General features: G+C 63.9%; 52 protein-coding genes (1 of these 52 only partly in view). 19 read left to right on the top strand and 33 right to left on the bottom strand.

What is annotated here, in order from left to right; translation table 11 throughout:
- Window positions 1–257: 257 nt before the first annotated feature.
- Both NKJ64_RS11925 and NKJ64_RS11930 read left to right on the top strand, forming a co-directional pair.
- Window positions 258–1394 carry a vWA domain-containing protein gene (locus NKJ64_RS11925; protein ID WP_352462615.1) on the top strand — a complete coding sequence of 379 codons (1137 nt, stop codon included), beginning with the start codon at window positions 258–260 and terminating at the stop codon, window positions 1392–1394.
- Window positions 1394–2281 carry an amidohydrolase family protein gene (locus tag NKJ64_RS11930; RefSeq protein ID WP_352462727.1) on the top strand — a complete coding sequence of 296 codons (888 nt, stop codon included), beginning with the start codon at window positions 1394–1396 and terminating at the stop codon, window positions 2279–2281. Before NKJ64_RS11925 ends, NKJ64_RS11930 begins: the two co-directional genes overlap by 1 nt.
- Before the next feature lie 45 nt (window positions 2282–2326).
- On the opposite strand, the gene NKJ64_RS11935 is transcribed toward NKJ64_RS11930, so the two are convergent.
- From NKJ64_RS11935 to NKJ64_RS11965, 7 genes are all read right to left on the bottom strand, one after another.
- Entirely contained in the window at window positions 2327–2734 is a 408-nt protein-coding gene (locus NKJ64_RS11935) for a carboxymuconolactone decarboxylase family protein (RefSeq protein WP_023725431.1), read from the bottom strand.
- A 248-nt stretch (window positions 2735–2982) separates the two neighbouring features.
- Window positions 2983–4479 (bottom strand): sugar ABC transporter ATP-binding protein, encoded by a 1497-nt coding sequence (locus tag NKJ64_RS11940; RefSeq protein ID WP_023714820.1) that lies wholly within the window; start codon window positions 4477–4479, stop codon window positions 2983–2985.
- A complete protein-coding gene (locus tag NKJ64_RS11945) occupies window positions 4479–5528 on the bottom strand; it encodes an SMP-30/gluconolactonase/LRE family protein (protein WP_023729421.1) in 1050 nt (349 codons plus the stop codon). The genes NKJ64_RS11940 and NKJ64_RS11945 overlap by 1 nt, the downstream gene beginning before the upstream one ends.
- Window positions 5525–7648, bottom strand: a complete 2124-nt coding sequence (locus NKJ64_RS11950; RefSeq protein ID WP_023690776.1) for an ABC transporter permease — start codon at window positions 7646–7648, stop codon at window positions 5525–5527. The genes NKJ64_RS11945 and NKJ64_RS11950 overlap by 4 nt, the downstream gene beginning before the upstream one ends.
- A 78-nt stretch (window positions 7649–7726) precedes the next feature.
- Window positions 7727–8752 (bottom strand): sugar ABC transporter substrate-binding protein, encoded by a 1026-nt coding sequence (locus tag NKJ64_RS11955; RefSeq protein ID WP_023668177.1) that lies wholly within the window; start codon window positions 8750–8752, stop codon window positions 7727–7729.
- A 59-nt stretch (window positions 8753–8811) separates the two neighbouring features.
- Window positions 8812–9798, bottom strand: coding sequence for an ABC transporter permease (locus NKJ64_RS11960; RefSeq protein WP_023668176.1), 987 nt, complete (start codon window positions 9796–9798; stop codon window positions 8812–8814).
- Window positions 9799–10070: 272 nt separating this feature from the next.
- Complete coding sequence (locus NKJ64_RS11965) at window positions 10071–11504, bottom strand: DHA2 family efflux MFS transporter permease subunit (RefSeq protein WP_023696221.1); 1434 nt, start codon at window positions 11502–11504, stop codon at window positions 10071–10073.
- A 109-nt stretch (window positions 11505–11613) separates the two neighbouring features.
- On the opposite strand from NKJ64_RS11965, the gene NKJ64_RS11970 reads away from it, so the two are divergent.
- Entirely contained in the window at window positions 11614–12615 is a 1002-nt protein-coding gene (locus tag NKJ64_RS11970) for an ornithine cyclodeaminase family protein (RefSeq protein WP_023829197.1), read from the top strand.
- Window positions 12612–14120, top strand: a complete 1509-nt coding sequence (locus NKJ64_RS11975; protein WP_352462617.1) for an HAL/PAL/TAL family ammonia-lyase — start codon at window positions 12612–12614, stop codon at window positions 14118–14120. Before NKJ64_RS11970 ends, NKJ64_RS11975 begins: the two co-directional genes overlap by 4 nt.
- Here NKJ64_RS11975 and NKJ64_RS11980 read toward each other — a convergent pair whose 3' ends face one another.
- From NKJ64_RS11980 to NKJ64_RS12035, 12 genes are all read right to left on the bottom strand, one after another.
- Entirely contained in the window at window positions 14121–14924 is an 804-nt protein-coding gene (locus NKJ64_RS11980; RefSeq protein ID WP_023682254.1) for a 3-methyl-2-oxobutanoate hydroxymethyltransferase, read from the bottom strand. It abuts the gene before it with no gap.
- A gap of 85 nt (window positions 14925–15009) precedes the next feature.
- On the bottom strand, window positions 15010–16104 hold the full coding sequence (locus tag NKJ64_RS11985; RefSeq protein ID WP_023736018.1) for a fatty acid desaturase family protein: 1095 nt from the start codon (window positions 16102–16104) through the stop codon (window positions 15010–15012).
- Between the two features lie 16 nt (window positions 16105–16120).
- Window positions 16121–17035: a sugar phosphate isomerase/epimerase family protein gene (locus NKJ64_RS11990; RefSeq protein WP_023705643.1), complete on the bottom strand. Its 915-nt coding sequence runs from the start codon at window positions 17033–17035 to the stop codon at window positions 16121–16123.
- A 54-nt stretch (window positions 17036–17089) separates the two neighbouring features.
- Window positions 17090–18178: a Gfo/Idh/MocA family protein gene (locus NKJ64_RS11995; RefSeq protein WP_352462619.1), complete on the bottom strand. Its 1089-nt coding sequence runs from the start codon at window positions 18176–18178 to the stop codon at window positions 17090–17092.
- Window positions 18179–18281: 103 nt separating this feature from the next.
- A complete protein-coding gene (locus tag NKJ64_RS12000; RefSeq protein ID WP_352462620.1) occupies window positions 18282–19346 on the bottom strand; it encodes an ABC transporter ATP-binding protein in 1065 nt (354 codons plus the stop codon).
- Window positions 19346–20134 (bottom strand): ABC transporter permease, encoded by a 789-nt coding sequence (locus NKJ64_RS12005; protein ID WP_352462621.1) that lies wholly within the window; start codon window positions 20132–20134, stop codon window positions 19346–19348. Before NKJ64_RS12005 ends, NKJ64_RS12000 begins: the two co-directional genes overlap by 1 nt.
- Window positions 20134–21003, bottom strand: a complete 870-nt coding sequence (locus NKJ64_RS12010) for an ABC transporter permease (RefSeq protein WP_023690767.1) — start codon at window positions 21001–21003, stop codon at window positions 20134–20136. Before NKJ64_RS12010 ends, NKJ64_RS12005 begins: the two co-directional genes overlap by 1 nt.
- A gap of 66 nt (window positions 21004–21069) precedes the next feature.
- Window positions 21070–22131, bottom strand: coding sequence for an ABC transporter substrate-binding protein (locus tag NKJ64_RS12015; RefSeq protein ID WP_023733149.1), 1062 nt, complete (start codon window positions 22129–22131; stop codon window positions 21070–21072).
- Window positions 22132–22164: 33 nt separating this feature from the next.
- Complete coding sequence (locus NKJ64_RS12020; RefSeq protein WP_352462622.1) at window positions 22165–23139, bottom strand: PfkB family carbohydrate kinase; 975 nt, start codon at window positions 23137–23139, stop codon at window positions 22165–22167.
- Window positions 23136–24170, bottom strand: a complete 1035-nt coding sequence (locus NKJ64_RS12025) for an ADP-ribosylglycohydrolase family protein (RefSeq protein ID WP_352462623.1) — start codon at window positions 24168–24170, stop codon at window positions 23136–23138. Before NKJ64_RS12025 ends, NKJ64_RS12020 begins: the two co-directional genes overlap by 4 nt.
- A 3-nt stretch (window positions 24171–24173) precedes the next feature.
- The gene (locus tag NKJ64_RS12030; protein WP_352462624.1) at window positions 24174–24899 is read right to left on the bottom strand and encodes a GntR family transcriptional regulator; all 726 of its coding nucleotides are present in this window, start codon (window positions 24897–24899) and stop codon (window positions 24174–24176) included.
- A gap of 206 nt (window positions 24900–25105) precedes the next feature.
- On the bottom strand, window positions 25106–25876 hold the full coding sequence (locus tag NKJ64_RS12035; RefSeq protein WP_023714833.1) for an IclR family transcriptional regulator domain-containing protein: 771 nt from the start codon (window positions 25874–25876) through the stop codon (window positions 25106–25108).
- Window positions 25877–25992: 116 nt separating this feature from the next.
- On the opposite strand from NKJ64_RS12035, the gene NKJ64_RS12040 reads away from it, so the two are divergent.
- Genes NKJ64_RS12040 through pcaF form a run of 3 tightly spaced genes read left to right on the top strand, consistent with a single transcriptional unit; the run spans window position 25993 to window position 28842 of the window.
- Window positions 25993–26850 (top strand): CoA transferase subunit A, encoded by an 858-nt coding sequence (locus NKJ64_RS12040; protein WP_023685266.1) that lies wholly within the window; start codon window positions 25993–25995, stop codon window positions 26848–26850.
- The gene (locus NKJ64_RS12045) at window positions 26847–27635 is read left to right on the top strand and encodes a CoA-transferase subunit beta (RefSeq protein ID WP_023685267.1); all 789 of its coding nucleotides are present in this window, start codon (window positions 26847–26849) and stop codon (window positions 27633–27635) included. The genes NKJ64_RS12040 and NKJ64_RS12045 overlap by 4 nt, the downstream gene beginning before the upstream one ends.
- A 1-nt stretch (window position 27636) precedes the next feature.
- Window positions 27637–28842, top strand: coding sequence for a 3-oxoadipyl-CoA thiolase (gene pcaF / locus NKJ64_RS12050; protein ID WP_352462626.1), 1206 nt, complete (start codon window positions 27637–27639; stop codon window positions 28840–28842).
- 13 nt (window positions 28843–28855) lie between these two features.
- On the opposite strand, the gene pobA is transcribed toward pcaF, so the two are convergent.
- Genes pobA through pcaD form a run of 6 tightly spaced genes read right to left on the bottom strand, consistent with a single transcriptional unit; the run spans window position 28856 to window position 33667 of the window.
- Window positions 28856–30028, bottom strand: a complete 1173-nt coding sequence (pobA, locus tag NKJ64_RS12055) for a 4-hydroxybenzoate 3-monooxygenase (RefSeq protein WP_352462627.1) — start codon at window positions 30026–30028, stop codon at window positions 28856–28858.
- Window positions 30028–31080 carry a 3-carboxy-cis,cis-muconate cycloisomerase gene (locus NKJ64_RS12060; RefSeq protein WP_352462628.1) on the bottom strand — a complete coding sequence of 351 codons (1053 nt, stop codon included), beginning with the start codon at window positions 31078–31080 and terminating at the stop codon, window positions 30028–30030. Before NKJ64_RS12060 ends, pobA begins: the two co-directional genes overlap by 1 nt.
- Window positions 31081–31092: 12 nt before the next feature.
- On the bottom strand, window positions 31093–31707 hold the full coding sequence (gene pcaG, locus NKJ64_RS12065) for a protocatechuate 3,4-dioxygenase subunit alpha (protein WP_352462630.1): 615 nt from the start codon (window positions 31705–31707) through the stop codon (window positions 31093–31095).
- Window positions 31707–32462 (bottom strand): protocatechuate 3,4-dioxygenase subunit beta, encoded by a 756-nt coding sequence (gene pcaH / locus NKJ64_RS12070; RefSeq protein WP_352462631.1) that lies wholly within the window; start codon window positions 32460–32462, stop codon window positions 31707–31709. The genes pcaG and pcaH overlap by 1 nt, the downstream gene beginning before the upstream one ends.
- Complete coding sequence (pcaC, locus tag NKJ64_RS12075; protein ID WP_023668153.1) at window positions 32452–32865, bottom strand: 4-carboxymuconolactone decarboxylase; 414 nt, start codon at window positions 32863–32865, stop codon at window positions 32452–32454. The genes pcaH and pcaC overlap by 11 nt, the downstream gene beginning before the upstream one ends.
- Complete coding sequence (gene pcaD / locus NKJ64_RS12080; RefSeq protein ID WP_352462633.1) at window positions 32858–33667, bottom strand: 3-oxoadipate enol-lactonase; 810 nt, start codon at window positions 33665–33667, stop codon at window positions 32858–32860. The genes pcaC and pcaD overlap by 8 nt, the downstream gene beginning before the upstream one ends.
- Window positions 33668–33759: 92 nt before the next feature.
- On the opposite strand from pcaD, the gene pcaQ reads away from it, so the two are divergent.
- The 9 genes from pcaQ (at window position 33760) to NKJ64_RS12125 (ending at window position 43309) form a co-directional block, all read left to right on the top strand.
- Window positions 33760–34677, top strand: coding sequence for a pca operon transcription factor PcaQ (gene pcaQ / locus NKJ64_RS12085; protein WP_352462634.1), 918 nt, complete (start codon window positions 33760–33762; stop codon window positions 34675–34677).
- Window positions 34678–34953: 276 nt separating this feature from the next.
- Entirely contained in the window at window positions 34954–36252 is a 1299-nt protein-coding gene (locus NKJ64_RS12090) for an ABC transporter substrate-binding protein (protein WP_352462635.1), read from the top strand.
- Between the two features lie 89 nt (window positions 36253–36341).
- A complete protein-coding gene (locus NKJ64_RS12095; RefSeq protein WP_352444670.1) occupies window positions 36342–37016 on the top strand; it encodes an ABC transporter ATP-binding protein in 675 nt (224 codons plus the stop codon).
- A complete protein-coding gene (locus NKJ64_RS12100; RefSeq protein WP_023736026.1) occupies window positions 37013–37741 on the top strand; it encodes an ABC transporter ATP-binding protein in 729 nt (242 codons plus the stop codon). Before NKJ64_RS12095 ends, NKJ64_RS12100 begins: the two co-directional genes overlap by 4 nt.
- Window positions 37738–38634 (top strand): branched-chain amino acid ABC transporter permease, encoded by an 897-nt coding sequence (locus NKJ64_RS12105; protein ID WP_023685279.1) that lies wholly within the window; start codon window positions 37738–37740, stop codon window positions 38632–38634. Before NKJ64_RS12100 ends, NKJ64_RS12105 begins: the two co-directional genes overlap by 4 nt.
- On the top strand, window positions 38631–39695 hold the full coding sequence (locus NKJ64_RS12110; protein ID WP_352462636.1) for a branched-chain amino acid ABC transporter permease: 1065 nt from the start codon (window positions 38631–38633) through the stop codon (window positions 39693–39695). The genes NKJ64_RS12105 and NKJ64_RS12110 overlap by 4 nt, the downstream gene beginning before the upstream one ends.
- Window positions 39696–39697: 2 nt before the next feature.
- Complete coding sequence (locus tag NKJ64_RS12115; protein WP_031201463.1) at window positions 39698–40483, top strand: coniferyl-alcohol dehydrogenase; 786 nt, start codon at window positions 39698–39700, stop codon at window positions 40481–40483.
- A gap of 95 nt (window positions 40484–40578) precedes the next feature.
- Window positions 40579–42024, top strand: coding sequence for an aldehyde dehydrogenase (locus NKJ64_RS12120; RefSeq protein WP_352462638.1), 1446 nt, complete (start codon window positions 40579–40581; stop codon window positions 42022–42024).
- 253 nt (window positions 42025–42277) lie between these two features.
- Window positions 42278–43309, top strand: a complete 1032-nt coding sequence (locus NKJ64_RS12125) for a hydroxyacid dehydrogenase (protein WP_352462639.1) — start codon at window positions 42278–42280, stop codon at window positions 43307–43309.
- Window positions 43310–43469: 160 nt separating this feature from the next.
- Here NKJ64_RS12125 and msuE read toward each other — a convergent pair whose 3' ends face one another.
- Together msuE and NKJ64_RS12135 are read right to left on the bottom strand one after the other, a co-directional pair.
- Complete coding sequence (msuE, locus tag NKJ64_RS12130) at window positions 43470–44030, bottom strand: FMN reductase (protein ID WP_352444550.1); 561 nt, start codon at window positions 44028–44030, stop codon at window positions 43470–43472.
- 125 nt (window positions 44031–44155) lie between these two features.
- Complete coding sequence (locus NKJ64_RS12135) at window positions 44156–44860, bottom strand: glutathione S-transferase family protein (RefSeq protein ID WP_352444552.1); 705 nt, start codon at window positions 44858–44860, stop codon at window positions 44156–44158.
- 99 nt (window positions 44861–44959) lie between these two features.
- On the opposite strand from NKJ64_RS12135, the gene NKJ64_RS12140 reads away from it, so the two are divergent.
- Both NKJ64_RS12140 and NKJ64_RS12145 read left to right on the top strand, forming a co-directional pair.
- Window positions 44960–45847, top strand: a complete 888-nt coding sequence (locus NKJ64_RS12140; RefSeq protein WP_352462729.1) for an AraC family transcriptional regulator — start codon at window positions 44960–44962, stop codon at window positions 45845–45847.
- Window positions 45848–45954: 107 nt separating this feature from the next.
- Complete coding sequence (locus NKJ64_RS12145; protein WP_023824827.1) at window positions 45955–47601, top strand: acetolactate synthase large subunit; 1647 nt, start codon at window positions 45955–45957, stop codon at window positions 47599–47601.
- A gap of 29 nt (window positions 47602–47630) precedes the next feature.
- On the opposite strand, the gene NKJ64_RS12150 is transcribed toward NKJ64_RS12145, so the two are convergent.
- From NKJ64_RS12150 to NKJ64_RS12175, 6 genes are all read right to left on the bottom strand, one after another.
- Window positions 47631–49001, bottom strand: coding sequence for an alpha-glucosidase/alpha-galactosidase (locus NKJ64_RS12150; protein WP_031204338.1), 1371 nt, complete (start codon window positions 48999–49001; stop codon window positions 47631–47633).
- A gap of 21 nt (window positions 49002–49022) precedes the next feature.
- Window positions 49023–50690 carry an ABC transporter ATP-binding protein gene (locus NKJ64_RS12155; protein WP_352462640.1) on the bottom strand — a complete coding sequence of 556 codons (1668 nt, stop codon included), beginning with the start codon at window positions 50688–50690 and terminating at the stop codon, window positions 49023–49025.
- Window positions 50691–50700: 10 nt separating this feature from the next.
- The gene (locus tag NKJ64_RS12160) at window positions 50701–51837 is read right to left on the bottom strand and encodes an ABC transporter permease (RefSeq protein WP_023687914.1); all 1137 of its coding nucleotides are present in this window, start codon (window positions 51835–51837) and stop codon (window positions 50701–50703) included.
- Window positions 51838–52845 carry an ABC transporter permease gene (locus tag NKJ64_RS12165; protein ID WP_023668135.1) on the bottom strand — a complete coding sequence of 336 codons (1008 nt, stop codon included), beginning with the start codon at window positions 52843–52845 and terminating at the stop codon, window positions 51838–51840.
- 99 nt (window positions 52846–52944) lie between these two features.
- Window positions 52945–55056, bottom strand: a complete 2112-nt coding sequence (locus NKJ64_RS12170) for an ABC transporter substrate-binding protein (protein ID WP_023725460.1) — start codon at window positions 55054–55056, stop codon at window positions 52945–52947.
- Window positions 55057–55154: 98 nt separating this feature from the next.
- The gene (locus tag NKJ64_RS12175; RefSeq protein WP_023687911.1) at window positions 55155–56621 is read right to left on the bottom strand and encodes an alpha-glucosidase/alpha-galactosidase; all 1467 of its coding nucleotides are present in this window, start codon (window positions 56619–56621) and stop codon (window positions 55155–55157) included.
- 246 nt (window positions 56622–56867) lie between these two features.
- Here NKJ64_RS12175 and NKJ64_RS12180 point away from each other — a divergent pair, with 246 nt between their 5' ends.
- Window positions 56868–57216, top strand: the 5' portion of a protein-coding gene (locus NKJ64_RS12180; protein ID WP_081725414.1) for an AraC family ligand binding domain-containing protein. 494 nt of this gene lie beyond the right edge of the window; 349 of the gene's 843 nt are visible here — the first part of the coding sequence; its start codon is at window positions 56868–56870; the stop codon falls past the right edge of the window.

Here is a 57216-nt window from a genome sequence, read left to right on the forward strand (position 1 = left end):
TGTCGAGGAGGCGCTGGGGTGACGTGTGAGGTCAACAGCTCGTTCATAGCGAGGTGGCCTCACCTGGGCACTCTGCAACGCTGGCGGGACAGCGCCCCCCTCTGTCCTGCCGGACATCTCCCCCACAAGGGGGGAGATCAGCCGTCATCCTGGCTTTCGCCAATCTCCAGCGGCGCAGAAAGAACCGAAGCGCCAAAGCTGCTGATCTCCCCCCTTGTGGGGGAGATGTCCGGCAGGACAGAGGGGGGCGCGAAGGAATGATGCGTCAGGGAACCCTTCCTCTCGCCTCCGCGCCCTTCCTCGACTTCGCCCGGCTGCTGCGCCGCCACGCCTTTGCCGTCGCCGCCGAGCAGGTCTCCAGCTTCATGCAGGCCATAACCCTGCTCGGCCCGCGCTCCATGGCCGACATCCGCGAGGCGGCGCTCGCAACGCTTGCCCCCCCGCCCGATCGCCGCGGCGAATTCGAGGCGCATTTTCGCAATCACTTCCATGGCGATGGCCAACCCTCGATCGAAGGCGAGGAAGACGAGGAAACCCGCATCAAGGACGATCACGGCACGCGCCAGGAGGAGAAACAGACGACGCGCCAGGAGAAAGGCGGCGAGCTGTCGTCGGGCCTGGAGCAACTGAGCACGCGCGATTTTCAGCGCGACGATGACAGGCTGACCGCCTTTCGCCGCAAGCTGTCGGCTGCCCTCCCCGCGCGCCGCTCATTCCGCACCGTGCGCACCCATTCGCGCGGCAAGCTCGACCTGCGCCGCTCGCTCAGGGAAATCGTCAGCGCCGATGGCGATATCCCCTCGCCGCAGCTCCGCCGCCGCCAGACGGTGCCGCGCAAGCTGCTGATCCTCATCGACGTCTCCGGCTCGATGAAGCTGCACACATCGGATTATCTCAAATTGGCGCACGCCGCCGTACAAGGCGCTGACCGTGCCGAAATCTTCACCTTCGGCACTCGGCTCACCCGCATCACATCCGCACTGCGTATCCGCGATCGCGACCAGGCTCTCGCCCGAGCGGCGGCACTCGTCGACGACTGGGACGGCGGCACGCGCATGGGACCGACCCTGCTCGCCTTCCTCTCGGTGCCGCGGTTATCGGCCTTCGCGCGCGGTGCCGCTGTGATCATCCTGTCGGACGCGCTGGAGCGCGGCGACCATGCCGATCTAGAGACCGCGATACGCCGCCTGAGCGCCCGCGCCTTTCGCCTGTCGCTGGCCACACCTTTGGCCGGCGATCCGCGCTTCCAGCCGGCAACGGCGGCTTTGCGCGCCATCTTGCCCGATCTCGACGATCTCATCGACGGCTCTTCGCTCGGGAGTCTCACCGATTTCATCCTGTCGCTCGCCCGCCCTGCCCCGGCGGCGTCGGCAATCTGGAAAAGGGTATCGTGATGCAGAAAGCCATCGACGCGCATTTCCACATCTGGCGCCAGCAGGACCAGCCCTGGCTGTTCGGCCCGATGGTGCCGCGCATTTTTGGCCCCTACGAGCCGATTCGCCGCGACTATCCGATCGAGGAATTTCTCGCCGATCAGCAAGGCGCAGGTGTCGAGAAGGCCGTCTATGTCCAGACCAACTGGGCCAAGGAGGATTTCGAAAAAGAAGTCGCCTTCCTGCAGAAGACTGCCGACGAGACCGGCTGGCCGCACGCTATCGTCGGCTATACCGATATGACTGTCGACGATGTCCGGCCCCAGATCGATCGATTGAAAAAGTACCCGCTGCTGCGCGGCGTGCGCATGCAGTTACACTGGCACGAGACGCCGGCCTTCCGCTTCGCTGCCTCGGCCGATCAGGTCATCGACCCCAAGGTGCGGGCCAATGTCGCGCGGCTTAAAGACTATGGCCTGTCCTTCGACCTGCAGCTTTTCCCTGCCCAGATGAAGGACGGGCTGACGCTGGTCGGCGAGAACCCGCAGATCAACTTCATCCTCACCCATGCCGGCATGCTGACCGGCATGGAGCCGGAAACCACCGAGGCCTGGAAAGCCGGCCTGAGTACGCTATCAACAGCGCCGAACTTCTACGCCAAGCTGTCGGGCCTCGGCACCTTCGCCCACCGCAACGATCCGGCGTTGATTGCCTACATCGTCGACAATGCGATCGACATTCTGGGCGCTGACCACCTGATGTTCGGCTCCAACTTCCCGATAGAGAAGCTCTGGACCAGCCACGCCGAACTGATCAAGGCGCATCGTGCAGCCGTGGCGAAGCACGGTCCGGTGGCGGAAGCGGATATCTTTTGGAATACAGCAGAGAAGGTTTACAGACCGGCATAGCGCACGCTTTCCATTCTCCCACAGGGGAGAAGCGAAAGCCGCCCCTCACTTCACTTCAAACTCAGGATCGACCGGAATCTGCATCGCAGTCACCAGATGGTTGGTCTGCCCGGCCAGCCCGATGATCGACACCATCTCGCCATGCTGCGCATCGGTCATGCCTTTGGCGCGGGCAGCTGCCGTATGCGAGTGGACGCAGTAGGAGCAGCCATTGGCGGTCGACACCGCGATATAGATCATTTCCTTGGTCAGCGGGTCGATGGCGCTCTCCGTGGCCATCACCACCTTCACCTGGTCCCATGTCCGTTTCAGCAAGGCCGGATCGTTGGCGAGCCCACGCCAGAAATTGTTGACGAAATCCGATTTGCGCGTCGCGCGGATGTCATCGAACACAGCCTTCGCAACCGGGATTTTTTCGACCTCAGCATCGCTGAGGAGTTTTGTGGCGGCCATGGCGTTTCCTTTCGTTGAATCGGTGGATCAGGTGGTTGAATCAGGTCTCGAGCAAGGGCGGCTAACCGGCTATTCCGATTCAGTTTTTGATGCTGACAGAACCATGGCGATTGGCCGAAGCATCTCAGCTTCGTCATTCACGGGCGAAGCAGGCGCGAAGCGCCGTCGCGGAGACCCGAGGATGACGAAGGCGCTGAGGCCTTCGCCAATTGGCGACCTATGCGCACCCTCAAACACCGACCAGAAACCTAATGAACCGCCGCATACATGATCTTCTCCTCCGTCGCCTCGGCGGGCGAAAACTCCTCGACCATACGGCCCTGCCGGCACACCAGAATCCGGTCCGACAGGTTCATGATTTCCGGCAGGTAGGACGAGATAACGACGACGGCCAATCCCTCGTCGGCCAGCCGGTTGATGATCTGGTGGATCTCGGCGATGGCGCCAACATCGACGCCGCGCGTCGGCTCGTCGAAGATCACGATACGCGGCTGCTGCACCAGCCCCTTGCCGATCACCACCTTTTGCTGGTTGCCGCCGGAAAGCTCGACCACGCGGGCATTGTCGTTGATCGCCTTGATGTTCAGCGTCTTCGTCCATTCAGCGGAAAGCGTGCGCATCTCCTGCTGGTTGATCACCCAGGCCTTTTCGCGGCCCGCCGCCAGCAGCCCGCCGAACAGGTTCTCGGCGATGCCCATCGTCTCGAAAATGCCCTCGCTCTTGCGGTCCTCGGTAACATAGACGATGCCGTCGGCGACCGCCTCACTGGGCACGAGATAGCGCACCGGCCTGTCGTCGAGTTCAATCGCGCCACCGCGCAAAAAATCGCGCTTGTAGATGCCGGAGACGATCTTGAAGGTCTCGGTGCGGCCGGAGCCGATCAGCCCGAACACGCCGGTGATCTGTCCCTCGAAGATCGAGAAGGAGGTGTTGCGCACGACATTGCTCATCGAAATGTCCTGCACCGACAGCACCTTCTTGCCGGCCTTGCGCAGCCTGGCCTCGTCGCGCTGGCGATAGATCTGTCCCGACAGTGTACGCCCGACCATGGCGGCGACGATCTTGTCGCGATCGAAGGCCGATGTGTCGTCGGTTATGACCAGCTCGCCATCGCGCAGGATTGTGATGCGGTCGGCGATCATCAGCGCCTCTTCCAATGCATGGCTGATGAAGACGATCGAGACGCCGTTCGCCTTCAGCCGCCGGATCAGCGCGAAGAAGTGCCGCTTCTCCTCCGGCGTCAGCGTCGCCGTCGGCTCGTCGAAGATGATGATCTCGGCATTGTGGTGAACGGCGCGCGCGATCTCGACCATCTGACGCTTGGCCGCGCCCAGCGTCGCCACCATGGCGTTGGGGTCGACCGGAAAGTTCAGCGACTGCAAAAACTGCTGCGCCGAAATGTAGGTGCCGCGCAGCCGGTTGAGGAATTTTTCGGTGCCGAGATAGAGGTTTTGCGCCACCGTCATCGACGGCACCAGGCTGGTCTCCTGGAACACCATGGCGATGCCGGCCTCGAGCGCCGCATGCGGCGACGCATAAGCGATCTCGCGGCCTTTGTGGAACATCTTGCCTGAGGTGGCGTCGACGACGCCGGCGATGATCTTGGTCAGCGTGGATTTGCCGGCGCCGTTCTCGCCGAGCAGCGCGTGGATTTCGCCCTTGCGCAGTTCGAAGCTGACTTGTCTGACCGCGGGCACGCCGCGATAGTTCTTGGTGACATTTTCCAGGCGCACGATCGGTTCCATCAGAGACCTCCTGCGTCGATGGCCAGCACGCAATCGCCGCCCCTGGAGGCGATGAACAGGCGGCCGTCCGTTTCCGCCACGCTGCAGATGCCATGGCGCGTGCCGTCGGCGCGGCTGTGCAGGCTGAATTGCGGCTGCATGTTCTGATCGAGCCTGACCACCAGCCCATAGGAGCGGCTCGGCGACCAGGGCTTGTGGATGCCCATGGTGCGGATGCCGCCGCATTGCAGCGGTTCGAGGAAGCTGCGATTGGAGGCCAAAGCCGGCGCGATCCAGTAGGCCGGCGCCACCTGGTCTAGCATGTCGCGCCGATAGTGGGTTTCCTGGAGAACGAATTCGATCAGCCGGTTGCGTGGCGCGAACAGAGCCAGCCACGCGCCGCCATCGCCGGCCGGCGCGAGGCGCGCGGGATAGCCGGGCAGATGCGTCAGCACGGTCGAGCGGCTACCGGTCGCACCATCGAAGCGAACGAGCTGATGGCGCCAGCTTTCGCTGACCAGCACATCCCGCCCAATGGGATGCAGCCCGTAGGGAAAGGCGATATCGCCGGCCACTTTGCGGAACTCGGCGGCGGCCGCGTCCCGCCTCCAAAGCGAACCGGACGCGCCCTTCTTCATCAGGTCGGCGGCCCATTGCGACGGCGTGTGCTCAGCCGAGCCATTGGCCAGCCACAACGTGCCGTCGTCTGCATAGGCAAGCGCGGTGATGCAGCTGACGCCGGCCGGCAGCGAAACCTCCTTGCCGGCAACCAGCAGCTTGCCGCTTTCCAACCCCACCGTCAGTTCGCCCGACAGTGATAGAGCCAGCGCCGTGATGGGGGAAGGAAAGGTCCCGACAACCTTCGGCTCCACCCCTGCGGCAAGCGAATATACCGCATTGCCGCTGGAAACGAGCAGCCGGCCATCGGCAACCAGAAGATTGTCGGGCTCCGTCAAATCGGCGAACACTGGCGCCTCGTCCAGCCGCGTGTTGGGACGGAAGGCACCGTCGAGCGGTGGGATGGTCACCGCCTTGCCACGAAACAGGTCGAGCACAGGATCGAGGATCATGGCTTCGCTCCCCAATAAGAAGCGGAACTGGTCCAGTTCGGGTCGGCGCCCGCAATCTTGTAGCGGCCGATGCGGTTGTTAAGGATGCCGCCGACGAACAGGAAACCCTTGTGCTCGCGCATCGAGGTGACCATCGGATGCGCGCCGCCGGTAAGGTCGCCCATCGCCTCGACAATGCCGCCCTTGTCGTTGAATTTCACCACGCCGCCGGTGTTGATGTTGGGGAACAGCCACTCGTCCTGCGGCAGCCGGCGCGTCATGCGCTTGCGCATATCGGGATGGCGCAGCGACAGGTCGAAGCTCGGCGTGCGCATGCCGAGCCATGCCATCCAGTAATTGCCGTCCGACGCCCGGTTGATGTTGTCGGGATAGCCCGGCATGTCGCGGATGACGCATTCGGCGGTGCCTGCTTTCGGCCCTTCCAGCCAGTATCGATGCACACGGCAGGCCCAGCTCTCAGCGAAGAACAGCGACTTCCCGTCATGCGCCATGCACACGCCATTGGTGTAGCGGTAGCCGTCGAGCAGTGTCTTCGTCGAACCGTCCTTCGGGTCATAAACCAGCAGCCGGCCGGTGGCGCGGTTCTCGATCGAGTCCAGCGCCCAATCGTGGGCGTCATAGCGCTTGGTGGAGTCAGTGAAATAGATCCGCCCGTCCGGCGCGATGTCGCAATCGTTGGGGTCGCGCAGCCGCGCATCGTCGACGATCGAGGTCCAGGAACGCGACGTCTCCGCCGACAGGCGTTTCACATCCCGATCCGGCGAGACGGAATAGAGCCCCATGGCGCCGACGCAGCTGATCAGATTGCCCGATTTGTCGAAGGCCAGGCCCAGCGGAAAGCCGCCGATATGGGCAAACACCTCCGATTTCATATAGTCCGGCGCGAAGAAGCGGACGATCTCGCCATGGCGCGTGCCGCAATAGAGGTGATCGTCGCGGTCGAGGATGACGTCTTCCGGCCCTTCCAACTCGCCGAGCCCGATATGGTCGGCCGCCGACAGCCGGTTGTCGAGCGCGTAGGGCGTGCCTGAGCCCGGCACCGCAGACTGTGTCTCGCCCATCTTGAGATAGACCGGCGCGACATAGACTTCGTTGAGCACCTTATGGCGGTTCTTCAGCCAGCGGATGTCGATCGTCACCGCCACCGCCAGCATGATGCCCAGCACCATCTGGTTGGTGCCGGTGCCATAGCCCAGCCGGATCAGCCCGTTGGTCATGGTCAGCACGATGATGGCGCCCATCAGCCCCTTGATGACCGAGCCGCGGCCACCACCCAGGCTGACGCCGCCGACCACCGCCGCCGTCAGCGCCATGATCTCAAGGTTGAGGCCGGTGCCCGGCCCTGCCCCACTCAGGCGGCAAGCGATCAGGAAGCCGCCGATCGAGGCGCAGAAGCCGGAAAAGACATAGGTCATGAACACGGTGCGACGCACGCGAATGCCGGCATTGTGCGCCGAGCGCCTGGATCCGCCGACCGCCAGCACATGCCAGCCCGGCCGTGAGCGCGTCAGCGCGATATGGGTGACGATGGCAAGAATGATCGCCAGCCACACCGAGACCGAAAGCCCCCAGAAGGTGCTGTCGCCGATGAAGTCGAGCACATCGGATGTCGCCTGGGAAAGCTGCACGTCGGCGGCATAGGTGGTGACGAGAATATCGAACAGCGCCCGGCCGAAGATGAACGTCACCAGGGTGGTGAGGAAGGCGCGCAGCCTGAGGTAGCCGACGAGGTAGCCGTTGACGGCGCCGAAGATCAGGCCGGTGGCGAGCGATGCCGCCAGCGCCAGCCAGATAGACTGTTCGAGAATGAAGAAGACATAGACGGCGGAGAAACAGGACAGCGCGAAGATCGAGCCGACGGACAGGTCGATGCCGCCGCCCAGCATCACCACCGTCATGCCGGTGACCACCATCGAGAACTCGCCGAGCTGGCGGGTCGATTCCTGCAGCGAGGTCAGCTTGAAGAAGCCGGGAATGATCGAGCCGAACACGCTGAGCGTCGCCACCAGCGCCAGGAACGGAATGGCGTTGTCGGTCCAGCGTTTTGTCAGGATCTCGCCGACCAGATGGTCGGGCACGAGATTGTAGCGCCAGGACTGGAGGCGTTCGCGAAAGGACATCGGCGGCTGCTATTCCATGAGGGAACGATGTGACCGGATTGTCCAGTCACCTCGTTTATTTCAGTCGAAAAGCGCGGCTTACTTCGCCGCCGCTTCGGCCTGCAGCGCCTTCAGGTCCCAGCAGCTGTCGGGCTTGAGGTCGGCTTTGGTCGTAGCCTTCTCCAGCGTGTAGATGTAGGTGTGCGACGTGCCGGCCGGCTGGCCGCTCTGCAGCAGGAACTTGATGATAGCGTTCATGTCGCCGGACTGGCGGGCAAGGTCTGTCATGACAACGGCGCCATAGGTGCCGTCCTGCAGCTTGTCGCAATCGGCCGCCTTTTCGCCGCCGCCGGTGGTGACCAAAAACACCTTGCCGTCGAGCTTGGCGTCGCGGATGGCGGCGGATGCGCCGGTGGCGTCGCCATCCCAGAAGTCGATGATAGAGCAGATGTCCGGGTTCTGCTGCAGCATTGTCGTCGTCACGTTGCGCGACGTCGTCGGATCCCAGTTGGAGTCGGGCTTGGCCACGACCTTGAAGTCGGGGTGCTTCTCCAGCACCTTCATGATGCCGGCATACTGGTAGAGACTGGACGAGTTGGCCTGATCACCCTGCACAAGGCCGATCTTCTTCGACGAATTCTCGCCGCAGCCCTTGATCGCCGCTTCGGCCTCGAGTTGGCCGAGCCGGTCCCAGTCACTGCCGACAAAGGCGTCGGCCGGGAAGTTGGCGGGATTGTCGACCAGTATGACGTAGGTTCCGGCAGCCTGCGCCTTCTTCATCAGCTTGGAATAGGAGTTGAGATCCGGCGCATGGATGATCAGCACGTCCGGCCTTGTGTCGGACGAGATCGCGTCGGTGATCGCCTGTGCGCCGGCATCGACGACCCAGTTCGGATCGCGTGTTTCGAAGGTGCCGCCCCAGGCCTCGACTTCCGTCTTCAGATAGTGCGACCAGCCCTGCGCAAGGTCGAAGCCCATCGCCAGCGGCACCAGCATGACGCGCTTGCCCTTGAGCGCCTGCGCGTATGCGGCCGGGCCCGGATCGTCGGCGGCGAAGGTCGGCGCGACGAAGGCGGTAGCGGCCAGCGCCGTGGCGGCCGCCATCAGTGTTCTGATCAGTTTCATGTCACATCCTCTGTTTTTCACTTATTGCCGGCCGGTCCGCATGACCCGTCGGGTACCCCTTAGATGTCGCCCTGCTGCGCGGTCTGTTCGTCGCGCGGATTGATGATGCCGTCGACGATGATGGCTCCGAGCAGGATCGCCGCCTTGATCAGGTTTTGATAGAGCAGCGGAATGTCGATGATGGTCATCGCGTTCGACAGGATGCCGATAAGTGCAGCGCCCACCAGCACATTGCGCACTCCGCCCCGCCCGCCGGACAGGCCGATGCCGCCGATCACCGCCACCAGCACGATGTCATAGAGCAGCGTCGAGTTGACGACGCGGGTGTTGATCGAGTGCAGGCTCGACGCCGTCAGCAGGCCGGCGATCAGCGCGACGAAGGCCGAAACCACATAACGCAGCACCAGCATTGGCCGCACCGGAATGCCGATGTTGCGCGCGGCGACCGGATTGTCGCCGGCGAAATAGATGTAGCGGCCCCATTTGGTGTAGCGCAGGAACAGGAAGAACAGGAAGGCGAGCCCGGCGAAGACGAACACTTCGATCGGAATGTCGAGGAAACGCAGGCCGCCGAGCAACTCCACCCAATGGCCCTGAGGCACCGGCACCGCATCCTGCGTGATCAGTTGCGAGCGGACATAGCCGAAGACGAAGGAGCCGGTCGCCAGCGTCACGAAGATCGCCGGCACGTCGGCATAGGCGACGAGAAAACCGTTGAGCAGGCCGATGGCGAGCACGCCTGCCAGCACATAGGCGAAGGCGAGCCCATCAGGCGTTCCGGCGTTGAGCAATTGCAGATACCAGGCGACCGACATCGCCATGATCGCCACCGCCGACAGGTCGATGCCCCTGCCGATTATGACGACCGCCATGCCGAGCGCCAAAATGCCCAGCACCGACACCGAGCGGACGATGGCAACGAGATTGTTGGCAGCGATGAAACCAGGCAGCCCAATGGCAGCGGCGACGAACAGCACCACGGCGATGGCAAAGACAATGCCTTCCTGATTCAGGCTCCTGACATTTGGCCAGCCAATCGTGTTCATGTCTGCATTCGCCCCGATGGCAGCTCTGCCACCCCTTCCGAAGAAAGCTAATCGGCTCGGCGCCGCTTCGTCAAATGAATCCGCGCTCGGAACACCCGTTGGCAGTGATAATCTTCCAGTGGACGCACCGATTGCTAGAACTGGCGCAATCCTAGGAAAAGGCTGCGCTTTTGGCATTTGGTTGCACCATTGCGCGTATGCGCGAAGGTGCCGTTCTGAGGCGAAAGCACAAGGCGGAATTAATTGCCGCCTGAGCGGCGAAAATCGCGAATTCAGGTCCTGGACGTGTGGCCTGAAACTTCGGCGCCTGCACCGGGCGGCAGCACGAGGAACCGCAACGCCGCCGCCAGCCCGATGGCGCCGATGACCAGGAAGGCGATGCGAAAATCGACGAGGTCGAGCGCCGGCCGGTGCCTGACGATCTGCGACAGGTTCAGAATGGCAGCCGCCACCGCTACGCCGAACAGCATCGACATCTGCTGCAGCATGGACGACAAAGTTGCCGCCGAGCTGCGCTGCGCCGCATCGATATCGGCGAAGGCCAGAGTATTCAGCGCTGTGAACTGCATCGAGCGCGTCAGGCCGGCGATCAGCATCAGCGCTACCACCAGCGCCTGCGGCGTCTCCGGCGAGATCGCCGCGCAGGCCATGATCGAGGCCGAGGCGATCAGGCCGTTGACGACCATGACCGTGCGAAAACCAAAGCGCCGCAGCGTCGGCGTCGTCACCGTCTTCATGCCGAGATTGCCGAGGAAGTAGGCCAGGATCATCAAGCCGGCATCGACCGGCGAAAGGCCAAAGCCGACCTGAAACAGCAGCGGCAAAAGGAACGGCGTGGCGTTGATCGCCACGCGAAAAATGGTGCCGGCGGCAAGCGTCGAGATGGCGAAGGTCTGCACCCTGAACGCGCTGAGATCGAGCAGCGGATGCGGCGCGCGCCGGAGATGCCGCACCGCCAGCCAGCCGATGACGATGCCGGCGGCAATCAGCAGCACGGCGGGCAAAGCGCCGTCTTCCGGATGTGCGATGCGCTCAAGGCCGTAGAGCAGCAGCGCGAGCCCCAGCGACGTGAGGAAAAACCCCGGCCAATCCAGCGGCTTGGGATCGGCCGCGCGGTCGCCCGGAATGAAGCGCGCGACCAGCGCCAGCCCGACCAGCCCAAGCGGGATGTTGATGAAGAAATTCCAGTGCCAGGAGAGATAGGTTGTGATGAAGCCGCCAAGCACCGGCCCGACCACGGGCGCAAACAACGCCGGCCAGGTGATCAGCGCCGTGGCGTTGAGCAGCTCCGACTTCGACGCATTGCGCAGCACCAGAATGCGCCCGACCGGCGTCATCAGCGCGCTGCCCAGGCCTTGCACGACACGGGCGGCAACGAACTGAGGCAGATTTTGCGAGAAGCCGCAGGCCAGCGAGGCCAGCGTGAACAGCACAATCGCCAGCAGGAAGATGTTGCGCGCGCCGAAGCGGTCGGCAAGCCAGCCCGACAGCGGCACGAACACCGCCATGGTCAGCATGTAGGCGGTGATGCCGATGCTCATCGCCACCGCCGTCACGCCGAAGGATTGTCCCATCTGCGGCAGCGAGGTCGAGATGATCGTCGAATCCAGCAGCTGCATGAAAAACGCGATGGCAACGATCAACGCCACGCGCCGCGCATTGCTGGCGGTTGCGGCGGAGGCCTCGGTGTCGGGAACGGCAGTCATAGCGAACCGCGTTGAACAGCATATGGCTGGCCCCGTCCAGAGCTTATCCAACAAACTTCCGTGTCGGCTCGCAGCCTGTTATGGATGGGCGGGCGGCCAAGGACATTGCATGAAGCCTATCTATATCGACTACCTCAATGCCCTAGATATCGAAGCCCTGGAGATGACCGACGGCGAAATCATTGCCGCTGTCGAAGCCGGGCTTATCGCGCAAGGCAATGGCCAGACGGTGATCGAGCCGCGCGTCCATCTTGAACCCGACCCTTCCTTCCATGGCCATTTCAACGTTCTGCGCGGCTACGTTGCGCCGCTCGATACGGCGGGCGTGAAAATCGTCGGCGACTATGTCGACAATTATCTGCACGGGCTCCCTTCAGAATTTGGCATTCTAAACCTGTTCGATCCGCGCACCGGCACGCCGCGCGCCATTCTCGACGCCACCGTCATCACCGACATGCGCACCGGCGCCGTCACCGCTATCGGCGCCAAACATCTGGCGCGCAAGAACTCCAAGGTGCTGGCCCATATCGGCGCACGTGGCACCGCCTATTGGAATGTCCGCCTGCTCGACCATCTCTTCGACTTCGACGAGATCCGCGTTCATTCGCGCCGCCCGAAAAGCCGCGACGGCTTCGCTGCCAAACTCTCGGCCGATCTCGGCAAGAAAGTTACCGCGGTTGCCGACTGGGAGAGCTGCGTCAAGGGCGCCGACATCGTCGTCGAGGCCTCGCGGCTGCCGGAGCCGCAGCCGCTGCTCAAGACCGAATGGATCAAGCCCGGTGCGCTGGTCGTGCCCTATGGTACGATGAGCGCGGTGGAGCTGTCATTGACCGACATCATGCAGAAAATGGTCGTCGACGACTGGGGCCAGTGCAAAGGCGGCAAGTTCGGCTCGCTGCGCGCCCATGTCGAGACCGGGCGGCTGGGCGAAGCGACGCTGCACGCCGAGCTCGGCCAGATCGCTGCCGGTCTCAAGCCGGGACGCCAGAGCGACGACGAGACGATCCTGTTCTGGCATCGCGGCCTGTCGCTGTCCGACATTGCGCTGGGCAAGGCGATGCTGGCCAAGGCTGCTGATAAAGGCATCGGCCAGAGGCTGCGCTTCGCATGAGCGCGCTCGTCCTCACCGGCGCCGGCGTCAGCGTCGAGGACGTTGCGCAGGTCGCCCGCGGCGGCCGCAAGGTCGAGGTTGAACCGACAGTCATCGAGAGGCTCGACAAAGCGCGAAAAGTGCTCGATCAGGTCGCCGCGTCCGGTCAGCAAATCTATGGGCTCAACACCGGGCTCGGCGCCAATCTCGGCACATCGGTCGAGGGCGATGCCAGCGCCTTCCAGCGCCAGTTGCTGGAAGGGCGAAGCGGCGCTGTCGGCGAACCGTTGCCCCAAGAGGCGGTGCGGGCGACCATGCTTGCGCGCGCAGCGATGCTGGCAGTCGGCGGCTCCGGCATTTCGCCGGCGGCTTTCACCGCCCTTGTCGATGCGCTCAATGCAGGCGTGCATCCGGTAATGCCGCAGTTGGGCTCGATCGGCGCCGGCGATCTCGTGCTGATGGCGGCGCTCGCCCGTCTGCTGACCGGCGACGGCGAAGCTGACTATCAGGGTCGGCGCATGCCGGCGGCCAAGGCGTTGATGATGGCGCGGTTGGCTCCGATCAGCCTGGCGCCGAAAGACGGCCTGTCGCTGATCAACGCCTCGGCGGTATCAGCCGGCACTGGCGCGTTGGTACTGGCCGACGCGCTGTCGGCCTTTGCGCAACAGCAGCAGGCCGGCGCGCTGACCATGGAAGGGTTTGGCGCCAACCGCACCATCCTCGATCCGCGCCTGCATCTGGCGCGGCCGGCAGCCTGCCAGCAACTCGCGGCCAAGGGCCTGCGCGACCTGCTTGCCCGTGACGAGGAGCCGGCGCCGACCACCTTGCAGGACCCGTTGTCGATCCGCTGCATGCCGTCGATCCATGGTGCATTGATCCAGGCGATCGATCAGGCGCGGCTGGCGCTGGAGATCGAACTCAATGCCGCCGCCGACAATCCGCTGGTGCTGGGCGATGACGGGCTGGTTCTGTCGACCGGCAATTTCCACACCGCATCGCTGGCGCTTGCCTTCGAGACGCTCGGCCTGGCGATCGCGCAATGTGCCGCGGCAAGCGTTGCCCGCTTCATCCAGCTCGCCGGCTCCGGCCGCAACGGCCTGCCGAAATATTTGTCGCCGGTCGGCGGCGCCTCGGCCGGTTTCGTGCCGCTGCAAAAGACGGCAACGGCAATCCTGGCCGGCATCCGCCACAAGGCCAATCCGGTGATGCTGGATTTCCTTCCCGTGTCCGAAGGCGTCGAGGACCATGCGACGCAGACCCCTCTGGCGGTGTCGAAATGCGCCGAAATGATCGCGCTATGGCGCCGGCTGATCGCCTTCGAACTGATGGCCGCCGCGCAAGCCGTCGATCTGCGCGATAGCCTCAAGCTGGCGCCCGGCACCGCAGCGATCCATGCTGCGGTGCGCGCGCATGTGGCGATGCTGAGGGAGGACCGGCCGCTGGGAACGGATGCCGAGGTACTCCATGCCATGCTCGCCGACGGAACATGGCAAGGTGCAGCGATGATCGGCAAGGAGGCCGAGTAGTCAGCCCTTTGCGTCCACCCGTTTCATGAACAGGCTGAGCTCGGCCGGATCCATGCGCACGACATGCCTGTCTTCCGGATAGGCGCCGCTATCGACGTCGGCAACGTACTCGGAAAACGCCGCGACGCGTTCCGCCTGCAGACGATCGTACTCGGCGGCGAAGTTGCGGTAGACCTTGGAATGGCGCGGCATGTGGCCCCGGTTCTGGCCAAGAATATCGTCGGCAAACAGATATTGCGCGTCGCAGCCGGTGCCCGCACCCATCGACAGCATGATCAGCGAGGTCCGTTCCGAGATCGCCTTCGCCACCTCGATCGGCACCACTTCGATCTCGGCGCCGAGAGCTCCAACGGCCTCATACTGCTTGACCGCCTCAAAAATCTGCATGGCGGTGTCGGCGGTCTTGCCGACGGCCTTGAAGCCGCCGGTCCAGGTGGCGCGGGACGGAATGAGGCCGACATGGCCGATGACGGGGATCGCGTCGTCGGCGAGCCGCTTCACGGTGGCGAAACCGGCGCTGCAATAAACGGCGTCGGCTCCGGCCTTGTAGAGCCGGAACGCCCAGCGCAGGAAATCGTCCGCCGTGCCTATTTCATAGAAGTTCTCGCCCGGCATGGTGAACAGGCTAGGCGCCGCATCGCGATACTCAGGGTTGAGCACCAGTTCCGGCGGCACCGAGACGATGTCGACCCCTGCCCGCTCGGCGGCCTCGGCCTCGTCCATGGTCAGGACGCGCAGCATGGTCAGCTGGCGCTTGCCCTTCATGGCGCGCAGATCGGCGACGGTCGGTCTCTTTCGGCTCATCGGGATGTCCCTGTTTGCTGGTTGCTTTTCCCGGTCACCTTACCGGCCCCGTAACAGGCCGGATAGAAGGCGGGTGGTTTATTCGCTACTCGGCCGCCGCCGACATATCGAGCTCGTGAAATTCACCGCGATAGGGCCGCGCCGTCGGCGGCAATTCGCGCTTGAGGAAATAATCCTCGTACCGCAGCTGCTTCAGCAGCACCGGCCAGACCTCGCGATAGGCATGCCACATGGACGGGTTCGCCGCCGGCAGGTCGTGCTTGACCAGCTCGTGCAGCCTCGGCAGCGCATGGTAGGGCACCATCGGAAACATGTGATGCTCGACGTGGTAATTCATGTTCCAGTAGATGAAGCGGCTGACCGGGTTCATGTAGACGGTGCGCGTGTTCAGCCGGTGGTCGACGACATTGTCGGCCAACCCGATATGCTGCAGCAGGCCGGTCAGAACCATGTGCCAGCTGCCATAAAAACGCGGCAGGCCGATCAGCACCAGCGGCAGCCATGAACCCAGCGCGATCGCGAGGGCGATCGTCGCAACGTACACGGCGACATGCCAGCGCGCCGCCGTGATGGCCTTGCCCTGTTCGGTCTCAGGAATGTAGCTCTTTTCGTCGTCCGACAGCTTGCCCAACGCCTGGCGCGCCAGGATCGGCAGCGAATAACGGAAATCGAGAATGCCGGTGAAGGCAAGCGCCGCCTTGACCAGATTTGGCGGCCGCATTACCGCGATCTCGGCGTCACGGCCGACGATGATCGTGTCGGTGTGATGCCGCGCATGGCTCCAGCGCCATTGCACCGGATTGCGCACCACCATGAAGCTGGCGATTTCGTAGATCGCATCGTTCATCCAGCGTGTGCGGAAGGCGGTGCCATGGCCGCATTCGTGCCAGCGCGAATCGCTCGACGATCCATAGAGCACGCCATAGACGAGCAGGAACGGCACCACCCACCACGTGCCCCAGAACCACACGATGCCGGCGGCCGAGCCCAGGATGGCTGCGATCCAAATCACTGTATCGCGGATCGCCGGCCCGTCGGAGCGCTGCATCATTTCCTTCATTGCCTTGCGCGGCACGTCGGTGTGATACCACTCGGCCGAGGCCAGCCCGGTCTCGATCGCCCGGCGGGTGCTTTCGCCGACCAGGCCGTAATCGCGCTTTGTCTTGGCCGCCGTCGCCATCACCGTCTCGCCTACCTCAAAGCCCGTTGGCGCGGAACTTCCCGTCGAGAAATGTTTTCGCCCGCGGCACGTCGTCCTCGGTCAGATGCTCGATGATAACAGGGATGTTCGGGTGCTTCTCACTGAGCCGCTGCAGATAGAGATCGTAATTCAGCGATCCCAGCCCGGGCGCCGGCAGCTCGATCTCGCCGACGCCGCGGAAGGTCAGCCCCTCATGCGCGTCCGCGTCGCCGATATCGGCATGCTTCTCGGTCTTGTCGCTGCCTGAGCGCTTGACGTCCTTGGCGTGCGCGATGCGGATCTTGTCGGCCAGCGTGTCGAACACCTGGTTCAGCACCTGGTCCATGCGGTCGATATTGTGCGCCTCGAAATAATTGGTCGGATCCATCAGCAGGCCGAGGCCCGGATGGTCGACCTGCGCGAACATTTTGACCGTCTCCTCGACCGAACCGACGACATTGTTGACATAGGTTTCGAGCAGGAACACCGCGCCATGGTCGTAAGCCGTCTGGGCAAGATCCGAGATCACCTTGCGGCATTCCTCGAAGCCTTCCTCGGTCTTGTTTTTGGGATGATGCACCCAGTCGGATTCGGTGTTGTAGGTGCCGGTCTCCGAGATCACGTAGGGCGAGCCGAAGTCGCGCGCATTGCGGATGATTTCCTTGAGATAGCCGACGCGCTTCTCGCGCTCGGATTTGTCGGGATGGATGATGTTGGTGTAGCCCGAGATGCAGCAGACCGGCAGATTGTGGTCGCGAAACGTGTCGCGCACTGTCCTCGCCTTGTCCCCGGTGATCTGCCCGGCCGTGAGATCGACATCCCTGAAATGCATGTCGAGCTGCACTGTGTTGAAGCCGAGTGCACGGATGCGGCGGGCGGCCTCCGCGAGCTCATAGGGGAAATAGCCGGTGAAGATACCTGCCTGCATCATGATGTGAACTCCTCCCGGTAAGCGATTCAGCCGCCACACTATTCGGCGGCATGTTCAGTCGATCGATATCTCGGACAGTTTGACGGTGCGGCCTTGCGCCATCGAGCGATAGCCGGCCTCGACCAGTGCCATCGTCTTGACGTTGTCGGCGACGGAGAGCGCCGGCGGCGCGCCTGTCTCTACCGCATGCTGCAATTGCTCCATCACGCCGATGAAGGCATGCGGGAACCACATCGTGTCCCAGCTCGGGCTGACCCACTTGCCATCCGTCGTCTCGGTCGACGCATAAGTCAGCGTCGAGGCCACGCCTTTCGGCCAGCCGATCGTGCCTTTGGCGACACCCTTGGTGCCGTCGACGCGCCAGTTGATGTGCTGGTCGTCCAGATAGCCCTCCTGGCGCGGTCCGCACCAGACATCCTCCAGCGACACGGCGAGCACGCCGGAGGGAAAGCGCAGCGTCGAGACGGTGATGCCGTCGCTATGCTCGAATGTCGTGCGCGGGTCCTTGCGTGTCAGAGTGGTGATTTCCGAGGGATCGCCGAACAGGAAGCGCAGCACGTCGAGATGATGCACGCTCATATTGGCCAGCGTCAGCCGGTCGTAGTCCTGAAGGAAGGTCTGCCAGTGCGGGATCGCATGCATGTCGATCTGCGCAAAGACGATGTCGCCCAGCGCGCCGCTGTCGATGATCTGCTTCAGGACGCGCATCGACTGGTCGTAGCGCATGTTCTGGTTGACCGAGAGGATCTTGCCGGACTTTGCGGCTTCGTCGCGCAGTTTCACGGCTTCATCGACCGACAGCGCCAGTGGCTTCTGCGCCAGGATCGCCTTGATGTGAGGCTGCTTCAGCGCATGGCGGATCAGCGCCGGCTGCTGGTCGGGCGGGAAGGCAAGGTCGACGATCTCAATCTCGGGATTCTCGATCAGTTGTTCCGGCGTGTCGTGGACGGTCGGAATGCTCCAGCGTGCAGCTACCTTCTCGGCGCTGGCCTTGGTGCGCGAAGCGATGGCGACGACTGGGAAACCGGCCTGCGCATAGGCGGCAAGATGGCATTCGGCCATGATCATGCCGGCGCCGATGCAACCGATCCGGTATTCGCTGGTGCGAACCCTCACATCCGGCTCGAAACCCTGGCCTGCCATCCATTCCTCCCTTGGACGACAGGATATAACGCCATGGCCGGCCCATCAGCCAAGGTCCGCTCCATCAATTCCCATCAGAACCATGCCGGGGTGACGGTGCGAACTAGTTTGCGGGAATCAGCACGGTGCTTTCCGGCGACCAGCTGAGCATTACATTCTGGCCCTCGGCCAGCCGGTCACTGCCGGTATTCTGGACGATGACTTTCAACGTCTGGCCGGCGCGCTCGACGAAATAGGTGCTGTTGTTGCCGGCGAAGATGCGCTTGGAGACTTGCCCCTTCAGCGTGTTGGCATTGCCGCTCGATGCCTCGGCATCGGTGGCGATGCGAATGCGTTCGGGGCGCACGGCGCAGCTGGCCTTTGTGCCGGCGGCAAGCCTGTCGCCTACGCCGGCAACGATCGCCGTGCCGTCAAGCAGGCGGATGCCGTCGCCGGTCGCATCGCCACGAAAAATGTTTGCGTCGCCAAGGAAGGTGGCAGCAAACTCGCTCTTTGGGCGGTCGTAGATCTCCTCCGGCGGCCCCTCCTGCACGAGCCTGCCGTCGCGCAGGATGCCGATGCGGTCGCTCATCGTCAGCGCCTCTTCCTGGTCGTGGGTGACGAAGATGGTGGTGATGCCGATCTCGCGCTGGATGCGCTTCAGCTCGATCTGCATGTCGACGCGCAGCGCCTTGTCGAGCGCGCCGAGCGGCTCGTCGAGCAGCAGCACTCGCGGCTTGGTGACGATGGCGCGCGCCAGCGCCACACGCTGGCGTTGGCCACCGGAGAGCTGGTGCGGCCGGCGCTCGCCGAGCTTGCCGAGTTGGACGAGATCGAGCGCGCGCTGCACTTCGGCGGCGATCGTCGCTTTCGTTTCGCCGCGCACCGACAGGCCGAAGGCGACATTATCGGCGACGCTCATATTGGGAAACAGCGCATAGTTCTGGAACACCATGCCGATGCGCCGCTTTTCGACCGGCACCCGTTCGACGCTCTCGCCGCCAATGGCGATGCGGCCGGAGTCGGGAAAGTCGAAGCCGGCGATCTGGCGAAGCAGCGTGGTCTTGCCGCTGCCCGATGGGCCGAGCAACGCATAAAAGCCGCCATCGGCGAAATCGATGGAGACGTCGTCCAGCGCCTTGTGCGCGCCAAAACTGCGGGAGACGTTCGATACCTGCACGCCGGCCATTATTTCTCTCCGCCGAATTTGAAGAAGCGCGCCGTGAGCAGCATCAGCGCCATCGACACGACGATGATGATGGTCGAGACCGCGTTGATCTCGGGCGTGAACCCCTTGCGGATCGCGGCGTAGATTTCGACCGGCAGCGTCGTCTGGCCCGGCGTCGCCAGGAAGTAGGAGACGACGAACTGGTCGAACGACACGGCAAATGCGAACAAGCCGCCGGCAATGACGCCGGGCATGATCCACGGCAGCGTCACACGCCTCGTCACTTGCCACTGGTTGGCGCCGAGCGAGCGCGCCGCCTCTTCCAGCTCCGGCGCAAAGGTCTGCAGCCGCGCCGAGACGACGACGATGACATAGGGCAGCGCCAGCGCGACATGGCCGAGCAGGATGGCGAACAGGCCGCGGCCAATGCCGACGCCGAAGAAGAAGATCAGCATCGCCGTGCCGGTGATCAGCCACGGAATGGCGATCGGCGGAAACAGCAGCGCCTGCAGCACCTTCTTGCCGCGGAAGTCGTAGCGGAACAGCGCCAGCGAAGCGGCCGAGCCAAGCACCACACAGATGAGCGTGGTGATGACCGCGATCTCGAGGCTGTTCCAGGTGGCCGCGATCAGCTGGTCGTTCTGCCAGAGCGAGGCATACCATTCCGTCGTCCATTCGAACGGCAATTGGTAGAAGGGCGAGACGTTGAACGACATCAGCGCCATGATGATGATCGGCAGATAGAGGAAGGCGAGCAGCAGTCCGATGTAGAAGCGGCCTAGTCCTTCGAGGATGCGGGTCGTCATCATCAAGCAGCCCTCCGCAGCACCGGCGAGGCAACCGCCAAGATCACCAGCACCACCGCCAGCAGGATGAAGGAAAGCGCCGCCCCCAGCGGCCAGTTGAAGACGGCGACGAACTGGTCCTCGATCACCGTGCCGTAGAACGTGCCGGTGCGGCCGCCGAGGATGCGCGGCTCCATGAACGAGCCGACGACCGGCACGAAGATCAGTGCCGCACCTGCCACTAGGCCGGGCATCGACAGCGGGATGATCACCCGCTTCAGCACCTGCAGCCGCGAGGCGCCGAGCGAACGTCCGGCCTCGATCAGCGAGTCATCGATGGCCTGCAAAGTGAGGTAACAGGTCAGCACCATATAGGGCACGTAGGAGTGCACCAGGCCGATGATGACTGCGGGGTAGGAATACATCAGATCGATGTTGATCTTGAACGGCAGCACGGCGTTGAGCGCCGTGTCGAGGATGCCGCCCTCGCGCAGCACCATCGCCCAGGAGAAGATGCGCACCAGCCCGTTCGACCAGAACGGCAAGATGACCAGCAGGAAGATCGCCTCGCGGCTGCGCCCCTTCAGCACCTTGGCCAGCACATAGGCCGCGGGATAGCCGATGACGACGCACCAGAGCGTCACCTCAAGGCCGAGCCGAAGCGAAGCCAGCAGCAGCGTCAGGTACAGGCTCTGCGAGAAGAAGGCGGCGTAATTGCCAAGGGTGAACGCCCACGGCTTTCCCGACAGCGGCAGGTCGGTCATGAAGGAGAAGAATACCATGGCCGAGAGCGGCAGGAAGATCGCCACCGTCAGCCAGAGATAGGCCGGCGCCAGCAGCGGCAGGGCCGATCTCAGCCCGCTGCGCGACGCGACCGCACCCTGTACTGCCATGATACCCTCCTCCCCAGGATTGAAGGGCCAGCCGGCGCCAACCGCCGGCTGGTCCGGACGTGAGCGTTACTTCACGTCGACTTTGAGCTGCTGCCACAGCGCCAGATAGGCCTCGCGCTGCGCGTCGGTGATCGGCGCCTGGAACTGGATGCGCTTGGCCACCTCGGGATCGCCCATCACCTTGCGGTTGAAGGAGTCTTCAGGCAGCGCTTCCACCGCCTTGGTGTTGGCCGACACCGGAGCGCCGACCTTGGTGACCCATTCGACATAGAATTTCGGATCGATCATCCAGTTGATGAAGGCCTGCGCACCTTCGACATTCTTCGAGCCCACCGGGATCGAGAACGCGTCGAGCCAGGCGACGGCGCCTTCCTGCGGAACGACCAGCGAGACCGGCAGCTTGAAGTGGGTCTTGGCGCGATCGGCCGAGCCGCTCCAATAGGTGCCGATGTCGATCTGGTTGGAGGCGACCATCTGGTTCCAGTCGTTCTCCGAGCTCCAGAAGGTCTTGATCTGCGGCATCAGCGAGGTCAGCTTGGTCTTGACCGCGTCCATATCCTTGATGTCGTTGATGTTCTGGCCGGTGGCGATGGCGCCGAACTGCACCGCTTCGACAGCGTCGTCGCGAATGACGACCCGGCCCTTATGCGCTGGGTCCCACATTTCGGCGATCGAGGTCGGTGGCTTGTCGAAGGACTTTTCGTTGATAGCCAGCGCCGTCAGGCCCCACACCCACGGCACGCCATAGACCTTGCCGTCATGGTCGAGCATCGGCGATTGCGCCTTGTCCTTGCTGATGTCGGCATAGTTCGGCAGCTTGGAGGTATCGATCGGCTGGATCAGCTTTTCCGCCATCGCCTGATCGTTGAAGGCGGCGTTGATCATGACCACGTCATAGAGGCCCGGATTGGTGCGGATCTTGGTCAGCATTTCCTGTTCGGAATTGAAGAAGTCGTTGACGACCTTGTTGCCGGTCGCCTTTTCGAAGGCTTCGATCGCCCACGGCTCGTCGGCGCCGTAGCCCTTCCAGTTGAGCACATGCACTTCGGCGGCACTGGCGGCCAGCGTGAGCGCGGAGGTGATGACGGCGGTCGCCGTCAGCAGGGCAGTCAGTCTTGGCATGCGCATGTTCGTTCCTCTCTTGTTTGCCCGCTTGGCGGGTCAGGCTGTCTGATGGGCCTTCTGGTTCTGGCCCGGCTCGCCCGTGGCGGCCTGGCTCAGGAAAGTCTGGATCTCGCTGTCGGTCGGCGCCGATGAGCCGCCATGGCGGGTGACGGAAAGTGCTGCCGCCGCATTGGCATAGCGCGCCGCCTCGAAGGGATGCACGCCGCGCGAGAGTGCACTGACGAAACCGCCGATATGGGTGTCGCCGGCGCCATTGGTGTCGATGGCATCGACCTTGAAGCCGGCAATGGTCTGCGTCTCGCCATTGACCAACCTCACGAAACAGCCCTTGGCGCCGGCGCGGATAACGACGCCTTCGGCCTTTGGGCAGTGGTCGGCGAGCAGCCGGGCGGCGAGTGCCTCGACATCGCCTTGCCCAGCGATCTCGACCGCTTCCGTCATGTTGCAGCTCAGCCATGTCGTACGGGCAAGCACCCGCGAAAGGATGGGACGTGGGATATCCGCGATGACCGGCGTTGGATCGAAAACGAAGGGAATGTTTCCTGGCAGCGCCTCGATCCAGTCGGTCAGCGCGTCGCGGCTGTCGGAATAGCTCAGCGTATAGCCCGACGTGAACACCCAATCATCAGGCGCGACCACCACGGGGCTCATCATCTCGAGGCTGAGAAAGCTCTCCGCACCGGGCCACGACACGAAGGTGCGCTCGGCATCCCCGGAGATCATGGCGACGCAATTGCCGCTGTCCATGACCGGCGATGGCGGCGTCAGCGTTGTGATGCCTTCGGCCGCAAATGCGGCGCGCAAAAAATCGCCATTCGGTCCGCTGCCGAGCCGGCCGCCGAAGACCACCGTCATGCCGGTGCGGCTGGCCGCCACCATCATGTTGAAGCCGCCGCCGGCGACCTGCGCAAAGCTCGACGCGGTCTTCTCGCAGCCCGGGGCCGGCAAGGCGTCGATGCGGTAGACATAGTCGACGACGGCGCTGCCGATATGGACCAGACGCCCACTCATGCCGCGGCATCCTTGCTGGCCTTTGCCGTGCGCGCCGCGACGAGGTCTTCGGCAAGCGAGCGCACCTCCCCCATATCTATGCCGACGAGCCCGGCAATGTGTTGTTGCGGCAGTTGCGAAAAGCCGACGCAGGCGCCGGCCATGCCTGAGGCAATCGCGCCGATCGTGTCGGTGTCGCCGCCGAGATTGGCGCTGATGATTGCCGCTTGCCAGGGATCGCCCTGCGCGACTTCAAGCACGGCGAAAGCTGCCGGCACGGACTCCTGGCTGGCCACACCGGTGCCGACGAGATCGGTGATGAGCCCGATCGCATCCCGCATGGTCTTGCCGCGCACGAGCTCCTGCGCCCAGGCGATACGCGCGGCGATATCGCCACCAGTCACCCAATGTCCGAGCCGGGCGCCTCGCCGCGCGGCTGCTACCGCGCTGTCGGAAGCGGCACGCCAGTCGCCACCGGCGACGCCGTGGCTGGCGGCGGCGGCAACTGCTGCGGCCGAAGCGATGGCGATCGAGGTGTTGTGCGTCGCACGGCAGGTCTCCGCCACCTTGGTGATAAAAGCATCGAACGGTTCCAGCGGCATCATGATGCCGACCGGCGCGATGCGCATGGCCGCGCCATTGGTGTCGCCCCGGATTCCCGCCTCTTCCGCCGGCACGCCGTCATTGATGGCGTCGATGGCGCGCTTGGTCGATGGTCCCAGCAGGTCATAGCTGCCGCGCGCCTTGACCTCGCGCTCCCAGTCGAGCAGTGCGTTCACCCAGCGCGCATGATCGAAGCGGTCGCCGGACTGGACCAGAATGCGGCCGAGCAGCAGCGCCTGTTCGGTATCGTCGGTGATGGTGCCGGCAACGAGCCCCTTCGACACCGGATGATCGGCAAACGGCGCCACGAAATCCTCGACATGGCCGTAGAGTTCGGCAATGCGGGCCGGCGACAGAAGCTGCGTCGGCATGCCCAGCGCATCACCGAGCGCCCCACCGACAAGCGCGCCCATGGCGCGATCGAGCGTGTCGTTGGTTCTGTCCGGCATCGCTCAAAACCTCATATGCAGCGCGAAATGCGCCGGGTTGAGCAGGCTGGTTACATATTCGATCGGCCGGTCGTCGGCCGCACGCGTCAGCCGGCGTCCGCGCAGGAACGGCGTGCCTTGCGGGCAGCCGAGAATGGCGGCGTCTTCGGCATTCAGCATCTCGATGCCGACCCATTCCTCGCCATGGTCTGGGATGAGGCCGGCGCCGCGCAGCGTCTGGTGGAGCGAGCCTTCGCGCAGACCGCGCAGCGGCACGTCCTCCAGTTCGGTCGACAGCGGCAGGCGGCTGCGTTCGATGGAGATCGCATGGCCGTCGCTGGCATTGGTGCGCACCCGGTCGACGGCGATGAAGAACGGGCTTTCGATGCCAAGCAGCGCGGCAAGATCGGCATCCTCGATCACTTCAAGCCGCAGCGTCCGCGTCTCGGCATTGGCGCCGGCATTGGCCAGCGCCCGCGACCAGCCAATGCTGTCATCGACCGGCTTGCCGTCGAAAGTGACGAAGGAGCCGATGCCGACCTTGGTCGTGATCAGCCCACGGCTAGACAACTCCTCGAGGCCCTTGCGGACCGTGTTGCGGCTGACGGAAAAGCGCTGGACGAGTTCGTTCTCGCTTTGCAGGCGGTCGCCGAAGCCAAGCACGCCGGAGCGGATCTCATGTTCGAGAACGGTGGCGATCTGCTCGGGCTTGCCCGTGCCGGGAGAAAGTTGAACCCCGCGCCGCTTCATATGGGTACCTGTTCAGTAAACCTGTATAGTCCTGTTCGATATTGGAGTTGAAGGGCGGCGTCAACGATATATTTGGATTCACGCATATGCGTTGTGCTCAGGTGCCCCGGGCATCGTTTGTTCGCATGGCGACGCTAACCGCGCAGGGCGTCGCGTCTCCGAGACAGAGCGGGGGCAGCGCTTCCCTCAGGCGATTAGCCTTGCGCTCACACGAAGAAAAATTCCTCAATCCGTTGCTTGGCCGTCCGCAGCGCTGGCAGGATATCCCGCTCCATCGCCTCGACGGAGAACCGCGCCGACTGCGTCGAGACGTTGATCGCCGCCACGGTCTTGCCGGCGCGGTCATAGATCGGCACCGCTATCGAGCGCAGGCCAAGTTCCAGCTCTTCATCGACGACGGCAAAGCCATCCGCCCTCGCCGCGTCGATGGCCTTGGCCAGCGCGGCGCGGCTGGTGATCGTCTTCGGCGTGCGCCGTTCGATCCTCGCCTCTGCAAGCAAGGCCTTCAGCTCATCCGCGCCCAGCCCCGCAAGCAGGACGCGCCCCATCGAGGTGCAATGCGCCGGCAGCCTGGTGCCGACATCGAGCGAAACGCTGAGGATGCGGCGGCCAGGAATGCGCGCGACATAGACGACTTCCTCGCCCGACAGCACCGCCGCGTTACAGGCCTCGTCGAACTGGGCGGCCACGTCGCGCATGATGGGTGCGGCGAATGTCCACAGCGAGGCGCCGCCGAGCCAGGAGCGCACGATGGTGAGCAGGCGCGGCGATAGCGAAAACTGCCGGCCGGATTGCGTGGCATAGCCGGTCGCGGTTAGCGTCAGCAGGAAGCGACGCGCGCCGGCGCGGGTCAGCCCCGCCTCCTCCGCCATTTCGGTCAGCGTCATCCCGGCCGGATGCCGGGCCAGTATCTCCATGACTGCAAGGCCGCGCTCCAGCGAGCCGACATGGTCGCGTGTCGTTGCCTCGTCCTCCATGCGGCCTCCGCAAGACAATGCGCCGCCTTGACTCGTCTCGGCGGCGCGATGTAAAAATATCTCATACAAAACAAATGTTCGCAATACGAACTTTTTGAACTTCGGAGTTCTTGGCGATGGTCAATTTCCTGCCGCTCAAACAGGCCGTGGCTGAGAACCTGCATGATGGCGATACGGTCGCCTTCGAAGGCTTCACGCATCTGATCCCGACGGCGGCGGCGCATGAGGCCATCCGCCAGGGCTTTCGCGACCTGACGCTCATCCGCATGACCCCCGACCTGATCTACGACCAGATGATCGGCATGGGCATGGCCAAGAAGATCATCTTCTCCTATGTCGGCAATCCCGGCGTCGGCCTGCTGCGCCGCGCCCGCGACGCCATCGAGAACGGCTTCCCCCGGTCGATCGAGATCGAGGAGCACAGCCATGCCGGCATGGCCAACGCCTACGAGGCGGGAGCTGCCGGCCTGCCTTGCGCGGTGTTCCGCGGCTATCGCGGCGCCGGGCTGGCGGCAGTCAATCCCAACATCCGCTCGGTCACCTGCCCGTTCACCGGCGAGGTGCTTGCCGCCGTTCCTTCCATCCGACCGGACGTGACCTTCATCCACGCTCAGAAGGCCGACAAAAAAGGCAATGTGCTGGTCGAAGGCATTATCGGCATCCAGAAGGAAGCGGTGCTCGCGGCCAAGCGCGCCGTGGTGACGGTAGAGGAAGTCGTCGACAATTTCGACGACCTGCATCCCAACCTCACCGTGCTGCCGCGCTGGACCATCGCTGCGATCTCGGTGGTATCAGGCGGTTCGCATCCCTCCTACACGCACGGCTACTATGCCAGGGACAACGCCGCCTATCTCGAATGGGACGACATCGCCGCCGACCGTGAAAAATTCCAGACCTGGATGCAGGCCAATGTCCTTGAGCGCACGGCGGACGATTTCGCCGGCCGCGTAAAGCATCTGAGGAGCGCGGCATGAGCGGCTTTACTCCCAATGAGATGATGACGATTGCCGCCAGCCGAGCCCTGAAAAACGACGATGTCTGCTTCGTCGGCATTGGCGCGCCGTCGGCCGCCTGCAACGTCGCGCGACTGACGCATGCGCCCGACATCACGCTGATCTATGAAAGCGGCACCATCGGCACCGCGCCCGATGTTTTGCCGCTGTCGATCGGTGACGGCGAACTTTGCGACACCGCCGTCACGACCGTCTCGGTGCCGGAGATGTTTCGCTACTGGCTGCAGGGCGGTCGCATTTCGATCGGTTTCCTCGGTGCCGCCCAGCTCGACAAGTTCGGCAACATCAACACCACCATCATCGGCGACTATGCGCATCCCAAGACCCGCCTGCCCGGCGGCGGCGGCGCGCCGGAGATCGCCACCTCGTCGAAGGAGATCTACATCACCATGGCGCAGTCCAAGCGCGGCATGGTCGAGAAGATCGACTTCTTCACCTCCTTCGGCCATGGCAATGGCGGCGACCATCGCCAGCGCCTCGGCATCGAGACCGCTGGACCGACGCTGCTGATCACCGACCTCGCCATCTGGAAGCCCGACCCGATGAGCAAGGAATTCACCGTGGTGTCGCTGCATCCCGGCGTGACGCGGCAGCAGGTGCAGGACAGCTGCGGCTGGATCGTAAAGTTCGCCGAGGCGCTTGACGAAACGCCGGCGCCGACGGAACTCGAGCTGACGACATTGCGTGACCTGCAGGCCCGCACCAAGGCGGCGCATGAGGGAAGCGGAAAAGAAAAGGCCGCATGACATGACCGAGGCATTCATCTGCGATTACATCCGCACCCCGATCGGCCGTTTCGGCGGCTCGCTGTCGTCGGTGCGGGCCGACGATCTTGGCGCCATCCCGCTGAAGGCGCTGGTCGAGCGCAATGCCGGCATCGACTGGCAGGCTGTCGACGACGTCGTCTATGGCTGCGCCAATCAGGCCGGCGAGGACAACCGCAATGTAGCCCGCATGTCGCTGCTCCTGGCCGGACTGCCGAAGGAAATTTCAGGCTCGACCGTCAATCGTCTCTGCGGGTCCGGCATGGACGCGCTCACCATTGCCGCCCGCGCCATCAAGGCGGGCGAAGCCGAGTTGATGATCGCCGGCGGCGTCGAATCGATGAGCCGCGCGCCCTTCGTCATGCCCAAGGCCGAGACCGCCTTTTCACGCCATGCCGAGATCCATGACACCACCATCGGCTGGCGTTTCATCAACCCGCTGATGAAGAAACAATATGGCGTCGATTCCATGCCGGAGACCGGCGAGAACGTCGCCGAGGATTTTTCAGTGTCGCGCGCCGACCAGGACGCCTTTGCCGTGCGCAGCCAGGACAAGGCCGTCGCGGCACAGGCCAATGGCCGGCTGGCGAAGGAGATTACCCCGGTGACGGTCCCGCAGAAAAAGGGCGATGCGACTATCGTATCGAAGGATGAGCATCCCCGCGCCGGCACCACGGTCGAGTCGCTGGCCAAATTGCCGACGCCGTTCCGGCAAGACGGCACGGTCACCGCCGGCAACGCATCGGGCGTCAACGATGGCGCGGCGGCGCTGATCATCGCCTCCGAAGCGGCTGTGAAAAAACACGGCCTGACGCCGATCGCCCGCATCCTCGGCGGCGCTGCCGCCGGCGTGGCGCCGCGCATCATGGGCATCGGCCCTGCTCCGGCGACACAAAAGCTCTGCGCTCGCCTCGGCCTGACACCGCACCAATTCGATGTCATCGAACTCAACGAAGCCTTCGCCTCCCAAGGCATCGACGTGCTACGCCAACTCGGCATCGCCGAGGATGCGGAGCACGTCAACCCCAATGGCGGCGCCATCGCGCTTGGTCATCCCTTGGGCATGTCGGGCGCGCGCATTGCAGGCACGGCTGCGCTGGAGCTTCGCGAGCGCGGCGCCCGCTATGCGCTCGCCACCATGTGCATCGGCGTCGGCCAGGGCATCGCAGTGGCGCTCGAACGGGTTTGAGATCGCACTGCCCTTAATAGGGCAAACCGACATAGTTCTCCGCCAGCGCGGTCGACGCCGCCTGCGAATGCACGAGATAGTCGAGCTCGGCTTCCTGGATGCGCTGGCCGAACTCGCCCGTATCGGGAAAGCGGTGCAGCATCGTCGTCATCCACCAGGAGAAGCGCACCGCCTTCCACACCCGAGCCAGCGCTTTGGCTGAATAGGCGTCAAGCCCGGCCTGCGATTTGTCCAGATAGAATTCGCGAAGTCCGGCAAAGAGATAGCGCACGTCGCTGGCAGCGAGGTTAAGCCCTTTGGCGCCGGTCGGGGGCACGATATGGGCGGCGTCGCCGACCAGGAACAGCCGGCCGAAGCGCATCGGCTCGGCAACGAAGGAGCGCAGCGGCGCGATCGACTTTTCGAAGGACGGCCCGGTAACAACGGCGGCGGCAGTCTGCTCGGGCAGGCGACGGCGCAACTCATCCCAGAAGCGGTCGTCGCTCCAGGCCTCGACGCTCTCATCAACCGGAACCTGCACATAGTAGCGGCTGCGATGTGTCGAGCGCATCGAGCACAGCGCAAAGCCCCGCTCATGGTTGGCGTAGACCAGTTCGTGATCGGCCGGCGGCACTTCGGCCAGCACGCCGAGCCAGCCGAAGGGATAGGTCCGCTCGAAGGTTTTCAGCGCCCGCTCAGGCACCGATTTGCGGCTGACGCCGTGATAGCCATCGCAGCCGGCGATGAAGTCGCAGTCGATGCGATGGCCGACGCCGTCCTTGCTATAGGTGACGTAAGGCGCTTCGCCATCGAAACCATGCAGCGCGACGTTGGCCGCCTCATAGACGGTGGTCAGCCCGGCCGCCTCGCGCTTGTCCATCAGATCGTGCGTCACTTCGGTCTGGCCATAGACGGTGACATGCTTTCCCCCAGTCAGTGCCGTGAGGTCGAGCCGGAGCAGGCCGCCGCCGAAGGCAAGCGAGATGCCGGCATGCAGCAGGCCCTCGGCATGCAGCCTTGCAGCTGCGCCCGCCTCTTCGAGCAACTCGACGGTGCCTTGTTCGAGCACCCCTGCCCGCACCCGGCCAAGCACATGCTCCCGGCTCGAACGTTCGAGGATCACCGTCTCGACGCCAATGGTGCCGAGAAGCTGGCCAAGCAGCAGCCCGGACGGTCCGGAGCCGACAATGACAATCCGGGTGCGCATCAGTGTCCCAGGCTTTCGATCTGTCCGGCGAGTTCGGCGGCGAGCCGTAGCGCAGCCGCGGTCGCAACCGCCATCTGCGGCAAGAGCAGCCATTCCAGCGTCCAGGCAGCACCGGAGCGCTCCTGCTCATGCACCAGCGCCTGATGCATGCCGGAAAGCTGGGTGGCGTTGAAGCGCGCCAGCGTCACCAGCACTTCCGCCTTCACCGGGTTCTGCTTGTGCGGCATGGCCGACGAGCCGCCGCCGCCGGACAGCTTGATGTCGGTTCTATCTTGAGCCATCAGCGCAATGTCCTGGCCGAACTTGCCGAGGCTGCCGGTGATGAGCGATAGCAGCCCGGCGAATTCGGCCAGTGCATCCCGCTGGCTGTGCCATTGCGGCGCGTCGCCAAGGCCGAGCTTTGCGGCAAGGGCCGCGCGCACGGCAGGTCCTTTGTCGCCCAGCTTCTCCAGCGTGCCGGCAGCGCCGCCAAACTGCACCACGAGCAGACGCTTGGATTGCTCCGACAGTCTCTGCTGATGCCGTTGCAGCGGCGTGCGCCACACCGCCACGCGGTCCGACGCCTGAATTGGGATCGCCGGCTGCATGCGCGTCATCGCTGTCAATGCACGGCTGCCAAAACGTTCTTCCAGCCCCACCAGCCGCAAAATGTTTTCAGTCAGCAGCAGGTCGAGATGTTCAATGAGCCGGCGCAGCCGAAGCACCAGGCCAGTGTCGATGACGTCCTGGCTGGTTGCGCCGAAATGCACGCCGGCGTCGTGCGGCGCGCCGACCGCTGCCTTCAACTGGCGCACCAGTTCGGGCACGATCACGCCATCCTTCGCCACACCGGCCCGCAGCCGCGCGGTGTCCGGCTTGTATGACAACAGGACAGGTATAATCGCCGCGGCGGCATCCGTGCCGATAATCCCGCTTTCGGCTTCCGCTTGCGCCAGCGCGCGCTCGAAATCGAGCATGGCGGCGATTTCCGCATCCACCGAAAAATGCCGAGCCGCCTCCTCGTCGCCGAGCAGGCCGGAGAGCAGCGGATGGTCGAAGGGCGATACGGTCATGTCATTGGCCTCCTAGCTGTCGAAGAAGACCGTTTCCTTCTCCCCTTGGAGATGGACGTCGAAAATATAGTTGTCGCCTTGCCGCTCGGCGATCAGCGTCGGCACTCGCACCTTGTGCTCGATGCGGGCCAGGATCGGATCCTCGGCATTGGCCTTGGCCTCGTCTGAGAAATAGAGCCGCGTATGTAGGCCGATATTGATGCCGCGCGCGACGATCCACAAGCTGATATGCGGCGCCATCAGCCGCCCGTCGCCATATGGCACGCGTCCCGGCTTGATCGTCTGAAAACTGCACAGGCCGGTTTCCATGTCGGTCGGCTGACGGCCCCAGCCCTGAAAATCCGGATCGGCATCGCCGCGCAATTCGGCCGGCGAATTGTAGAAGCCATTGGCATCCGCCTGCCAGATCTCGATCAGCGCGTCCTTGAGCGGCGTGCCGGTGCCGTCGAGCACGCGGATGCGCAAACCGATGCGCTCGCCCTTGGTCTTGTCGTTGAGCATCGTCGCGCCGAGGTCTGTCGGATAGACGCCGCCGATACCGCCGAAATTCGGCGTCAGCCCGATATGCACGTAAGGCCCGGCGGTCTGCGACGGACTCTCCTTCAGCCGGGTCAGCGACTGCGCCATCAATTTCCCTCCGGCCGGCTTTCGAACAGCGCGGCGCGGCGTCCGCGCAACACGATGTCGAACTTGTAGGCGCGCGCGTCGAACGGGATCGTCGCCTGCATGTCGAGCGCCGCTACCAGCGTCTCAACGGCCGCCTTGTCGCGGATACCGCGCACGATCGGGCATCGCCAGATCAGCGGGTCGCCCTCGAAGTACATCTGGGTGATCAGCCGCTGTGCGAAGCCGTGGCCGAACACCGAGAAATGGATGTGCGACGGCCGCCAGTCATTGGGCCCGTTCGGCCAGGGATAGGGACCTGGCTTCACCGTGCGAAAGGCATAACCGCCATCGGCATCGGTGATGGTGCGGCCGCAGCCGCCGAAATTCGGATCGAGCGGCGCGAGATAGCCGTCCTTCTTGTGGCGGTAGCGGCCGCCTGAATTGGCCTGCCAGAATTCGAGCAGCGCGCCGGAGACGCCCTGGCCGCGCTCGTCGAGCACGCGGCCATAGACGATGATACGCTCGCCGATGGCGCTCTCGCCGGGCTTTGCGAAATTGTGGATCAGGTCATTGTCGAGTTCGCCCAGCATGGCGTGGCCGAACACCGGACCGGTGATTTCCGAAGCCGTGTTGTCGAAGGCCAGCAGCGCCTTTTGCGGCGAGCGCAGCACCGACGTCTTGTAGTCGGGCGTCAGCGCCGGCGGATGCCAGCCGCGGTCGCGCTGGAAGAAGGCGCCGCTCTCGGGCCTGCGGTTCGAGCCGGCATCAGCTGGCATGGCCAGCCCTGCTTCCGTCCATTTCCGAAAACACCTCCTTGGCGATCCTGAAGGCGCGGTTGGCGGCCGGCACGCCGGCATAGATCGCGACATGCAGGAACGCTTCGCAGATATCGTCGCGCGACGCACCGGTGTTGGCGGTGGCGCGCACATGCATGGCGACCTCTTCATCATGGCCAAGGGCGGCCAGCAGTGCCAGCGTCACGATCGAGCGTTCGCGCCTGCTGAAGCCCGGACGCGCCCACACAGTGCCCCAGGCTGCCTCGGTGATCAGCTCCTGGAACGGCCGGTCGAAATCGGTGACGGCATCCTCGCTGCGATCGACATGAGGGTCGCCGAGCACCGAGCGCCTGACGGTCAGCCCGGTTCGGTATCTGGTTTCGTTTTTGGGCAGTTCATCCATGGGTCTGCTTTCTCAGGGGAAGCGCCGCGACGAAATCGCGGATCAGGGTGGTCAGCGCCTCGGGCTGTTCGACGCAAGGGATGTGCGCGGCGTCACGAATGATTTCGAAATGTGCGCCTGGGATCAGATCGGCCAGCCAGCGGACGAGATCCGGCGGCGTCGAGCCGTCCTGGTCGCCAACGACGCAAAGCGTGGGCACCGCGATCGCCTGCGCAGCCTCGGTAAAATCGGCATCGCGCACCGCGGCGCAGGTGCCGACATAGCCGGCGACGGCTTGCCGGGTCATCATGTTCCAGTAGCCGTCGAGCTCGGCGACACGGTCCGCGTGGAAGGCAGGCGTAAACCACATTTTGAGCACGGCATCGGCGATGGCCTGGATGCCTTTGCTTTCGACCGTTTCGATGCGGGTGTTCCAGCTGTCGGCCGTGCCGATCTTGTGGGCGGTGTCGCACAGGATGAGGCCGTCGACGATTTCGGGGCGCCGGGCATAAAACCCTTGCGCAATCAGGCCGCCCACCGACAGGCCGCACAGCACCGCATTGTTCAGTTCGAAATGATCGAACAGGCCCGACAGATCATCGACATGCTCGTCGATCGAGCTGACGCCACCAATGTCGGACAGGCCATGGCCGCGCTTGTCGTAGACCAACACAGGCATTTCGCCACCCAGTTCGGACAACACCTCGTCCCAGATGCGGAAGTCGGTGCCCAGCGAATTGATGAACACGATCGGCCGCGCATTTCCCTTCGCCTTGATATGGCGATGGTGCAGCGTGATGCCGCCAATGTTGACGAATGGCACGATTTCGATCCTCCGTGTTCACATTGCACAAGGCATTTGGTTTGGTAAAATGATATTTTACGCCGTTTCATTAACTGCTCGGTTATGAGAACATGTCCGAAAGCCGCATAAGGTTCCGTCACCTGCAGGAATTCCTTGAGGTAGCGCGGCAAGGCAGCGTGGCGAGGGCGGCCGACTTTCTCCATGTCAGCCCACCGGCCGTGACCAAGACGTTGCGCGAATTGGAGGAGGCGCTTGGCATCGCTGTCGTCGAACGCGACGGCCGCGGCATCAGGGTGACGCGGCTTGGCGAAATCTTTCTCGGCCATGCCGGCACGGCGATCACGGCACTGAAGCGCGGCGTCGATTCCGTCCGCCAGGACGGCGCCATCAACCGGCATCCGATCCGCATCGGCGCGCTCCCGACAGTGTCGGCCAAGGTGATGCCACGCGCCATAAGCCTGTTCCTGAGTGAAAATACCGGTGCTGCGATCAAGATCGTCACCGGCGAGAACGCGGTCCTGCTGGAACAGTTGCGCGTCGGTGCGCTCGATCTCGTCGTCGGCCGGCTTGCGGCGCCGGAAAACATGACCGGCTTCTTCTTCGAGCATCTCTATTCCGAACCGGTGCTGTTCGTGGTGAGGGCCGGCCATCCGCTGCTGCAGCCGGGCCAGGACATCTTCGCCCGGCTCGATGAATTCCCGGTGCTGATGCCGACGCGGGAGTCGGTCATCCGCCCGTTCGTCGACCGCCTGTTCATCACCAACGGCATGACGGCGCCTGCGACCGAGATCGAGACCGTCTCGGATTCCTTCGGCCGTGCCTTCCTGCGCCAAAGCAATGCGGTCTGGATCATATCGACAGGCGTCGTCGCCAACGAACTCTCCAGCGGCGCCTTCGTCGCCTTGCCCGTCAACACCGAGGAAACCAAAGGGCCGGTCGGCCTGACGATGCGGACCGACACTGCGCCTTCGCCGGCCTTCACCATCCTGCTGCAGACCATTCGCGAGGCGGCCAGCCAGAACGCCTGAGCACCTTTCGCCAATCTGGCGCAGAGCGGGCCTTCAGCCGTATTTCCATAACCTGTTGGTTAACGAAACACCGCAAAATATCATTTTACCAAACCAAACACCTAGGGCACTGTGACGATGGGAGGATCGAAATCGTGCCGTTATCGGCATTGGCGGCGTTCCGCTGCCGCCTCAAGGCCTGCCGGGGCGATCTCCGATCTTAAGAACGGGCGGCATCGATTTTGAGCAGACCGGCGGTGACCTCCAGGTGCCGTCAGGAAAGGGAGGAATACCAGCATGACCTCAAGCAAATCCGGCGTCTCGCGGCGCCAGTTCATCGCCACATCGCTCGCCGGCGGCGCGGCACTTGCGCTCAGCCGCGGCCAGGCATTCGCGCAGGCCCCCGACACGCTGAAGGTCGGCTTTGTCAGCCCGCGCACCGGGCCGCTCGCCGGCTTCGGCCAGACCGACGGCTATGTGCTCGATCTCGCCCGCAAGGCGCTCGCCAACGGCCTCGACATCGGCGGCAAGAAATACAGTGTCGAGATCATCGACCAGGACACGCAATCCGACCCGTCGCGCGCCGGCCAGCTCGCCAAGGACCTCATCAACAACCAGGCCGTCGACCTGATGCTGGCGGTGTCGACGCCGGAGGTGATCAACCCGGTCGCCGACGCCTGCGAAGCCGCCGGCGTGCCTTGCCTCTCCACCGTCATGCCGTGGGAGGCCTGGTATTTCGGCCGCGGCGCCAAGCCCGGCGAACCCTCGCCGTTCAAATGGACCTATCATTTCGGCTTCGGCGTCGACGAGTTCTTCCGGACCTACATCTCGCAATGGAGCCTGATCGAGACCAACAAGAAGGTCGGCGTCATGTATCCCAACGACGCCGACGGCAATGCCATCCGCACCCATCTGGCGCCGTTGCTGGCAAAGCAGGGTTTCACCATCGTCGATCCCGGCGCCTACGAGACCGGCACCACCGACTATTCCTCGCAGATCGCACTGTTCAAACAGGAAGGCGTCGAGATCTTCAACTCCTTCCCGATCCCGCCGGACTTCGCCGCCTTCTGGCGCCAGGCCGCGCAGCAAGGCCTGATCAAGCAGATCAAGATCTGCCAGGTCGCCAAGACCGGGCTGTTCCCGTCCGACATCGAGGCGCTCGGCGATCTCGGCAACAAGATTTCGAGCGCCGCGTACTGGCACAAGGCCTTCCCCTACAAGTCGCCGCTGACCGGCGTTTCGGGGACCGAACTGGCCGACGGTTATGAGGCCGCCAGCGGCAAGCAATGGACGCAGCAGCTCGGCGCCTCGATGTCGCTGCTCGACGCCGGCTTCGAGGCGCTGAAGGCAAGCACCGACGCCAAGGACAAGGCGGCCGTCGCCAAGGCGCTGAGCACGCTCAACACCGAGACCATGATCGGCAAGGTCGACTTCACCAGCGGCCCGGTCGCCAATGTCTCTCCCGGCCCGATCATCGGCACCCAATGGGTGGCGGCCAAGGAAGGCGGCAAATTCCCGCTCGACTACGTCGTGACCGAGAACGCCACCGACCCGAAGGTTCCGGTCGAGGCCAAGCTCCAGCCGTATAACGGCTGACGGACGGCTACGGGGATCGCATCGTGAACGGTTCAGCAAACGCCGCGATCCTCCGCGCTGCCGGCATCCAGAAACGCTTCGGCGCGCTGGTGGTGCTCGACGATATCGACTTCGCCATGAATGCCGATGAGGCTGTCGGCATCGTCGGCCCGAACGGCGCCGGCAAGACGACGCTGCTCAGCATCTTGTCAGGCGCCTTCCCGCCGAGCGCCGGCACGGTCGTCTTCAAGGGCGGCGATGTGACGGCGCTGCCGGCAACGCAGCGCTGCCGGCTCGGCCTGGTGCGCACGCACCAGGTGCCGAAACCGTTCGGCGGCATGACCACGTTCGAGAACGTTTTTGTTGCGGCATCGCATGGCGCCGGTCTCGCCCGCGACGAGGCCTATGAAGAGGCGTTGGCGTCGCTGAAACTGTGCGGCATGCTGGGCGTGGCCAACCGGCGCGCCGAAACGCTCGGCCTGCTCGACCGCAAGCGGCTAGAACTTGCCCGCGCGCTCGCGGCAAGGCCGACGCTGCTTCTGCTCGACGAGATCGGCGGCGGCCTGACCGATGGCGAGGCGAGCGAACTTGTCGATACCATCAAGGAATTGCGTCGGCGCAAGATCGGCATCGTCTGGATCGAGCACATCGTCCACATCCTGCTGCAGGTGGCCGAGCGGCTGATCTGCATGGACGCCGGCAAGATCATCGCCGACGGCGAGCCGCAAGCGGTGATGGCCGACCCCGAAGTCGTGCGGGCCTATCTCGGCGGAGGCCCGAAATGAGCCTGCTCGCAATCGAGAATCTGGTCGTCCGCCACGGCCTGTTGCAGGCGGTGCGCGGCGTGAACTTCTCGATCGAGCGCGGCGAAACGCTGGCGCTGGTCGGCGCCAACGGCGCCGGCAAGACGACCCTGCTGCGGGCGATCGCCGGCGCGCACCAGCCGACGGCCGGCCGCGTGCTGCTGAATCGTGCCGATATCACCGGCGTTCCCTCGCACAAGCGCGTCGGCATGGGCGTCGCGCTGGTGCCGGAAGGGCGAAAACTGTTCGTGCAGATGACGGTCGAGGAGAACCTCCTGCTTGGCAAGACCGCCGGCCGTCCCGGCGACTGGAGCGTGGAACGAGTGCTCGACACGTTCCCCAATCTGAAGCCGCGCCGCCATGCCAAGACCGGGCATCTCTCCGGTGGCGAGCAGCAGGCCACCGCCATCGGCCGCGCTTTGATGAGCAATCCCGAACTGCTGCTGCTCGACGAGGTCTCGCTCGGCCTGTCGCCGCTGGTGGTCGATCGCGTATACGCTTCGCTGCAAGGCCTGATCAGCTCCGGCACGACGATCATCCTGGTCGAACAGGACCTCAATCGCGCGCTCTCGGTCTCGGACAAGGTCATCTGCATGCTCGAAGGACGCGTCGCGCTGGAAGGCCCGAGCAAGGGCATGTCCCGCGATGAAGTGACGAAAGCCTATTTCGGTCTGCACAGAAAAAGCGCCGGGAGTGTGCCGGCATGAGCAACCAGATCGTCCAGGGCATCCTGCTCGGCGGCTACTACGCGCTGATCGCCTGCGGCCTCTCCTTCATGTTTTCGGTGATGCGCATCATCAACCTCGCACATGGAAGCCTGGCCGTGTTTTCCGCCTATGCGCTGTGGTGGCTCGCCTCGCAATTCCATATCTCGCCCTTCGTCGGCCTGCTCATCGTGCTGCCGCTGATGGCGGCCATCGGCTGGGCGCTGCAGCGCTTCCTGCTCGAGCGCAGCGCCCGCGGCGGCGCGCTCCTGCCGATCCTGACCACGTTCGGCCTCGCCATCGTCATCGACAATGCGCTGTTCGAGCAGTTCGGCGCCGACACACGTTCGCTGGCGCCCTATATCGGCAGCCTCTCCTACGATTCCTGGGAATGGCCGGGCAGCATCTATGTCGGCAAGCTTGCCGTGATCATGTTCGCCGCCGCCGTCATATTGCTTGGCGGACTGCAGCTGTTCCTCACCCGCACCAGGCTTGGCCGCTCGATCCGCGCCACGTCGGAAGATCCCGACACGGCCGGTCTCGTCGGCGTCGATGCGCGCCGCGCCAATGCCCTCGCCGCCGCCATCGCCATGGTCACCGTTGGGCTGGCCGGCGCCTTCCTCGCCATGCGCGCCACCTTCGATCCCTATACCGGCGCACCTCAATTGCTGTTCGCTTTCGAGGCGGCGGTGATCGGCGGCGCCGGTTCGCTATGGGGCACGCTGGTCGGCGGCATCGTTCTGGCGCTCGCCCAGACGCTCGGCGCGCAGATCCATCCGCAAGGTTTTCTGATCGGCGGCCATGTCGCCTTCCTGATCGTGCTGTTCATCCGGCTCTCCACCTCCGGCCTCGGCCTGCGCGGCCTGCTGCGCCTGCCCGCGAGGAAAGCATCATGAGCGCGGTTTTAAACGACCCCGTCATCGAGCGCGGCACCTCCGCCTCGCGCATCTCGGCGATTGCGGTCGTCGTCATCATCGCGCTGCTTGGCATCGCGCCGCACTTCCTGTCGGCCGGCGCCGTCGACCGCCTTACCGCCTTGTTCATCTATGTGATCCTGGCAGCGATGTGGAACGCGCTGGCCGGCTTCGGCGGGCTGGTTTCGGTTGGACAGCAAGTGTTCTTCGGCCTCGGCGCCTATTTCGCCATCCGTCTGGCCGATGCCGGCCTCAACCCGTTCGCCTCGCTGTTCGTCTCCGCGATCATCGTCGGCGCGATCTCCTGGCCAATGTCGCTGTTCATGCTGAAGCTTAAGAACGGCGAGTTCGCCATCGGCATGTGGGTGATCGCCGCGCTCACCCATCTGCTGGTCAATCTCGACCGGCTGGTGCAAGGCGAAACCGGGACGTCGCTGATCTCGCTCAACGTCTATGACGCCGGCGTCAGGCGGGCGACGATCTACTGGCTGGCGTTGGCCGCGATGACGGCGCTGCTCGCCACCCTGTTTAGCCTGCTGCGTGGCAGCACGGGTGCGGCCATCCGCGCCATCAGGGACAATGAGGAGGCCGCGGCATCGGTCGGCGTGCGCGTCACTGGAACCAAGCGGCTGCTCTTCGTGCTCGCCGCCTTCGGCATCGGCATGGCCGGCGCGCTGTGGTTGGCCACGTCGATCACCTTCCAGCCGAAAACCTACTTCAACGTCCAGTGGACCGCCTACATGATCTTCATGGTGCTGGTCGGCGGCATCGGCACCTTCGAGGGCGCCATTCTGGGTGCGCTGCTGTTCTTCCTCATCGAGACCTGGTTCGGCGGCACCGGCGTCTGGTATCTGATCGGCCTCGGCGCCACGGCGGTGCTGTTCTCGCTCTTCCTGCCGCGCGGCCTGTGGGGAACGCTGGAGGAGCGCTTTGGCCTGCGCCTGCTGCCGGTCGGCTATCGCGTCAGGCTCCCGCCAAACGCCGCAGATGGCGACGCGGCGCCCTCGCCGCAACAGGCCGCAACGCATCCAGAAAAGGCGTGACCATGCTGTTCGGCAAGACCATCCTCATCACCGGTGTCGCCTCTGGTATCGGCGCTCGCACGGCCGAACTTGCCGGCCAACTGGGCGCTGACGTGATCGGCGTCGACGTGCGTGAACCTGCCGCACCGGTCGGCTTCTTCGTCAAGGCCGACATCTCGTTCAAGGCCGGCGTCGACGATCTCCTCGGGCGCCTGCCGCAGCGCATCGATGCGCTCTGCAATGTCGCCGGCCTCCCCGGCAACACCGGTGCGGTGTCGACACTGGCCGTCAACTTCTATGGCCTGCGCGCGCTCTCGGAAGGCCTCGCACCCAGACTTCGTGAAGGCGGCGCCGTGGTCAACGTCGCCTCGATCGCCGGCTATGGCTGGCGCGCCAATCTCAACCGCGCGGCATCGATGGTCGGCATCGAAGGCTTTCCCGATGTGGCGGAGGTGGTCGCCGACCATCAGGTGAAGAACGAGGAAGGCTATTCCGTTTCCAAGGAGCTGCTGCTGTTGTGGACGCAGCGCGCCGCGCATCAGGACCTGTTCAGGAGCCGCGGCATCCGCGTCAATGCAGTGAGCCCCGGCCCGGTCGAGACGCCGATCCTCAAACAGTTCCGCAATGTGCTGGGCGACGCCCGAGTCGATAGCGACATCGCCCGTGTCGGCCGCGCCGGCACATCGGGCGACATCGCGCCTGTCGTGCTGTTCCTGTGCTCGGACGGCGCACGCTGGGTCAACGGCGCCAATGTGCCGGTTGACGGTGGGCTTGAAGCATCGATCAATGCCGAGGTGCTCGGCTTCTAGACCATGATCCCGAAAAGTGGGAGCCGGTGTTCGGAATCAGATCGTGGTCGATAATAGGTAGAAAAGACGCTCGACGGCGAGCGAGGGAGAGAACAATGGACATCGGACTTCTGATCGACGGCGATAAAAGGGATGCCTCCGGCTCAGCCTCTTACGAGCGCATGGACCCGTTCACCGGCAAGCTGGCGACCCGCGCTGCCGCAGCCAGTATCGCCGACGCCAATGCCGCGGTCGAAGCCGCTGCTGCCGCTTTCAAGACGTGGTCGAAGACCGGTCCGGGCGAGCGCCGCGCTTTGCTGTCCAAGGCGGCCGATGTCATGGACTCCAAGGTCGGCGAATTCACCAAATTGATGATGGAAGAAACCGGCGCGACCGGCCCCTGGGCCGGCTTCAACGTCATGCTCGCCGCCAAAATGCTGCGCGAGGCAGCCGCCATGACGACGCAGATTTCGGGCGAGGTCATTCCCTCCGACAAGCCCGGCACGCTGGCCATGGCGATCCGCCAGCCGGCCGGCGTCTGCCTCGGCATCGCGCCGTGGAATGCACCGGTCATCCTCGGAACCCGTGCCATCGCCATGCCGATCGCCTGCGGCAACACGGTTGTGCTGAAAGCTTCGGAAATGTGCCCAGGCACACACCGGCTGATCGGGCAGGTGCTGGTCGAGGCCGGCCTGCCCAAGGGCGTCATCAATGTCGTCACCAATCATCCCAAGGACGCAGCGACAATCGTCGAGGCACTGGTCGCGCACCCCGCCGTAAGGCGTGTCAACTTCACCGGCTCGACCAAGGTCGGCAGGATCATTGCCGAACTCGCCGGCCGTCACTTGAAGCCGGCGCTGCTCGAACTCGGCGGCAAGGCGCCGCTGGTCGTGCTCGACGATGCCGACATCGTCGCCGCGGTCAATGCCGCGACCTTCGGCGCCTACATGCATCAGGGCCAGATCTGCATGTCGACCGAGCGTCTGGTCGTCGATGAAAAGGTCGCCGACGAATTCGTCGCCAAGCTCGCCGCCCGCGCGGCGCAGCTGCCTGCCGGCGACCCGCGCGGCCATGTCGTGCTCGGTTCGCTGATCAGCGACCAAGCCGCCGACAAGATGGAAGAACTGGTTGCCGACGCCGTCGCCAAGGGCGCCAGGCTTGTGGCCGGCGGCAAGCGCACCGGAACCGTGGTCGAGGCGACATTGCTCGACCACGTGACGCCGGCGATGCGCGTCTATTCGGAAGAATCCTTCGGCCCGGTCAAGCCGGTGATCCGCGTCAAGGGCGAGGACGAAGCGGTATGTGTCGCCAACGATACCGAATACGGCCTGTCTTCAGCCGTGTTCAGCCGCGACATCCGCCGTGCCATGGCGGTTGCCGCGCGCATCGAAGCCGGTATCTGCCACATCAACGGCCCGACCGTCGGCGACGAGGCGCAAATGCCGTTCGGCGGCGTCAAGGGTTCAGGCTACGGCCGCTTCGGCGGCAAGGCCTCGATTGCCGAGTTCACCGACCTGCGCTGGCTGACCATCGAGGATCCGGGGCAGCACTATCCGTTTTGACTCCACCTTCTCTCACAGGGGAGAAGGAAAGGAGCCCTCAGGGCCGTTGCCTGGCGAGCCAACGGATTCCCGCATCAAAACCCGGCAAGGCTCGAGCCACGCGATCGGCGGCCCCTCCCGGAGTTGTAAATCGTTTAATCGTGGGTATTTTACCCCTCAAGCACATGCCGCCGGACGGCGGCAAGCGGTTTTGGGGACTACCACAAGTGCAAAGCAAAATACGCGATACGGATCGCGCCGGGGAGGAATCGTTATGCCAAACAAGGCCCTGCCGCTGGTCATCAGCGCGCCGGAACCACGCACGCTCGACCTGATCTTCACCTCACCGCAGCTGGCGCGCCTCAAAGCGCATTACCGCGTCGTCGAGACGACGGCCGAGGGCGTGGCGAACTTGCCCGCCGACGTGCTTGCCGAAGCCCGCTATATTATCGGCCAGCCGCCGATCTGGCCCGAGACCTTGGACCGGATGCAGGCGCTGCGTTGCGTCTTCAATGTCGAGACCAACCTCATCAACAACATGCCCTATGAGACGCTGTTTGCGCGCGGCATCCATGTGGTCACCACCGGCCTCGTCTTCGCCGAGCCGGTGGCCGAGCTTGGCCTCGCCATGGCGCTCAACCTCGCCCGCAACATCGTCGATGCCGACCTCGCCTTCCGCAAAGGCGAAGAGCTGTGGGGCGGCGACGGCAATTTGACGGCGCGGCTTCTGTCCGGCGCCGATGTCGGCATCATCGGCTTCGGCGATCTCGGCCGTGCGCTCAACCGACTGCTGTCGGGTTTTCGCACCCGCACCAAGGTCTTCGATCCCTGGCTGCCGCCATCGATCCTGATCGACAGTGGCGTCGAGCCGGCCTCGCTGGACGAGGTGCTGTCGACCAGCGATTTCGTCTTCGTCGTCGCTTCGGTGACCTCAGAGAATCAGGGCTTTCTCGGTGCCAATGCTTTTGCCTCCATGCGCAAGGGCGCCGCATTCATCCTGCTCAGCCGCGCCGGCGTCGTCGACTTCCCTGCCCTGATGGCGGCGGTGGAAAGCGGCCACATCGTCGCCGCCAGCGATGTCTTCCCTGAAGAACCGCTGGCGCAGGACCATCCGGTCCGCACGATCCCCGGCTTCCTGCGCTCCGCCCACCGCGCCGGTGCGCTTGACATCGCCTTCAAGCGCATGGGCGACATGGTGCTGGAGGACATGGACCTGATCGACCGCGGCCTGCCGCCTCTGCGCTCCAAGCGCGCCGAGCGCGAGACGGTGTCAAGGATGCGTTCGAAGCCGGCGGACAGGAACTAGTTGTCGCGAGAAATCCGCCTGAGATGGATTTCGCAGTTGGCCAAGCCGCGTTGTCATCGTCGCTCAGGATGACCGCAAGCGCGGGAACCTTTGCACGGCGATACCCCGCCAGGCCTGGCCGGCGGGGTATTGATTTGCGGATCACGTAAAAATCTGCGTGCTATCCGGCCGCGACGCCGGCAGCTGAGCGATTGGCCAGCACCAGCCCGACCTCGCCGACGACCTGCTCGACGCGCTTCAGGATGGGTTCTGCCCGCAGCACGCCATCGGAAAAATCCTTGTCCGTGGCATAGACCCCTGTCGGCAGCGTCAGCGCCTCGAAGAAGCCGAACAGCGGCCGCAACTGGTGCTCGACGATCAACGCGTGGCGATCGTTACCGCCGGTGGCAAGCAGCACCACCGGCTTACCGCGCAAGGAAGCGGGATCGAACAGATCGAAGAAGTGCTTGAACAGGCCGGTGTAGCTGCCCTTGTAGGTCGGCGACCCCACCACCAGCACATCGGCATTGACGACGCTGTCGAAGATTGCCCGCGCCTGACCGTCGAGATCGCGCGCCCATTTGGCAGCGCCAAGTGAGGGGCCGAGGTCTTCGATGTCGTAGGTACTCGCCGACAATCCATGCTGGCGCGCAATGTCCCTGACGACCTGGTCGACGAAGCCGCGCGTCTTGGACGGCCGGGTGAAATTGCCGGAAAACCCGACGACGGTTGGATTGGGCATGTTTCTCTCACCTCTCGCGGACCTGCTTGATGCCGCATATTTACAGGCTTGCGCCTGCCGCAAGAAGCAAATGACTGACCTTGCAGCACCATAGTGAGGAATTTTTTTCCGTTTGCCCGCTCGTCTCAGGCCGCGAGAAGCCGGCCATAGGATTCCAGGTAGAAGCCGGGCGACCTTGCGCAGGTCCGCACCGCCTCCCTGGCGGCAACCGTTTCCTGCCACCGCAGCAGGCGCTCGCATTCGGTCGGCATGGCAAAGCCCAGATATTTCTCAAGCACGCACAGCTGTTCGAACCAGGGATAGAAGGCGACGTCGGCGGCGCTGAATTCCGAGCCCAGCAAAAACCGTTCGTCCGCCCCTCGCCTCGCAAAGGCATGCTGTTCCACAAAGCGCAGGGCGTCGCCAAGCTGGGCCTTGATCCGCTCATGAACCATAGCGTCGGAACTGTGCATCATGGTTGCCGTCCTGGCGTAAAGCTGCGTGTCGGCGAAGCTGATCCAGATGCGCGCCTCAGCGCGGGCATGAGCATCCCTGGGGAAAATCGGCCGTTCGGGGAATGCATCATCGAGATATTCGCAGATGATCGCCGACTCCCTGACATATTGCCCCTGATGGCGCAGCAGCGGCACCTTTCCCGTCGGCGTGAGTTTCAGGAACCACGCCGGCTTGTTGCGCAGATCGATTTCGATTTCCGTCGCCTGCAGGCCTTTCTCGGCAAGGGCGAGCCTGACACGGTGCGCATAGGGACAAAGCTGCGCGACAAAAAGCTCGATTGGCGGCATGAATAACTCCTGAGTTTCGTTATCGCCGGCAAGCGGCCTGTCGGGCATAGCTAGGTCCAGTAAGGCCGGCGCGCTATTCGACAGCGTCTGGATTGATTTATCGATCGTCTGTTTCTGGAGCGAAGCGTGGATCTCCTGGCTACCCTCATGCGCGAATTGCACTTCGCAGCCGCCGGGTACCGGCGCCTCGAACTGGCCGCGCCCTGGGCGATCTCGTTCAGCCAGGCTGGACTTCGCGGCATTCACGTCGTCATCAAGGGGCGATGCGAGGCGGTGTTCGGTGAGGAAGATGTCGAGCCTCTCGATGCCGGCGACCTGATCATTGCACCGCGCGCCGATCCGCATGTGCTGCGGTCGCCCGGCGCGCTCAAAAGCGCGAACGTCCCCGCCGCCGAACTGGCGACCCAAACCGCAGCCGGGCGTATTCGCAGCGGCGGCGAAGGCGAAAAGACCGTCATCCTGTGCGGCGCCTTCGCCTTTCGCGACGCCGACCATCCGGCACTTGCCGGCCTGCCGCGCATCGTTCACATCCGGGGATCGAATGGCCGTCTGCCCAAATGGCTGCGTGGCTATGTCGAGGCCTTGCTGGTGGAAGCGACCGACGAAGGTCCCGGCAGCGACGTAGTAATGGCTCGCCTGTCTGGGGCCATCGTCACGCGCGCCTTGCGCTCCGGTCTGGAAAGCATGGACAATCCAGGTTGGCTGAGGGGATTGCAGGACCCCGCGATCGCCAGAGCGCTCGCGACCCTGCATGAAGCCTATGGCCACGACTGGACGATCGAGACCCTGGCATGCGCGGTCGGGCTCTCCAGGGCAACCTTTGCCGCCCGCTTTCGCGATCTCGTCGGCGAAGCGCCCATGGCCTATCTCTTCGGCTGCCGCATGCGGCAGGCCAGCCGGCTGCTGCACGAGGGCAAGAGCCTGGGCCAAGTCGCCGAGGCGGTCGGCTACAGCTCGGAAGCCGCCTTCTCCACCGCCTTCAGGCGCCACGCCGGCGTCTCGCCCGGCCAATTCAGGAAACGGAAGGATCTGTAAGGCAGAGCGATATTGGCGGCGGCCGCGCCTCGCGGTAGGACTTTGCCAGCACTATGTCTGATCATATCCCGACGCGGTTCGCCGCCGCTTTGCCCAGGAGATGCTTCGTGCCCAAAGGTTCTGACCTGCTTGTTGCCGCCCTCGAGAATGAGGGCGTCGATCGCATCTTCGGCATTCCCGGCGAAGAAAACCTGGACGTCGTCGAATCCATCCGCAAATCCTCGATCCAGCTCATCCTCACCCGTCATGAGCAGGCGGCGGCGTTCATGGCCGCCACCCATGGCAGGCTCACCGGCAAGCCAGGTGTGTGCATCACCACGCTGGGACCCGGCGCCCTGAACCTGACGACGGGTGCCGCCTATGCGCTGCTCGGCGCCATGCCGATGATCATGATCACCGGGCAGAAGGGCATCCGCTCGTCGCGCCAGGCCCGCTTCCAGATCGTCGACATCGTCGCCGCGATGAAGCCGTTGACCAAGCTGTCACGTCAGATCATCTCGGCGAAGACCATTCCCGCCGTGGTGCGCGAAGCGTTTCGGATTGCCGAGGAGGAGCGTCCGGGGCCGGTGCATCTGGAACTGCCCGAAGACATCGCGGCCGAGGAGTGCGACGATGTCGCGCTGATCCCGCCGCATCCGGTCGAGCTTCCGCTGGCCAGCCCGCTGGCGCTCGACCGTGCCGCTGAGATGATCATCAAGGCGCAGCGGCCGCTGGCGATGCTGGGCGCCGCCGCGTCGCGGCCGCGCTCGACCTCCGACCTCGCCCAGTTCGTCATCAGAACCGGCATTCCCTATTTCACCACCCAGATGGGCAAGGGCACGGTGCCCGGCGGCACCGAACTCTACATGGGCACAGCGGCGCTGTCGGAGCGCGACTATGTGCATGAGGCGATAGAACAGGCCGACCTCATCATCACCATCGGCCACGACACGATCGAGAAGCCGCCCTTCATTATGGGCGACAAGGGACCGAAGGTGATCCATGTCGGTTACCAGCCAGCCAATGTCGAGCAGGTCTATTTCCCGCAGACCGAAGTGATCGGTGACATCGGCGCTTCGCTCAGGCTGCTTGCCGACCGGATCGAGGGCAAGATCCCCAACGCGCAAGCGTTGCTGCCATTGCGCGAAGGCATTTTGACCCGCATTGCCGCCCGCGCCACCGAAGACCGTTTCACGCCGCAGCGTCTGGTTCATGACGTGCGCGCGGTGATGCCGGCCGATGGCATCCTGGCGCTCGACAACGGCATGTACAAGATCTGGTTCGCGCGCAATTACCGCACGCGCGTCGCCAACACTTTGCTGCTCGACAACGCCCTGGCCACGATGGGCGCCGGCCTGCCCTCGGCGATGACGGCCGCGATGCTCTATCCCGCACGCCGCGTCATGGCGATCTGCGGCGATGGCGGCTTCATGATGAACAGCCAGGAACTGGAAACCGCCGTCAGGCTGAAGCTCAACCTCGTCGTGCTGATCATCGAGGACAATGCTTTCGGCATGATCCGCTGGAAGCAGGCGGTCGACCGGTTCCCCGATTTCGGCATGACCTTCGGCAATCCCGATTTCGTCAGATATGCCGAGGCCTATGGCGCCAAGGGAACCAGGGTCGGCGCCGTCTCAGAAATACAATCGACGCTTGAACAGGCTTTTGCCGGCGGTGGCGTCCATCTCGTCGTCGTTCCGATCGACTATTCGGAGAACGAGCGCGTGCTGGTCGAGGAACTGCGCCACCGGTTGCCGGCGCCACCGGAGGCCTGACGGTGGAGTAGATACCGCCGCAGCAGCGCTCAGGCGGCCCGGACCTTGGCGCTCCCACGCGCCCAGGTCGGCAGCCAGTCGCCATGTGTCGCCAGCAACTCATCGACCAGCGCCCAGATCTGGTCGAGATCGAGTTCGGCGGCCGTATGCGGATCCATCATCGCCGCGTGGTAAATGTGCTCGCGGTTTTCGGTCATCAACGCCTGCACCGTCAATTCCTGCACATTGATGTTGGTGCGTATCAACGCGGTGAGTTGCGGCGGCAGCTCGCCAATATAGGTCGGCTGGATGCCGGAGGCGTCCACCAGGCACGGCACCTCGGCGGCGCAATTGTCCGGCAGCGAGGTGATGCAGCCATTGTTGCGGACATTGCCGTAGATCACCGACGGCTCGCCGGTCCACACCGAATTCATGATCGAGGACGCGTATTCCTTCGACTGCTCGACCTCGATGCGGTCGGCCGAGCGATAGGCCTCGGCCTGGCCCTTCCAGCGCTCGATCTGTTCGATGCAGCGCTTGGGATATTCGTCGAGCGGAATGCCGAACTTCTCGATCAGGTCGGGGCGCCCTTCCTTGATGAAATAGGGCGTGTATTCGGCGAAATGCTCGGAGCTTTCGGTGACGAAATAGCCGAGCCGCGTCAGCATCTCGTAGCGCACCTTGTTGGGGCAGCGTGGGTTCCAGCCCGGCTTCGGCGCCCTGCCCTCGCGATAGGCGCGGACGAGGTCCGGATAGAGGTTGCGGTAAGAGCCATCCGGCTGCCGGTGCTCGAACTTCAGGTAGAAGGCCATGTGGTTGATGCCGGCCGAGCGGTAGCGTATCTCGTCGTAGGGAATGTCGAGATCGTGCGCCAGTTCCATCGCCGTGCCCTGCACCGAGTGGCAGAGGCCTACCTGTTTGATCTCAGGGTATTTCTCTGAGATCGCCCAGGTGTTGATCGCCATCGGGTTCACATATTGCAGCATGATCGCGTCGGGGCAGACGGCCAGCATGTCCTCGCAGATCTTCCACAGATGCGGCACGGTCCGGAGGCCGCGCATGATGCCGCCGACGCCGAGCGTGTCGGCAATGGTCTGGCGCAGGCCGTATTTCTTCGGCACCTCGAAATCGGTGACGGTGCAGGGCTCGTAACCGCCGATCTGGAAGGCGACGACGACGAAGTCGGCACCGGCGAGCGCCTTGCGTTGGTCGGAATAGGTCTCGGCCTTCGCCTTCACGCCCAGCGTCGCGATCAGCTTGTTGACGACGATGGCGCTCTCTTCCAGCCGCTGCGGATTGATGTCCATCAGCGCGATCGTCGCGCCTGACAGCGATGGCCGCTGCAGCACGTCGCCGACAATGTTCTTCATGAACACGGTCGAACCCGCGCCAATGAAGGTGATCCTGGGATGTCTTGCCACTATAAAACCTCCGGCACTTTGCTACGCCACGTCGAAGGCGGCCCTGACGAGCCGTTCGGTGTAGGCGGTCTTGGGATGGGTGAGGACCTCGTCGACGGGTCCCTGTTCGACGATCTTGCCGTTCTGCATGACGATGACGCGATGGCAGAGCGCGCGCACCACCTTGAGGTCGTGCGAAATGAAGAGATAGCTAAGGCCGCGTTCGTCCTGCAGCTTGCGCAACAAGTCGATGATCTGCGCCTGCACCGAAAGGTCGAGCGCCGATGTCGGTTCGTCGAGCAGGATGAATTCGGGCTCCAGCGCGATGGCTCGGGCAATGGCGATGCGCTGCCGCTGGCCCCCGGAAAATTCGTGCGGGAACCGTGACAGGATATCGCCGGGCATGCCGGCGCTGACCAGGGCGTCGCGCACCCGATCGACCCGCTCGCGCCGTGTCGCGCCGATCCTGTTGACGACCAGCCCTTCCTCGATGATCTGACCGATCGTCATGCGCGGGTTGAGCGAGGAGAACGGATCCTGGAAGACGACCTGCATGCGCGAGCGCAGCGGCCGCATCTCGGCGCGCGACAGGCCGTGGATTGGCTGGCCGTCGAAGCTGACCTCGCCACGCTTGGCCTCGGTGAGCTTGAGCAAGGCGAGACCGAACGTGGTCTTGCCGGAGCCGGATTCGCCGACCAGCCCCAGTGTTTCGTGGCGGCAAAGCTTCAGGCCGAGATCGTCGACGGCGACCAGCTCGCGCCAGTCCGGCTTCAGGAAGCTGCCATGGCGCAGCATGAAGCAGACGCGCATATCGCGGGCCTCGAGGATGGTGCCGCTGTTTTCCGGCAGCGGCTGCGGCTTGCCGTGCGGCTCTGAAGCGAGCAGCCGCTTGGTATAGGCATGCTGCGGGTCGGCGAACAGCCGCTCGGTGACGTTGTGCTCGCACATCTCGCCATGCTGCATGACATAGACATAGTCGGAGAATTTTCGCACCACGGTGAGGTCGTGGGTGATCAGGATGACCGCCATCCTGAGTTCTTTTTGCAGATTGCGGATCAAATTGAGGATCTGTGCTTGCACCGTGACGTCGAGCGCTGTCGTTGGCTCGTCGGCGATCAGCACATCGGGGTCGTTGGCGAGCGCCATGGCGATCATCACGCGCTGGCGCTGCCCGCCCGACATCTGGTGCGGATACTGCTTGATGCGCGCTTCCGGCTCGGGGATCTGGACATGCCGCAAAAGCTCGAGCGCCCGCGCCCAGGCTTGCTTGCGGCTGACCTTTCGATGCACCCTGATCGCCTCCACGATCTGGCTGCCGACCGTATAGATCGGGTTGAGCGAACTCATCGGCTCCTGGAAGATCATCGAGATGCGATTGCCGCGCAGCTTGCGCCGGGCGCTCTCGGGGAATTTCAATATGTCCTGCCCGCAATAGTCGATGGTCGAGTTCGGCGACACGGTGGCCCGCTTCGACAAGAGCCCCATGACAGCGCGCGCCGTCACCGACTTGCCGGAACCGGACTCGCCGACGATGGCGATCGTCTCGCCGCGATAGAGCTGGAACGAGACATCCTTCACCGCGTCGACGACGCCGTGCTCGACCTTGAAGGCGACCTCGATGTTGCGGGCATCGATGATGGGTTGGTCGTGGCGGCCGGCATGGTCGAGCCGGACGGCTGGTGCGAAGGTGGCTGCGAGCGCTACGGTCATCCCGGCCACCTCAATAGGGATCGACGGCATCGCGCAGGCCGTCGCCCAGCGCGTTGAAGGCAAAGACGGTGATCAGCACGAAGCCGACCGGTGACAGGATCCACGGATAGGTGCCGATGACCGAATAGGTAGCCGTGTCCTGCAGCATCAGCCCCCATGAGATCAGCGGCGGTTTCACGGCGAAGCCGAGGAAGCCGAGAAAGGCTTCGAGCAGTACCACCGTCGGGATCGCGATCGTCACGGCGACGATGACGTGGCTCATCACATTGGGAAAAATGTGCTGCATGATGATACGCATGTCGGTGGCGCCGACCGCCATGGCAGCGCGCACATAGTCGATCCGCGCCAGCGCCAGCGTCTTGCCGCGCACCTCGCGCGACATCTGCGCCCAGCCCAGCGCCGACATGACGATGATGACGAAGGCGAGGAAGACGTTGGTCGGCGCGGTCACCGGGATCAGCGTCGTCAGCGCAAGATAGAGCGGCAATTGCGGGAAGGCGAGCACCAGCTCGACAAAGCGCTGCATCCAGACGTCGAAGCGGCCGCCGAAATAGCCCGAGACCATGCCGACCGTGGTGCCGATGACGGTGATGATGAACACCACCGTCAGCGCGATCATCAGCGAGACGCGCGAGCCCTGGATGGCGCGCGACAACACATCGCGGCCGAATTTGTCGGTGCCGAGAAAATGCACCGGCTGGCCGTCGGCCGAAGCGAAGAAATGCCGGTTGGCGGGGATCAGGCCAAGCAGCCGGTAGTCGGCGCCCTTGACGAAGAAGCCGAGCAGGCGCGGATGCTCGTAATCCGGCCCGACGACCGGCTGGAAGGTGACCGGGTCGAGGTCTGCAGAATCCGCCAGCGCATAGACCCGCGGCTGGAGCACGAAATTCCCGTCTCTGTCGTGAAAACTCATCACTTGCGGCGGGGCGAAAGCGACATCGGTCACCTTGGGGTCCATCGGCGCGAAGAAATCGGCGAACAGCGCCATCAGCACCAGAAGCACGACCAGGATCAGCCCGGCCATGCCGGTCCAGGAGCGCCTCAGCCGGCGCCAGACCAGCGCCATATAGCTCTCATTGCCGCGTGGGGTCGCAATCGCGGTTGCTTCAGCCGGGGGCGGCGGCGGGGATGGGTCACGCGCCAGCATCTAGCTCTCCCTGAACTGGCGTACGCGCGGATCGAGCAGCGCGAGCAGCATGTCGGCGATGATGTTGCCGACGATCAGCGTTGCCGACAGCACCATCATGAAGGTCGCCGTGACATAAACGTCGCCGACCGCCATCGAGCCGACGATGGCGGGCCCGACCGTCGGCAGCGCAAAGATGATCGCCGTCTCGATCTCGCCGGTCAGCATGTAGGGCAGCACCACGCCCTGATACATGATGAGCGGGTGCAGTGCGTTGGGCACGGCATGGCGCATGACGACGGCGCTGCCGGTCAGGCCCTTGGCCTTGGCCGTCTCGACATATTGCGCGTTCAGCGTATCGAGCAGATTGCCGCGCATGACGCGCATATTGTAGGCGAGCCCGCCGAAGGTGGCGATCGCCACCACCGGCCAGACATGCTTGACGAGGTCGGCGAATTTCGCCCACGACCACGGCGCGCCGCCATATTGCGGCGAGAAGAAGCTGCCGATCTCCGACACGTTGAACTGGAAGACCAGGAGATAGACGATGATCAGCGCCATCAGGAAGCGCGGCACCGTCATGCCGAGGAAGGAGATGGCCGACAGCACCGAGTCGATCCATGTGTATTGCCTAGTCGCCGCCCAGATGCCGAAGGTGATGCCGAGCACCGACGCCAGCAGATGGCAGACCAATGCCAGCAGCAGCGTGCGCGGCAGCCGCTCGCCGACCACTGCGGCGACCGGCTTGTTGTAATAGAGGCTGTAGCCGAAATCGCCGCGGGTGATGATGCCGGCGACCCAGTTCAGGTACTGGACGGGCAGCGGTTTATCGAGGCCGTGCTCGACCCGATAGGCCTGCGCCTGCGCGTCGGCTTCGGCAAAAGACGCCCCGCCCTGGTTGATGAGCTGCGAACGGATATAGTCGGCATAGTCGCCCGGCGGCGCCTGGATGATGGCAAAGGTGACCAGGCTCAGGATGACCATGACCGGCACCGCCGATGCTATGCGCATGGCCAGGAATCGCAGCATCGGACCGTTTCTCCTCCTTGGATCTAATCTGTTGCCGCTGACCTTACTCCGTCCCGGCCGCGCGCGCAGCGCGGCCGGGCGTCAGCCAGGGGAGGAAACTCAGTTCGTCGGACCCTTGTCGCCGGGCTTGCCGGGAAGCTGGTCGGGAAAGAGTTCGTATTTCTGCTGCTTGTCGGCGGCGACGAAGACGCGTTCGCGCACGATCGAATCCTCGGCCCAGTTGAACATGAAGATCGGCGTTCCCTGCGGGATGTTGGAGAAGCGCTTGTTGATGATCAGGGCGCCGGGATATTCGGTCAGTCCTATATTGTAGACATGCTCCGTCGAGATCTTCTGGAACGTCTTCATCAGGCTGGCGCGCTCGTCATTGTCTGACGAGGAGACGAACTTGTTGACGATGTCGACAAGCTCCTTTTCGAACGGCATCAGGTCGACCACGCCGCTTTCGGGCGCGCGGTGATCCCAGCTGGTCTTGGGTCCGACGGGCGCGAGTTGCACGGTATTCTGCACGACGGAAGTCAGCTCCTGCTCGTTGCGCCTGATCAGCCAGTCGAAGCGGCCGGAATATTGCGAGGCATCACGCTGGGTGCCGTTGAGGCCGTTGAGCACGACCCTGATGCCAAGCTTTTCCATCTGGCCGACGACGCCTTCGGCGAGGCTCTTGTCTGTGCCGTAGTCATTGTTGACCAGCATCACGATCTCGACATTCTTGCCGCCGGCGGTCCCGGCCGGGAAGTTCACGAAGCCGTCGCCATCCGTATCCTTGAGACCAGCCTTGGCCAGTTCCGCCTTGGCGCCCTCGATGTCGAAGGGATAGTAGACGGTCGAGTTGCGGTCATAGAAGCTGGTGCCCGAGGAAAAGCCACCGGGGTAGATGGCGGTGAACGGCCCCTTGACCAGCGAGTCGCCGAGCGCCTTGCGGTCGAGCGCCATGGTGATGCCCTTGCGGAAGTCCTCATTGCGATTGAGCTCGCGGATCGCCTGGCCGCGTTCGTCGGGATTGCCCCAGCCATTGGCGGAAAAGTTCATGCGCAGATTGTAGCCGATCAGGCGCGGGCCAAAGGCGAGCCGGGCCGGCGCGTCCTTGTCCGCCGCTCGCTTCAGCGAAGCGACGAAATTCTCCGGCTGCTCGAGGTTGGAGAAGTCGGCGGCCCCTGCCACCGCCTGCACGTCGCGGTCGGCCCAGGTCGACAGCTTGTAGTGCAGTTCGTTGAGATAGGGCAGCTGGTTGCCCTTCTCGTCGACCTTCCAGTAGTAGGGATTGCGGCGCAAGACGATGATGTCGTCGGGCCTATACTCCACCGGCACCCAGGCACCCATCACCGGAATGTTCATATATTCCGGCGGGAACGCGTTCTTGAACTGCTCGTAGGTATTCTTCGAGTACTTCGGATGCTGCGGCTTCAGGATATGCGCCGGGCCGGGGCAGAAGGTGCCGTAGGCCATGGCGTAGAGATACTGTTTGGGGAAAGCGTCCTTGAAGGTCCACTCGACGGTGTAGTCGTCGACCTTCTTCAGCGTCGTGCCGACACCGAAGGTTTCCGCTGTGGCGCCGTTCAACGGCGAGACATTGGGGTCGACGACCTCATCGTCCCAGTAGAACATGACATCGTCGGCATTGAAGGCAACGCCGTCAGACCATTTGGCGCCTTCGACCAGGTGCATGGTCAGCGTGTGGCCATCCTTCGACCAGTCCCAGCTCCTGGCGAGGTTGGGCAGCGGCTCGGTGTCCTTGGCCTCGACCTGGAACAAAGGCGCGGTGCGCGTCAGGCATTCCGAAAGGCCGATGTCGATGCCGCCCCATCCTTGGGTCTGGCCGGCGCCATAATTCCAGCCTTCCGGCCGGCCGCCAATGACGTGGCGCATGGTGTCGCCATAAACGCCGATGCCGTCCGGCATGTTGCCGGTCTTGAACACCAGCGGCTCCTTCGGCAGGCGATCCTTGACCGGCGGCAGCTTGCCAGTCTTGACGTATTTCTCGGTGACCCACTCGGGCTCGTGATATTCGGGCAGCGCCTTGAACTCCAGGATGGAATCGCGGGCGACGTATTTGATTTTGCCCTCGGCGGGAAACGCCGCCGGCGCCGGCGGCGTGGTCGGCTCGGACGCGTATGCACTGCCAAGCGCCAATGCCGAGACGCTCAGCGCCAGCCCGGCGAGAATGCCAATTCTTCGCCCGGCGAGAATGCCAATTCCACGAAAGTTCCTCATTGTGTTCCTCCCAGATGTTTCGACGTCTGCTGCTGCTCGCATCTATTCATGACGGCTGATTGGCGAACCGGCCTCCCGCTGTCCGCCTGCCAGCATTCTCAGCCGGCCTGTTTCAGGGCCGTTTTTTCGGCGCGCAGTTCCTCGATCGAGCGCACTTTGCGCCGCGCCGCACCCGCCCAGTCGCGGGTTTTCACCATCGATTTCGAAAGCCGCTCCTTGGCGGCCGGCACGGCATCGGCGTATTGCGGTAGCCAACGCGCCTGGGCGACGACCATCTCGTCGACCATCTGCCAGACCTCTTCCGGCGTCGACACCGCACCCACCAGCGGATCGTGCAGCACCGCGAGCTTGAGCAGGTCAATGTCGCCCGTAACAGCCGCATGCACCGACATCCGCTGAACGTTGATCGAAGCCATGCAGGTGGCCGCGCAGGCTTCCGGCAGCGTGATGCCTGACGCCATGTTGATGCCGAAGCGATCGACGAAACCGGGCGATTCGATGATCGCGTCCTGCGGCAGATTGGTGATGATGCCGGTGTTCTTGACGTTGAAGTGGCCGCGATAGACGCGGTTCGTCTCCAGCGCTTCGAGAATATGGCTGGCATGCTCGTTCGAGCGCTTCGATACGTCGAGCGGCTTCGACGCCGCTTCGAGGAATTGCGGATATTCCGTCTCGAACCAGTTGCGGGTTTCCGTGGAGTAGCGAAGATAGCCGCCGGTCTCGCCATGGATCCAATCGGACATGTCGATCCAGCGGGTGATTTCGTCCGGCCGCTTGCGATACCAGGGCAGATATTCGGAGAGATGACCGTTGCTTTCGGTGGAGTAGACGCCGAAGCGCTTCAGCACGTCGATGCGCAGCTTTTCCTGCTGCGAATAGACCGGATGCGCCTCGAAGGCAGCCACCAGTTCGTCCTTGCCGATCTTGCGGCCGTTGAGCCGCAAATCGATGAACCAGGTTTGGTGGTTGATACCGGAGCAGACATAATCGAGTTCGCTGTGCGACTTGGCGCCGAGCACTTCGGCGATCTGTTCGGCGCCGTGCTGGACACCGTGGCAGAGGCCGACCGTATCGACCTTGCCATATTCGATCGCCGCCCAGGTGTTCATCGCCATCGGGTTGGCATAGTTGAGGAATTTGGCGCCTGGCTCGGCGACCTCCAATATATCCTTGCAGAAGTCGAGGATGACCGGGATGTTGCGCTGGCCGTAGAGGATGCCCCCGGCGCAAATCGTGTCACCGACGCACTGGTCGATGCCGTATTTCAAGGGAATGCGGATATCGTCGGCATAGGCTTCGAGCCCGCCCACCCGCACGCAGCTGATGACGTAGCGCGCGCCTTCCAGCGCCTTGCGGCGGTCGGTCGTCGCCGTCACCCTGGTCGGCAGCTTGTTGGCCTCGACGATGCGGTCGAGGATCGCCTTGATCATTTGCAGATTGTGTTCGCTGAGATCGGTCAGCGCGAATTCGATGTCGCTGAATTCCGGGACGCACAAAATATCGGTGAACAGCTTCTTGGTGAAGCCCACGCTGCCGGCGCCGATAATAGCGATTTTGAAACTCATCACCTCACCTCGATGCATTCGAATGCCGGGTAAGGAGCAACAGGAAAGGGAATGGCGGCTCGCCTCGGCGCGCATGCCATTCGAGCCGGAATTCCGGCTCGTTCTCCTCCCCGCCCGCTCCTCGACCGCGGGTCTTTCGCGTTCTCAGGATTTGGATTATGCCGTTATTCCAGGGCGCGGCCAGAGAACGATTATGCTTTCGAGGGTAATTTTGTGCTGCATGATCTGATCGCCAACGGACAGTTGATGCGCACCATCTCGCTGCCGCGCGGCCGCCAGCGCCTGCATGCCATGCCAACCAGCACCGGCTATGAAGTACGCGAGGGCGTGACCTATGACTGGGATGGGCGCAAGCGCGGCCAGACACCGTTCACCGTGCTGCAGCACACGATCAGCGGCACCGGCCAGCTGCGCTACGAGAACCGCAACTACCGCCTGCAGGCCAACGACACGCTGCTGGTGCTGGTGCCACACAACCATCGCTACTGGCTGGAGAAGGGCGACCGCTGGGAATATTTCTGGATCTCGATGAATGGCGAGGAGGCGCTGCGCGTCCACAAATCCATACTCAGCGTCTCCGGCCCGGTGTTTCGGC

It is taken from the genome of Mesorhizobium sp. M0062 (assembly GCF_040323125.1).
Lineage (GTDB): Bacteria > Pseudomonadota > Alphaproteobacteria > Rhizobiales > Rhizobiaceae > Mesorhizobium.

Excerpts from the sequence above, each read along its gene's own strand:
- NKJ64_RS11925 (WP_352462615.1), top strand. The coding sequence starts at position 258 with ATGATGCGTCAGGGAACCCTTCCTCTCGCCTCCGCGCCCTTCCTCGAC.
- NKJ64_RS11930 (WP_352462727.1), top strand. The coding sequence starts at position 1,394 with ATGCAGAAAGCCATCGACGCGCATTTCCACATCTGGCGCCAGCAGGAC.
- NKJ64_RS11935 (WP_023725431.1), bottom strand. The coding sequence starts at position 2,734 with ATGGCCGCCACAAAACTCCTCAGCGATGCTGAGGTCGAAAAAATCCCG.
- NKJ64_RS11940 (WP_023714820.1), bottom strand. The coding sequence starts at position 4,479 with ATGGAACCGATCGTGCGCCTGGAAAATGTCACCAAGAACTATCGCGGC.
- NKJ64_RS11945 (WP_023729421.1), bottom strand. The coding sequence starts at position 5,528 with ATGATCCTCGATCCTGTGCTCGACCTGTTTCGTGGCAAGGCGGTGACC.
- NKJ64_RS11950 (WP_023690776.1), bottom strand. The coding sequence starts at position 7,648 with ATGTCCTTTCGCGAACGCCTCCAGTCCTGGCGCTACAATCTCGTGCCC.
- NKJ64_RS11955 (WP_023668177.1), bottom strand. The coding sequence starts at position 8,752 with ATGAAACTGATCAGAACACTGATGGCGGCCGCCACGGCGCTGGCCGCT.
- NKJ64_RS11960 (WP_023668176.1), bottom strand. The coding sequence starts at position 9,798 with ATGAACACGATTGGCTGGCCAAATGTCAGGAGCCTGAATCAGGAAGGC.
- NKJ64_RS11965 (WP_023696221.1), bottom strand. The coding sequence starts at position 11,504 with ATGACTGCCGTTCCCGACACCGAGGCCTCCGCCGCAACCGCCAGCAAT.
- NKJ64_RS11970 (WP_023829197.1), top strand. The coding sequence starts at position 11,614 with ATGAAGCCTATCTATATCGACTACCTCAATGCCCTAGATATCGAAGCC.
- NKJ64_RS11975 (WP_352462617.1), top strand. The coding sequence starts at position 12,612 with ATGAGCGCGCTCGTCCTCACCGGCGCCGGCGTCAGCGTCGAGGACGTT.
- NKJ64_RS11980 (WP_023682254.1), bottom strand. The coding sequence starts at position 14,924 with ATGAGCCGAAAGAGACCGACCGTCGCCGATCTGCGCGCCATGAAGGGC.
- NKJ64_RS11985 (WP_023736018.1), bottom strand. The coding sequence starts at position 16,104 with ATGGCGACGGCGGCCAAGACAAAGCGCGATTACGGCCTGGTCGGCGAA.
- NKJ64_RS11990 (WP_023705643.1), bottom strand. The coding sequence starts at position 17,035 with ATGATGCAGGCAGGTATCTTCACCGGCTATTTCCCCTATGAGCTCGCG.
- NKJ64_RS11995 (WP_352462619.1), bottom strand. The coding sequence starts at position 18,178 with ATGGCAGGCCAGGGTTTCGAGCCGGATGTGAGGGTTCGCACCAGCGAA.
- NKJ64_RS12000 (WP_352462620.1), bottom strand. The coding sequence starts at position 19,346 with ATGGCCGGCGTGCAGGTATCGAACGTCTCCCGCAGTTTTGGCGCGCAC.
- NKJ64_RS12005 (WP_352462621.1), bottom strand. The coding sequence starts at position 20,134 with ATGATGACGACCCGCATCCTCGAAGGACTAGGCCGCTTCTACATCGGA.
- NKJ64_RS12010 (WP_023690767.1), bottom strand. The coding sequence starts at position 21,003 with ATGGCAGTACAGGGTGCGGTCGCGTCGCGCAGCGGGCTGAGATCGGCC.
- NKJ64_RS12015 (WP_023733149.1), bottom strand. The coding sequence starts at position 22,131 with ATGCGCATGCCAAGACTGACTGCCCTGCTGACGGCGACCGCCGTCATC.
- NKJ64_RS12020 (WP_352462622.1), bottom strand. The coding sequence starts at position 23,139 with ATGAGTGGGCGTCTGGTCCATATCGGCAGCGCCGTCGTCGACTATGTC.
- NKJ64_RS12025 (WP_352462623.1), bottom strand. The coding sequence starts at position 24,170 with ATGCCGGACAGAACCAACGACACGCTCGATCGCGCCATGGGCGCGCTT.
- NKJ64_RS12030 (WP_352462624.1), bottom strand. The coding sequence starts at position 24,899 with ATGAAGCGGCGCGGGGTTCAACTTTCTCCCGGCACGGGCAAGCCCGAG.
- NKJ64_RS12035 (WP_023714833.1), bottom strand. The coding sequence starts at position 25,876 with ATGGAGGACGAGGCAACGACACGCGACCATGTCGGCTCGCTGGAGCGC.
- NKJ64_RS12040 (WP_023685266.1), top strand. The coding sequence starts at position 25,993 with ATGGTCAATTTCCTGCCGCTCAAACAGGCCGTGGCTGAGAACCTGCAT.
- NKJ64_RS12045 (WP_023685267.1), top strand. The coding sequence starts at position 26,847 with ATGAGCGGCTTTACTCCCAATGAGATGATGACGATTGCCGCCAGCCGA.
- pcaF (WP_352462626.1), top strand. The coding sequence starts at position 27,637 with ATGACCGAGGCATTCATCTGCGATTACATCCGCACCCCGATCGGCCGT.
- pobA (WP_352462627.1), bottom strand. The coding sequence starts at position 30,028 with ATGCGCACCCGGATTGTCATTGTCGGCTCCGGACCGTCCGGGCTGCTG.
- NKJ64_RS12060 (WP_352462628.1), bottom strand. The coding sequence starts at position 31,080 with ATGACCGTATCGCCCTTCGACCATCCGCTGCTCTCCGGCCTGCTCGGC.
- pcaG (WP_352462630.1), bottom strand. The coding sequence starts at position 31,707 with ATGGCGCAGTCGCTGACCCGGCTGAAGGAGAGTCCGTCGCAGACCGCC.
- pcaH (WP_352462631.1), bottom strand. The coding sequence starts at position 32,462 with ATGCCAGCTGATGCCGGCTCGAACCGCAGGCCCGAGAGCGGCGCCTTC.
- pcaC (WP_023668153.1), bottom strand. The coding sequence starts at position 32,865 with ATGGATGAACTGCCCAAAAACGAAACCAGATACCGAACCGGGCTGACC.
- pcaQ (WP_352462634.1), top strand. The coding sequence starts at position 33,760 with ATGTCCGAAAGCCGCATAAGGTTCCGTCACCTGCAGGAATTCCTTGAG.
- NKJ64_RS12090 (WP_352462635.1), top strand. The coding sequence starts at position 34,954 with ATGACCTCAAGCAAATCCGGCGTCTCGCGGCGCCAGTTCATCGCCACA.
- NKJ64_RS12100 (WP_023736026.1), top strand. The coding sequence starts at position 37,013 with ATGAGCCTGCTCGCAATCGAGAATCTGGTCGTCCGCCACGGCCTGTTG.
- NKJ64_RS12105 (WP_023685279.1), top strand. The coding sequence starts at position 37,738 with ATGAGCAACCAGATCGTCCAGGGCATCCTGCTCGGCGGCTACTACGCG.
- NKJ64_RS12110 (WP_352462636.1), top strand. The coding sequence starts at position 38,631 with ATGAGCGCGGTTTTAAACGACCCCGTCATCGAGCGCGGCACCTCCGCC.
- NKJ64_RS12115 (WP_031201463.1), top strand. The coding sequence starts at position 39,698 with ATGCTGTTCGGCAAGACCATCCTCATCACCGGTGTCGCCTCTGGTATC.
- NKJ64_RS12120 (WP_352462638.1), top strand. The coding sequence starts at position 40,579 with ATGGACATCGGACTTCTGATCGACGGCGATAAAAGGGATGCCTCCGGC.
- NKJ64_RS12125 (WP_352462639.1), top strand. The coding sequence starts at position 42,278 with ATGCCAAACAAGGCCCTGCCGCTGGTCATCAGCGCGCCGGAACCACGC.
- msuE (WP_352444550.1), bottom strand. The coding sequence starts at position 44,030 with ATGCCCAATCCAACCGTCGTCGGGTTTTCCGGCAATTTCACCCGGCCG.
- NKJ64_RS12135 (WP_352444552.1), bottom strand. The coding sequence starts at position 44,860 with ATGCCCGACAGGCCGCTTGCCGGCGATAACGAAACTCAGGAGTTATTC.
- NKJ64_RS12140 (WP_352462729.1), top strand. The coding sequence starts at position 44,960 with ATGCGCGAATTGCACTTCGCAGCCGCCGGGTACCGGCGCCTCGAACTG.
- NKJ64_RS12155 (WP_352462640.1), bottom strand. The coding sequence starts at position 50,690 with ATGACCGTAGCGCTCGCAGCCACCTTCGCACCAGCCGTCCGGCTCGAC.
- NKJ64_RS12160 (WP_023687914.1), bottom strand. The coding sequence starts at position 51,837 with ATGCTGGCGCGTGACCCATCCCCGCCGCCGCCCCCGGCTGAAGCAACC.
- NKJ64_RS12165 (WP_023668135.1), bottom strand. The coding sequence starts at position 52,845 with ATGCTGCGATTCCTGGCCATGCGCATAGCATCGGCGGTGCCGGTCATG.
- NKJ64_RS12170 (WP_023725460.1), bottom strand. The coding sequence starts at position 55,056 with ATGAGGAACTTTCGTGGAATTGGCATTCTCGCCGGGCGAAGAATTGGC.
- NKJ64_RS12175 (WP_023687911.1), bottom strand. The coding sequence starts at position 56,621 with ATGAGTTTCAAAATCGCTATTATCGGCGCCGGCAGCGTGGGCTTCACC.